The sequence below is a fragment of the Leclercia sp. 1548 genome (assembly GCF_050435045.1).
In the GTDB taxonomy this organism is placed as follows: Bacteria; Pseudomonadota; Gammaproteobacteria; order Enterobacterales; family Enterobacteriaceae; genus Enterobacter; species Enterobacter adecarboxylatus.
This window is the reverse complement of the sequence record NZ_JBNDJP010000003.1, coordinates 230,687-286,512: the sequence shown is the minus strand read 5'-3', so window position 1 is coordinate 286,512 and position 55,826 is coordinate 230,687. Positions and strand designations below refer to the sequence as shown.

Annotated in this window: 57 protein-coding genes and 3 tRNA genes (2 of these 60 running past the window's edge); 25 read left to right on the top strand and 35 right to left on the bottom strand. The window is 56.0% G+C overall.

The features are described from left to right. The 5 genes from ABIE02_RS10900 to hpaB form a co-directional block, all read right to left on the bottom strand. Positions 1 to 100: the start of an ABC transporter permease gene (locus ABIE02_RS10900; RefSeq protein ID WP_144884307.1), read on the bottom strand. 701 nt of this gene lie to the left of the window's left edge; only the first 100 of its 801 coding nucleotides appear in the window; its start codon is at positions 98 to 100; its stop codon lies beyond the left edge, outside the window. Between the two features lie 54 nt (positions 101 to 154). Next, positions 155 to 1,813, bottom strand: coding sequence for a polysaccharide biosynthesis/export family protein (locus ABIE02_RS10895; protein WP_267965672.1), 1,659 nt, complete (start codon positions 1,811 to 1,813; stop codon positions 155 to 157). 122 nt (positions 1,814 to 1,935) lie between these two features. Further along, positions 1,936 to 2,310 carry a hypothetical protein gene (locus ABIE02_RS10890; RefSeq protein WP_032616361.1) on the bottom strand — a complete coding sequence of 125 codons (375 nt, stop codon included), beginning with the start codon at positions 2,308 to 2,310 and terminating at the stop codon, positions 1,936 to 1,938. Between the two features lie 488 nt (positions 2,311 to 2,798). After that, on the bottom strand, positions 2,799 to 3,311 hold the full coding sequence (locus ABIE02_RS10885; protein WP_163603641.1) for a 4-hydroxyphenylacetate 3-monooxygenase reductase subunit: 513 nt from the start codon (positions 3,309 to 3,311) through the stop codon (positions 2,799 to 2,801). Positions 3,312 to 3,328: 17 nt separating this feature from the next. Then, positions 3,329 to 4,891 carry a 4-hydroxyphenylacetate 3-monooxygenase, oxygenase component gene (hpaB, locus tag ABIE02_RS10880; protein WP_059308786.1) on the bottom strand — a complete coding sequence of 521 codons (1,563 nt, stop codon included), beginning with the start codon at positions 4,889 to 4,891 and terminating at the stop codon, positions 3,329 to 3,331. A 209-nt stretch (positions 4,892 to 5,100) separates the two neighbouring features. Between hpaB and ABIE02_RS10875 the strand changes: the two genes are divergently transcribed. Next, positions 5,101 to 5,499: a hypothetical protein gene (locus tag ABIE02_RS10875; protein WP_032616365.1), complete on the top strand. Its 399-nt coding sequence runs from the start codon at positions 5,101 to 5,103 to the stop codon at positions 5,497 to 5,499. Here the strand turns inward: ABIE02_RS10875 and ABIE02_RS10870 are convergent, their stop codons facing one another. Genes ABIE02_RS10870 through ABIE02_RS10860 form a run of 3 tightly spaced genes read right to left on the bottom strand, consistent with a single transcriptional unit; the run spans position 5,500 to position 7,348 of the window. Further along, positions 5,500 to 6,438 (bottom strand): DUF6402 family protein, encoded by a 939-nt coding sequence (locus ABIE02_RS10870; protein ID WP_059308785.1) that lies wholly within the window; start codon positions 6,436 to 6,438, stop codon positions 5,500 to 5,502. A gap of 11 nt (positions 6,439 to 6,449) precedes the next feature. Beyond that, entirely contained in the window at positions 6,450 to 7,013 is a 564-nt protein-coding gene (locus tag ABIE02_RS10865; protein WP_144838547.1) for a PAAR domain-containing protein, read from the bottom strand. Next, complete coding sequence (locus ABIE02_RS10860) at positions 7,010 to 7,348, bottom strand: hypothetical protein (protein ID WP_336994892.1); 339 nt, start codon at positions 7,346 to 7,348, stop codon at positions 7,010 to 7,012. The genes ABIE02_RS10865 and ABIE02_RS10860 overlap by 4 nt, the downstream gene beginning before the upstream one ends. Positions 7,349 to 7,748: 400 nt before the next feature. Between ABIE02_RS10860 and ABIE02_RS10855 the strand changes: the two genes are divergently transcribed. After that, positions 7,749 to 7,925 carry a hypothetical protein gene (locus ABIE02_RS10855; RefSeq protein WP_156424713.1) on the top strand — a complete coding sequence of 59 codons (177 nt, stop codon included), beginning with the start codon at positions 7,749 to 7,751 and terminating at the stop codon, positions 7,923 to 7,925. A 95-nt stretch (positions 7,926 to 8,020) separates the two neighbouring features. Here the strand turns inward: ABIE02_RS10855 and hpaA are convergent, their stop codons facing one another. From hpaA to hpaG, 8 genes are all read right to left on the bottom strand, one after another. Further along, entirely contained in the window at positions 8,021 to 8,911 is an 891-nt protein-coding gene (gene hpaA, locus ABIE02_RS10850; RefSeq protein WP_077227106.1) for a 4-hydroxyphenylacetate catabolism regulatory protein HpaA, read from the bottom strand. Positions 8,912 to 8,920: 9 nt separating this feature from the next. Beyond that, positions 8,921 to 10,267 carry a 4-hydroxyphenylacetate permease gene (gene hpaX / locus ABIE02_RS10845; protein WP_032616370.1) on the bottom strand — a complete coding sequence of 449 codons (1,347 nt, stop codon included), beginning with the start codon at positions 10,265 to 10,267 and terminating at the stop codon, positions 8,921 to 8,923. A 166-nt stretch (positions 10,268 to 10,433) separates the two neighbouring features. Next, a complete protein-coding gene (gene hpaI, locus ABIE02_RS10840) occupies positions 10,434 to 11,228 on the bottom strand; it encodes a 4-hydroxy-2-oxoheptanedioate aldolase (RefSeq protein ID WP_103792690.1) in 795 nt (264 codons plus the stop codon). Between the two features lie 9 nt (positions 11,229 to 11,237). Beyond that, complete coding sequence (gene hpaH, locus ABIE02_RS10835; protein WP_032616372.1) at positions 11,238 to 12,041, bottom strand: 2-oxo-hept-4-ene-1,7-dioate hydratase; 804 nt, start codon at positions 12,039 to 12,041, stop codon at positions 11,238 to 11,240. Between the two features lie 360 nt (positions 12,042 to 12,401). Next, positions 12,402 to 12,782, bottom strand: a complete 381-nt coding sequence (locus tag ABIE02_RS10830) for a 5-carboxymethyl-2-hydroxymuconate Delta-isomerase (protein WP_103792691.1) — start codon at positions 12,780 to 12,782, stop codon at positions 12,402 to 12,404. A gap of 9 nt (positions 12,783 to 12,791) precedes the next feature. After that, the gene (hpaD, locus tag ABIE02_RS10825; RefSeq protein WP_032616380.1) at positions 12,792 to 13,643 is read right to left on the bottom strand and encodes a 3,4-dihydroxyphenylacetate 2,3-dioxygenase; all 852 of its coding nucleotides are present in this window, start codon (positions 13,641 to 13,643) and stop codon (positions 12,792 to 12,794) included. Between the two features lies 1 nt (position 13,644). After that, entirely contained in the window at positions 13,645 to 15,111 is a 1,467-nt protein-coding gene (hpaE, locus tag ABIE02_RS10820) for a 5-carboxymethyl-2-hydroxymuconate semialdehyde dehydrogenase (protein ID WP_336994891.1), read from the bottom strand. Next, positions 15,108 to 16,397 (bottom strand): 4-hydroxyphenylacetate degradation bifunctional isomerase/decarboxylase, encoded by a 1,290-nt coding sequence (gene hpaG, locus ABIE02_RS10815; protein WP_144884291.1) that lies wholly within the window; start codon positions 16,395 to 16,397, stop codon positions 15,108 to 15,110. The genes hpaE and hpaG overlap by 4 nt, the downstream gene beginning before the upstream one ends. A 272-nt stretch (positions 16,398 to 16,669) precedes the next feature. Here hpaG and hpaR point away from each other — a divergent pair, with 272 nt between their 5' ends. After that, positions 16,670 to 17,113 carry a homoprotocatechuate degradation operon regulator HpaR gene (hpaR, locus tag ABIE02_RS10810; RefSeq protein ID WP_103792693.1) on the top strand — a complete coding sequence of 148 codons (444 nt, stop codon included), beginning with the start codon at positions 16,670 to 16,672 and terminating at the stop codon, positions 17,111 to 17,113. Positions 17,114 to 17,194: 81 nt separating this feature from the next. Beyond that, a complete protein-coding gene (gene tsr, locus ABIE02_RS10805; protein WP_032616384.1) occupies positions 17,195 to 18,859 on the top strand; it encodes a methyl-accepting chemotaxis protein in 1,665 nt (554 codons plus the stop codon). A 394-nt stretch (positions 18,860 to 19,253) separates the two neighbouring features. On the opposite strand, the gene opgB is transcribed toward tsr, so the two are convergent. The 8 genes from opgB to ABIE02_RS10765 form a co-directional block, all read right to left on the bottom strand. Continuing rightward, a complete protein-coding gene (opgB, locus tag ABIE02_RS10800; protein ID WP_336994890.1) occupies positions 19,254 to 21,545 on the bottom strand; it encodes a phosphatidylglycerol--membrane-oligosaccharide glycerophosphotransferase in 2,292 nt (763 codons plus the stop codon). Positions 21,546 to 21,755: 210 nt separating this feature from the next. Continuing rightward, entirely contained in the window at positions 21,756 to 22,256 is a 501-nt protein-coding gene (locus tag ABIE02_RS10795) for a DUF2501 domain-containing protein (RefSeq protein WP_032616387.1), read from the bottom strand. Between the two features lie 85 nt (positions 22,257 to 22,341). Next, entirely contained in the window at positions 22,342 to 23,079 is a 738-nt protein-coding gene (dnaC, locus tag ABIE02_RS10790; protein ID WP_032616388.1) for a DNA replication protein DnaC, read from the bottom strand. Then, complete coding sequence (gene dnaT, locus ABIE02_RS10785; protein WP_280713725.1) at positions 23,076 to 23,621, bottom strand: primosomal protein DnaT; 546 nt, start codon at positions 23,619 to 23,621, stop codon at positions 23,076 to 23,078. Before dnaT ends, dnaC begins: the two co-directional genes overlap by 4 nt. Before the next feature lie 106 nt (positions 23,622 to 23,727). After that, on the bottom strand, positions 23,728 to 24,156 hold the full coding sequence (locus ABIE02_RS10780) for an organic hydroperoxide resistance protein (RefSeq protein ID WP_032616390.1): 429 nt from the start codon (positions 24,154 to 24,156) through the stop codon (positions 23,728 to 23,730). Between the two features lie 32 nt (positions 24,157 to 24,188). Further along, entirely contained in the window at positions 24,189 to 24,830 is a 642-nt protein-coding gene (locus ABIE02_RS10775; protein ID WP_032616391.1) for a TetR family transcriptional regulator, read from the bottom strand. 66 nt (positions 24,831 to 24,896) lie between these two features. After that, the gene (locus ABIE02_RS10770; protein WP_336994889.1) at positions 24,897 to 25,370 is read right to left on the bottom strand and encodes a threonine/serine exporter; all 474 of its coding nucleotides are present in this window, start codon (positions 25,368 to 25,370) and stop codon (positions 24,897 to 24,899) included. Beyond that, entirely contained in the window at positions 25,361 to 26,137 is a 777-nt protein-coding gene (locus tag ABIE02_RS10765) for a threonine/serine ThrE exporter family protein (RefSeq protein WP_032616393.1), read from the bottom strand. Before ABIE02_RS10765 ends, ABIE02_RS10770 begins: the two co-directional genes overlap by 10 nt. Positions 26,138 to 26,574: 437 nt before the next feature. Here ABIE02_RS10765 and ABIE02_RS10760 point away from each other — a divergent pair, with 437 nt between their 5' ends. Both ABIE02_RS10760 and bglJ read left to right on the top strand, forming a co-directional pair. Next, the gene (locus ABIE02_RS10760; protein ID WP_032616394.1) at positions 26,575 to 27,306 is read left to right on the top strand and encodes a helix-turn-helix transcriptional regulator; all 732 of its coding nucleotides are present in this window, start codon (positions 26,575 to 26,577) and stop codon (positions 27,304 to 27,306) included. Further along, positions 27,306 to 27,941, top strand: coding sequence for a DNA-binding transcriptional activator BglJ (bglJ, locus tag ABIE02_RS10755; protein ID WP_032616399.1), 636 nt, complete (start codon positions 27,306 to 27,308; stop codon positions 27,939 to 27,941). Before ABIE02_RS10760 ends, bglJ begins: the two co-directional genes overlap by 1 nt. A gap of 44 nt (positions 27,942 to 27,985) precedes the next feature. Here the strand turns inward: bglJ and ABIE02_RS10750 are convergent, their stop codons facing one another. After that, on the bottom strand, positions 27,986 to 28,444 hold the full coding sequence (locus ABIE02_RS10750) for a YbaK/EbsC family protein (RefSeq protein WP_032616395.1): 459 nt from the start codon (positions 28,442 to 28,444) through the stop codon (positions 27,986 to 27,988). A 332-nt stretch (positions 28,445 to 28,776) separates the two neighbouring features. Between ABIE02_RS10750 and ABIE02_RS10745 the strand changes: the two genes are divergently transcribed. Then, on the top strand, positions 28,777 to 30,120 hold the full coding sequence (locus ABIE02_RS10745) for a PTS sugar transporter subunit IIC (protein WP_336994888.1): 1,344 nt from the start codon (positions 28,777 to 28,779) through the stop codon (positions 30,118 to 30,120). Positions 30,121 to 30,198: 78 nt separating this feature from the next. On the opposite strand, the gene fhuF is transcribed toward ABIE02_RS10745, so the two are convergent. Beyond that, positions 30,199 to 30,987, bottom strand: a complete 789-nt coding sequence (fhuF, locus tag ABIE02_RS10740) for a siderophore-iron reductase FhuF (RefSeq protein ID WP_032616398.1) — start codon at positions 30,985 to 30,987, stop codon at positions 30,199 to 30,201. 166 nt (positions 30,988 to 31,153) lie between these two features. Here fhuF and ABIE02_RS10735 point away from each other — a divergent pair, with 166 nt between their 5' ends. Further along, on the top strand, positions 31,154 to 31,384 hold the full coding sequence (locus ABIE02_RS10735) for a DUF1435 domain-containing protein (RefSeq protein ID WP_032616400.1): 231 nt from the start codon (positions 31,154 to 31,156) through the stop codon (positions 31,382 to 31,384). Positions 31,385 to 31,423: 39 nt separating this feature from the next. Here the strand turns inward: ABIE02_RS10735 and ABIE02_RS10730 are convergent. The 4 genes from ABIE02_RS10730 to rsmC form a co-directional block, all read right to left on the bottom strand. Continuing rightward, positions 31,424 to 31,509: transfer RNA gene (locus tag ABIE02_RS10730), tRNA-Leu, on the bottom strand. 32 nt (positions 31,510 to 31,541) lie between these two features. Continuing rightward, positions 31,542 to 31,627, bottom strand: a tRNA-Leu gene (locus ABIE02_RS10725). Between the two features lie 29 nt (positions 31,628 to 31,656). Further along, positions 31,657 to 31,742, bottom strand: a tRNA-Leu gene (locus ABIE02_RS10720). Positions 31,743 to 31,883: 141 nt separating this feature from the next. Further along, complete coding sequence (gene rsmC, locus ABIE02_RS10715; RefSeq protein WP_077227117.1) at positions 31,884 to 32,912, bottom strand: 16S rRNA (guanine(1207)-N(2))-methyltransferase RsmC; 1,029 nt, start codon at positions 32,910 to 32,912, stop codon at positions 31,884 to 31,886. Between the two features lie 102 nt (positions 32,913 to 33,014). Here rsmC and ABIE02_RS10710 point away from each other — a divergent pair, with 102 nt between their 5' ends. The 8 genes from ABIE02_RS10710 (at position 33,015) to ABIE02_RS10675 (ending at position 39,419) form a co-directional block, all read left to right on the top strand. Then, positions 33,015 to 33,428 (top strand): DNA polymerase III subunit psi, encoded by a 414-nt coding sequence (locus ABIE02_RS10710; protein ID WP_032616402.1) that lies wholly within the window; start codon positions 33,015 to 33,017, stop codon positions 33,426 to 33,428. Further along, positions 33,397 to 33,840, top strand: coding sequence for a ribosomal protein S18-alanine N-acetyltransferase (gene rimI / locus ABIE02_RS10705; RefSeq protein ID WP_032616403.1), 444 nt, complete (start codon positions 33,397 to 33,399; stop codon positions 33,838 to 33,840). The genes ABIE02_RS10710 and rimI overlap by 32 nt, the downstream gene beginning before the upstream one ends. Before the next feature lie 17 nt (positions 33,841 to 33,857). Beyond that, positions 33,858 to 34,535: a pyrimidine 5'-nucleotidase gene (gene yjjG, locus ABIE02_RS10700; protein WP_032616404.1), complete on the top strand. Its 678-nt coding sequence runs from the start codon at positions 33,858 to 33,860 to the stop codon at positions 34,533 to 34,535. Positions 34,536 to 34,625: 90 nt separating this feature from the next. Then, positions 34,626 to 36,215 (top strand): peptide chain release factor 3, encoded by a 1,590-nt coding sequence (gene prfC, locus ABIE02_RS10695; protein ID WP_032616405.1) that lies wholly within the window; start codon positions 34,626 to 34,628, stop codon positions 36,213 to 36,215. A gap of 304 nt (positions 36,216 to 36,519) precedes the next feature. Next, positions 36,520 to 37,137 carry a molecular chaperone OsmY gene (osmY, locus tag ABIE02_RS10690; RefSeq protein ID WP_106994148.1) on the top strand — a complete coding sequence of 206 codons (618 nt, stop codon included), beginning with the start codon at positions 36,520 to 36,522 and terminating at the stop codon, positions 37,135 to 37,137. Between the two features lie 123 nt (positions 37,138 to 37,260). Continuing rightward, the gene (locus ABIE02_RS10685; protein ID WP_002887716.1) at positions 37,261 to 37,422 is read left to right on the top strand and encodes a DUF1328 domain-containing protein; all 162 of its coding nucleotides are present in this window, start codon (positions 37,261 to 37,263) and stop codon (positions 37,420 to 37,422) included. Positions 37,423 to 37,569: 147 nt separating this feature from the next. Continuing rightward, positions 37,570 to 38,640, top strand: coding sequence for a patatin-like phospholipase family protein (locus ABIE02_RS10680; RefSeq protein WP_032616407.1), 1,071 nt, complete (start codon positions 37,570 to 37,572; stop codon positions 38,638 to 38,640). Beyond that, the gene (locus ABIE02_RS10675; protein WP_032616408.1) at positions 38,637 to 39,419 is read left to right on the top strand and encodes a metal-dependent hydrolase; all 783 of its coding nucleotides are present in this window, start codon (positions 38,637 to 38,639) and stop codon (positions 39,417 to 39,419) included. Before ABIE02_RS10680 ends, ABIE02_RS10675 begins: the two co-directional genes overlap by 4 nt. On the opposite strand, the gene ABIE02_RS10670 is transcribed toward ABIE02_RS10675, so the two are convergent. Together ABIE02_RS10670 and ABIE02_RS10665 are read right to left on the bottom strand one after the other, a co-directional pair. Then, a complete protein-coding gene (locus ABIE02_RS10670; RefSeq protein WP_032616409.1) occupies positions 39,414 to 40,274 on the bottom strand; it encodes a YjjW family glycine radical enzyme activase in 861 nt (286 codons plus the stop codon). The two genes, ABIE02_RS10675 and ABIE02_RS10670, sit on opposite strands and share 6 nt — an antisense overlap. Further along, complete coding sequence (locus tag ABIE02_RS10665; protein WP_270735070.1) at positions 40,246 to 41,787, bottom strand: YjjI family glycine radical enzyme; 1,542 nt, start codon at positions 41,785 to 41,787, stop codon at positions 40,246 to 40,248. The genes ABIE02_RS10670 and ABIE02_RS10665 overlap by 29 nt, the downstream gene beginning before the upstream one ends. Positions 41,788 to 42,047: 260 nt before the next feature. Between ABIE02_RS10665 and deoC the strand changes: the two genes are divergently transcribed. From deoC to deoD, 4 genes are all read left to right on the top strand, one after another. Next, the gene (gene deoC, locus ABIE02_RS10660) at positions 42,048 to 42,827 is read left to right on the top strand and encodes a deoxyribose-phosphate aldolase (protein WP_059308769.1); all 780 of its coding nucleotides are present in this window, start codon (positions 42,048 to 42,050) and stop codon (positions 42,825 to 42,827) included. Between the two features lie 55 nt (positions 42,828 to 42,882). Continuing rightward, positions 42,883 to 44,205, top strand: a complete 1,323-nt coding sequence (gene deoA, locus ABIE02_RS10655; protein WP_172747772.1) for a thymidine phosphorylase — start codon at positions 42,883 to 42,885, stop codon at positions 44,203 to 44,205. Between the two features lie 50 nt (positions 44,206 to 44,255). Next, positions 44,256 to 45,479, top strand: a complete 1,224-nt coding sequence (gene deoB / locus ABIE02_RS10650; RefSeq protein WP_059308768.1) for a phosphopentomutase — start codon at positions 44,256 to 44,258, stop codon at positions 45,477 to 45,479. 127 nt (positions 45,480 to 45,606) lie between these two features. After that, positions 45,607 to 46,326: a purine-nucleoside phosphorylase gene (gene deoD, locus ABIE02_RS10645; protein ID WP_006174049.1), complete on the top strand. Its 720-nt coding sequence runs from the start codon at positions 45,607 to 45,609 to the stop codon at positions 46,324 to 46,326. Positions 46,327 to 46,377: 51 nt separating this feature from the next. Here deoD and lplA read toward each other — a convergent pair whose 3' ends face one another. Together lplA and ABIE02_RS10635 are read right to left on the bottom strand one after the other, a co-directional pair. Then, positions 46,378 to 47,394 carry a lipoate--protein ligase LplA gene (lplA, locus tag ABIE02_RS10640; RefSeq protein WP_032616415.1) on the bottom strand — a complete coding sequence of 339 codons (1,017 nt, stop codon included), beginning with the start codon at positions 47,392 to 47,394 and terminating at the stop codon, positions 46,378 to 46,380. A gap of 39 nt (positions 47,395 to 47,433) precedes the next feature. Continuing rightward, entirely contained in the window at positions 47,434 to 48,078 is a 645-nt protein-coding gene (locus ABIE02_RS10635) for a YtjB family periplasmic protein (protein WP_032616416.1), read from the bottom strand. Between the two features lie 121 nt (positions 48,079 to 48,199). Between ABIE02_RS10635 and serB the strand changes: the two genes are divergently transcribed. Genes serB through nadR form a run of 3 tightly spaced genes read left to right on the top strand, consistent with a single transcriptional unit; the run spans position 48,200 to position 51,833 of the window. Beyond that, positions 48,200 to 49,168, top strand: a complete 969-nt coding sequence (gene serB, locus ABIE02_RS10630) for a phosphoserine phosphatase (protein ID WP_059308767.1) — start codon at positions 48,200 to 48,202, stop codon at positions 49,166 to 49,168. An 11-nt stretch (positions 49,169 to 49,179) separates the two neighbouring features. After that, entirely contained in the window at positions 49,180 to 50,565 is a 1,386-nt protein-coding gene (gene radA, locus ABIE02_RS10625) for a DNA repair protein RadA (protein ID WP_032616418.1), read from the top strand. A 35-nt stretch (positions 50,566 to 50,600) separates the two neighbouring features. Then, positions 50,601 to 51,833 (top strand): multifunctional transcriptional regulator/nicotinamide-nucleotide adenylyltransferase/ribosylnicotinamide kinase NadR, encoded by a 1,233-nt coding sequence (gene nadR / locus ABIE02_RS10620; protein WP_059308766.1) that lies wholly within the window; start codon positions 50,601 to 50,603, stop codon positions 51,831 to 51,833. 79 nt (positions 51,834 to 51,912) lie between these two features. On the opposite strand, the gene ettA is transcribed toward nadR, so the two are convergent. Next, entirely contained in the window at positions 51,913 to 53,580 is a 1,668-nt protein-coding gene (gene ettA / locus ABIE02_RS10615; protein ID WP_032616421.1) for an energy-dependent translational throttle protein EttA, read from the bottom strand. A gap of 220 nt (positions 53,581 to 53,800) precedes the next feature. Between ettA and sltY the strand changes: the two genes are divergently transcribed. Both sltY and trpR read left to right on the top strand, forming a co-directional pair. After that, a complete protein-coding gene (gene sltY / locus ABIE02_RS10610) occupies positions 53,801 to 55,738 on the top strand; it encodes a murein transglycosylase (RefSeq protein WP_336994887.1) in 1,938 nt (645 codons plus the stop codon). A gap of 56 nt (positions 55,739 to 55,794) precedes the next feature. Further along, positions 55,795 to 55,826, top strand: the start of a protein-coding gene (gene trpR / locus ABIE02_RS10605; protein WP_032616423.1) for a trp operon repressor. 295 nt of this gene lie beyond the right edge of the window; only the first 32 of its 327 coding nucleotides appear in the window; its start codon is at positions 55,795 to 55,797; its stop codon lies off the right edge, out of view.

The window sequence follows — 55,826 nt, the reverse complement described above, 5'->3', positions numbered from 1 at the left end:
CAAATCGTGTTTTCAGTTCACGGATAAGCAGGCCAAACGTTACATCGCGCAGCACCTGGAACGAGCTGCGGGGCGTTTGATTGAGAACAGGTTTAAGCATGAGAAGGCCGATATAACAGAACGGGCCAGCTTTTCAGCAAGCCCGTTTTGAGGGTTAATTCAGGACCACGTTGGCCGCCACGGCAACCTGATAGATGACCTGGGTAATGTCTTTGATGGACTGCATCATTTTGCTGTCCACTTTCGGCATGACCAGAATCTGATCGCCCGGCATCACATCACCACCGTCTTTAAACTCCATCAGCCCGTTGGCATGTACCACCGCAATACGCTTGTCGTTCGCACGGTCGGTAAAGCCACCTGCCCAGGCCACATAGTCTTCCAGACTGGCGCTTTTGTTGAAGACCACCGCCTGCGGCATCATCACTTCGCCACCCACCTGAATCAGGTCGGTCTTGTTCGGGATCACAATCTGGTCGCCCTGTTCCAGCAGGATGTTGGCAATCACGCCTTTATCCGACACCACTACTTTACCCAGCGGCTGGATCTTGCGGGCTTTTTCCACGAAGCGCATCACCAGTTCGGCCTCTTTGGTGCGAATAGAGGCCTCACCATCGGAACTGGCTGGCGCGGTGAACACGCTGCGCTCCAGGCGGTTGAGGGAGTCTTCCAGCATCTCTTTCTGCCGCGCCGCCACGCTCTTACGCATGATGTAGATCGAGCCGTAATCTGCCATGTTCGGGTCAATCGGAATATGGTTCAGCAGATCGTGCAGACGGGTCTCTTTACGCACGGTGAAGTAAGACGGGCCACGGTAGCTGCCCATCACCTGCACGTCGTAAACCTGAGCATGCATATCGTCATTAAACAGCACTTTGTCGCCGTCGCTCAGCTGAATGCGGTCGAAATCCTTATACGGCATATAGACCGAGAATGGGCCGCTGGAACGATCGCCAATCACGCCCACGTGGCTCACCTTGGCAAGCGGCAGGGCGTAATCGATCAGCTCAGAGCCGAGCGCGGTGCTGTTTTTCAACTCGAAGCGGAACGGGTTACGCACTTTACCGGCCACGTTGATCATCGGCCCCTGCGGTTCCACCAGGATCACATCCTGATCTTTCAGCGACAGCTTCGGCATTTTGCCCTGCTGCATAAACTCGTACAGGTCGATCTGCTGAATAACCCGGTTCTGACGTAAAACTTTAATATGACGGTAGCTGCCGCGATCGGAGTCGATGCCCCCGGCGCGTTTCAGAAAATATAAAACGCTATCGGAAGATTGTCCGGCATATTGCCCAGGACGGATCACAGGGCCGGTGACAAATACGCTGACCGGGGTCGCGGTAAGTAAATTTACGTAAACATTAACGTTGTTGGTAAATACTTCGCTGATGTGGCTGGTCACTAAGTTATTGACTTTACTTGCCGCCACATTTTTTACATTAATCGGTCCGACATCAGGGATAAAAATATTACCCTGATTGTCAACCGTGACCACGTTGGAAAAATTGACAGCACCCCAGATCCAAATATTCAGCTTGTCGCCGGGAGCGATCAGATAATTATCGTTTAAGCCGTCGCTGCGCTCGGTTTCATAGCCACCGGCAAACAGGTTAGCGCCATAAGGTGGGGGCAGGCCGGACTCGGACTGAGGCAGTAATTTACGCACATCGGACTCGCCCGGCAGGAGCATGCCCTGGCGGTTTTGCTGCGCAAAGGTCCCTGTGGTGGAGGAGGTGTTCGCCTGGCCGCTCATCGCTTGTTCACCGCCGAGCTGCAGTCGGCCATCACCGGTATCTGCGGGGGCGTTCATCCCAAATGCCTGGGCATCTTCTTTAGAAGGTGCAGCAAAGGCAGCGCAAGAAGCGCAGGCCAGCAACAGAATGGCACTCAATTGCCGAAGTTTCGTTATCTTCACAACTTTTCTCTTCTAAATTATTGCACGGCAAGCAGATTGCTGGCGGATGCCTGTTCAAGTTGCGGCACCAGGTACCAGGTGTCACCGCTCTTGCAGGTCACGCCATGCTGCGATTGGTTGTAGTTACGGTTACGCAGCAGTTCAATGCATTCCAGACCCAGGGCAGAGACATAACGTTGGCCCAGGATATAGGTATTGCCATTGGCGCTAAGTGCAGCGCCCTGCGGCAGGGTGTTCAGGGGTTGTTGCAGGTTGGCTGACATGGTCTGGAGTGTGGTAGAAGCGGCCGGATTGACAAGCGGTCGGGAGGCTTCAACCTGCTTCGGAGAATATGCACAGCCACTCAGCATGAGGGCGAGCGAAATCACCAGAAAGCGAGTTGCGTTCTTCATAGATCAATATTTTCCAACAATTTAGTAACTGGAATGCGATATAAGATGTCGACGGTGATCAGCTGTTTTTAATAAGAAAAACAGTTGAGATGTCATGCAAGTGCAGGAAAAGCAAAAAACGCAGAAGTAGAGCAAGGGATACCAAAAAAAGGGTAGGCTACCGCACGGAAAATGACCATTCCGGTTAAAAAGCGCTCAATTTGCTTTAAGGGCTGCCATAAAAAAACAATTCAGTAAACAAATAAGTTTGTTTTTATTATTCATAGAAGTGTTTTTTTGTGTGCCGCAGATTACCTAACTTTGCAGTTTGTGTCATTTCAAATTTAAGAAAAGTGCCCGAAAAAAGGGGAAAATTCTGAAAGGCTATTAACTCTGGTGGGTTGACCAAATACATATATAGAAGAGTAGTTTCAGCTAGTGATTGTTTCGTATTTAAATGAGGGGGAGGAAGAATAAATGCCAGCCGATATTCCGGCTGGCGAAGGGCATTAAGCGGTTATTTCTTGTTCAATTAAAACCGGATGAAATCTGCGTTTAAAGTAAATCAGCCCGTGCCCCTCCTGGCTCAGGTGAATATGTTTGATCGCCACCAGGTAGACCAGATGGGTGCCGATGGTCTGCACCTGGCTTATCTCACCTTCCAGGCTGGCCAGCGCTTCTTTTAACACTGGCTGGGCCAACAGGCCTTTTTGCCAGCAGGAGAGGGTAAACCGCTCTTCCATGGCCATACCGGTCATGCCAGCAAAATGGCGCGCCATCAACTCTTGCTCGTGATTGAGCACGTTGATACACAGCTTGCCGTTGCCCTGGAAAACCGGGTTCATGGCGCTGTTGGCGTTCAGGCACACCATCACCGACGGTGGAGTATCAGTTACCGAGCAGACCGCAGTGGCGGTAATACCGCAGCGTCCGGCGTCGCCGTCGGTAGTGATCACATTGACCGCCGCAGAGAGGCTGGCCATCGCGTCGCGAAAACGCAGGCGTTGTTCATCAGGTTGCATTTTGACCTCCCGCTGCGTTATTTCAGCAGCTTGTCCAGCAGGTTGATATCGGTGTTGTTATGCAGGTGTGGAACCGTCCAGCCGTTCTGGTCGTACTCAGACAGGCAGCGGTCAACCATCGCCATCATCTTGTCCATGTTGCCGGAGGTCTGCGCCTGGCGCAGGCACTGCAGGCGGATTTCGTCCTGGCTACCGGAGTAGTTAATCTCATACAGCTCGTGGCGGCCGCCGAACTCGCTGCCGATGGCATCCCACATCAGCTTCAGGATCTTGATGCGTTCTACGTGATCCATGCCGTTGGAGCCGCGCACGTATTTTGCCAGGTATTTGTCGATCTGCGGGTTATTCAGATCCCGGGCGCTGGACGGCAGGTAGATCAGGCCGCTGGTGACGTTGCGCTCGATGATGTTTTTGATCTTCGCGTAGGCCATCGGGGCCATCACACGGTAGGTCTGTAGCGCCGCGTGGTCCGGCAGATACGCGCCATTTACCCATGGCGTCGCTTCCGAACACATCGAGTCGCTCAACGCCCAGAACATATTGCGCCAGGCCACCACTTCTCCGAGGTCGGCCTGCACCCCGCGGAACTCAGCGGTGCCGGTACATTCCAGCGATTTCTTCAGCAAGGCAGTAATGAAGTCGAGCTTCACCGCCAGACGCACACACGCCTGCAGCGGATACATGCGGGCGAAACCGCCTTCCATGGTCCAGCGACGGCAGCGGTCGAAATCGCGGTAAATAAGGACGTTCTCCCACGGGATGAGCACGTTATCCATCACCAGGATGGCATCGTTCTCGTCGAAGCGGCTGGTGAGCGGGTAGTCGTAAGGCGAGCCGGTCGCGCCTGCCACCAGTTCATAGGAGGCGCGGGAGATCAGCTTCACCCCTTCGGCATCCATCGGGGCGACAAACATCAGGGCGAAGTCCGGGTTATCGCCCATCACCTGCGCCGAACCAAAGCCGATCATGTTGTAGTGGGTCAGCGCCGAGTTGGTGGCGACCACTTTTGCGCCGCTGACGATGATCCCGGCGTCGGTCTCTTTTTCCAGCTTGATGTAGACGTCTTTCACCTCATCGGCCGGTTTATGGCGGTCGATCGGCGGGTTGACGATGGCGTGGTTAAAGTACAGGCCGCTCTCCTGAATGCGGGTGTACCAGTTGCGGGCGTTCTGCTCGAACTGACCATAAAACGCCGGGTTGGCACCCAGCGCACAGCCAAAGGCTGCTTTGTAATCCGGGGTGCGCCCCATCCAGCCATAGCTCAGACGTGACCACTCGGCGATGGCATCGCGCTGCTGACGCAGGTCATTGGCACTTTTCGCCACGCGGAAGAACTTATGGGTGTAGCCGCCGTTGCCGGTATCGGTGTTCCAGCACAGGGCATCCTGCATGTCCGGCTTGTGCAGCGCGTCGTACAGTTGCGCGACCGAGGCCGCCGCATTACGAAACGCCGGATGGGTGGTCACATCTTTCACGCGCTCGCCGTAGATGTAGATCTCCCGGCCATCCTGCAGGCTCTTCAGGTACTCTTCGCCGGTTAACGGGCGGGTAGTGCTAGCGCGGAAATCTTCAGGTTTCATAGGGACCTCGTATCGGAATGGGTTTGTTAAATTTATGTTTTGTTTTTGTTGTTTAATTGAAGCCTGAGAGCGGCGGGAGGTGAAGGGACGAATGGGTCAACGACGGGTACTTTTCAGGCGGGTGTGAGATTTGTGATCGGAGTGGGGTTTGTATAAAATGGCTGCACTATAACTGCTTATATTTTATGGATTATGGCAGGAGCATAACGATGGAACGTGTAATAAAAATACTGCCAGATATGATTGCGTTGGTGATCGGTGGTTTGCTCGCTATCGTTATCTGCGAGCTAATACAGAGGTTATTTAGATTTAAACGGTTTGCCACCGTCTGGATACTGACATTCGTTCCCTTTGGGCTGCTGATGCCGCCAGTTTTACGTGTATTGTTATTTCCATACACAGGGGTGATGAGTGGAATAAGCTATATCGCGACGGCCGTAGCGACCTTTCTGGCGATGATTTTTTATGTCGGCACGTTTTGCTGGGCTGCGCTGGTGGATACGCCAGACAAAAGGCGATTCATTTATTGCCTGATCGCCTTTTACATAGTAGGTGTAACGTTTCTGTTTTACATTACCAGTGATGTTAATGGCCCCATTATTGGGTAATTACGCTTCCCATGGTAGTTCGTAAGTGCCGCTTATTTTTTCCCAATTTACGTCTGAAAACACCACAAAGTCGCCACCTTTTCCAGTAGCTTCACGATATTTCAGGAAATCAGAATTGTGGACTGCTGATACCTTGCGTATCCGTTTTTTGAAGTAAATTTTTTGCCCCGCAATTGTTGAGATAGCCGAATCAGCCCGGCGTAATATCCCTTCATCAGTCCAGTATCCTAACGGCTGATCCCATGCTCCATTGTTATTGAAATCATAAAAATCTTTGACGTAAATACCTGCCCACTGGGCTTCGAGATAACGCTTACCATCGGTATGTTGGAATGCAGTACCAATGACCGCAACCTTTAATGAATATGTACCGAGAGCACCATATATGTCGTCCAGTGTATCGAACATATGTGTGACGAAATTTCCGCCTACTAATTCAAAGTTATTCTGATATTTCTGTTCCAGTTCTCGTGCAGACATTGATGGCCTGCCTATTAGATTCCGGCGGCCAAATGTATAAGCACCAGAGCCACTCCACCCAAGCGCTTTCAAACGATGTGCAGTTATTTTCATTGCGGCCGGTGAGCATGCTTTTGCCATCAGCGTACGCATGGAACTAACCGCAGACGGGTATTGCATTAACCATGTCATCGTAATTATGGAGTCGTCACAATGCTGATCGGGGATATAAAGGCCCTGTGGTAATTCGCTTCCCTCCTTCCAGGTGTCAGGGCATTTCCACCCTGGAGAATTAAGCCAACGGTCCATCATCTGAGCAGATTTTTTCCAGCCAATTTTCCGCATCACCTTAGGGATGTAGCTTATACGAATTGGCTGTAATTCGACCTCGCTTTGAGAGTTCATTCTGTTCGGTTTGGTTCTAGCATCCTCCATCAGAAAATAAAGATCTTTCTCCACACCCGATATGCGCATTGCCATAAATCATCCCTTTATTTTAGCAGTGGTTTTGGTGCTCGCATCGCCACATAAATCTTTTCACTATTTCCAGTAGTTACTTTTGTATTAGTACCGGAGCCGCAGTATTCTTTTTTTAAGGCCGTACCCATTTCCAGCACAGCGTCCTGTTTGAAAATGACATATCCGAGTGGCTCTTTTCCTGAATTGCAGATAGAGAATTGATGCGAATAGTCGCCATTGCTTTGCTGGTTTGCCAGTGCAGCTTTTTTTGCATCTTGGGACAGTAAATGATCATTATCCCCCTTATTGCGGAGATCGTAGCAGATAATAGGGATGTCGAGACGGTGAATGGCGAAAGCACCACACGAAGCCCTGTGACCTTCCAGAACTCGATACCTGCCGTCAACAGAGTAGCGGGGGGTACCTTCAATGAATTTTGACCAGCACATACATTGTGGGCACCAGAATTTATGGCCTACCAGCACAGCCCGGTGAGTATTGTTATAGGTATCGTTCTTGCAACCATCATGAAGTGTGCCTCCGTGACTGGTGGTATCACCTGTCCATATGGTGCGTTTAGTTATCATACCGCTCATATGATAATCCCTTTCGCTTTTAGAGCTTCATCTTCCTCTTCATCCATAACGCAGCACATACCTGTGTTATTTTCGAAGATGACTAAGGCCATCGAAGTTTGCCCAGCATTAGTAATGACATCACCATTACTTATTAACGTACCACTCGCGGCAGCGGACAGCATTTTTACGTTAACTTCCGTGGTCATTCGCGTGGTGGGGGCTGACATAACGAAGGCTGTAGTGTCATCAGGATAGGTAACAATGTCCTTTTGGAGCACGGTATTTTTGTCGTAACTGATAAGGCTTGATATGCCAGTGATGATGCCATTATTTGGGGTTTTAGCATCGGTCACGGCATATAAAAGGGCCTTTTAGTACCTAATTTATTAATGTTTTCATTCATTAAACCTTTCCTTACTTTAAACCGGGAAAATCATATTCCTTGGTGAATTGTATATCCATGCAATTTAAATGGGAATGAGTGCTCATTTTTTTCAGAATATAACTACAAATTTTTAGTAGGTATTCAAAATGAGGTTTGAGTGTGCATAAAAAACCAATTTTCTCGAAAGAGGTTTAGGGGAACAGATAGTACGTCCTGTAACGTTGCGCTTCTGGAAGCATGCTCGCAAAGTTTAAGTTAACATCATGAAAAACAAAGTTTTGTCTTCTTTTTACCATCACCGAGTCGTAAGGTGCTTGTGTTACGGAGATAACCGCAGCCGGGCGTGAGAACCTGAAAAATACGAAAGAATGCGGTTTGAATACCGTATCAGTCTGCATGCCGTTAGAATTACGGCGACGCTGACTCAGGCACTACTGAACAATACGCTGCCACCACTGGTGGCGAAATCCATAACGGGGTTACTGCATGACGTGGTGTATCTGTTGCCGAACTTTGTGAAGGAACCGTACCTGATCGTGCATTGATTCTATGTGGTCTGTTTGCCGGGTGGCGCAGCGCTTACCCGGCTTACAATATTTCCCCTCTCCTTTAAGGGGAGAGGGTTAGGGTGAAGGAAAACTTACGACACCGGCACCTTCTGCGCCCGATACCTGCTCGGCGAGCATCCCACCAGTCGGTTAAAAAATCGGGCGAAATAGGCCGGATCTTTAAACCCCAGCTGCCAGGCAATTTCACTGACCGTGTTGTCGGAGAAGAGCAGCAGCCGCCTGGCCTCGCGGAGCTGGCGGTCGAAGATCAGCCGTTTTGGCGGGCGGTTGGCAAAGCGGCGGCAAATATCGGTCAGACGCGATTCGGTGAGGTGCAGCTCGCTGGCGTAATCCGGCACCGTCCAGTGCTGATGGAAGTGGCCATCGACCATCTGGTTGAAGCGCTGGAACAGTTTTAGCTCGCCGCGCATGCCGTTCGCGGCGTGATCGTCCAGACTGGCGTTACGCAGCAGCAGGGTAAACACGGCCTGCGCCAGCAGCACCAAGGTATGTTCCCGCCCGGCAAGCTGGGCGGTGGATTCACGTTCAATCAGCCGCCAGTAATAAGAGAGCGCCGCCAGCTCGTCCGGTTTGTCGGCGAGCGACAGGCAGATCCCCGGCAGCCCGAAGGTCTCCCGGGTGCCGGGGTAGAGTACCTCAAGCAGCGGCCAGATCAGATCCTCATGCACCGTCAGCACATGACCGTCGCTGTCCGATTCGGTAAAGAATGCGTGCGGCACCGACGGCGGGGTGAGAACGAACAGCGGCGCCTGCACTGAGTAGCGGTGATCGTCCAGCTGCAGTTCGATCTGCCCGGTATCGAGAAAGTGCATCTGAAAATAGTGGTCGTGGCGATGGGCCTGCATATCGCGGCCAAAAAAGGCCGCCATACGGCCAAAGGACTGATAATGCACATCGTCCGTCCCCAGACTCTCGTCGTACTCTTTGCTGATATCGATATTGGCAATCGGGCTCTGGCACATAACCGCTCCTCAGTGGATCTTCTGCGCCGCCATCCCCGGCGCACTTTCACGGCTCTCCTGCCGCGTCATCGGGATCCGCGTCAGCACCAGCGCACCCAATACCAGCAGCCCGGCCACAAACCACAGCCCGGAGCTGAAGCTGCCGGTTGCGTCGCGCAGAATGCCGATCAACAGTGGGCTGACGGCGGATCCAACGTTACCGATAGCGTTGATTACCGCGAGCGCCACCGCCCGGGATTGCAGGCTAATAACCTGATCCGGCGTGGTCCAGAAGATCGCCATGGCGGTAAACGATCCGGTTGAGGCCATGATGATGCCAAGCAGCTGGATCAGGCTGTGATCGGTCGCGGACGCCAGCAGCCATCCCGCCGCCGCAAACAGATACGGCAGGATGGTGTGCTTTTTTCGCTCTTTCAGCCTGTCCGAGCGGCGGCTCCACCACAGCATCCCGAGAATGGTGCAAAACTGCGGGATCGCCGCCAGCAGGCCAATCACGATATTGCTGCTGCCGGTGTTGAAGCTTTGCAGGATCTGCGGCGTCCAGATGTTAATGGCGCTCAGGGTGTTGGTCAGGCAGAAATAGGCCAGGGTGTAGAGCAGCACCGCCGGGGTCAGCACTTCGCGTAGCGTCGAGCGCGGCGTAGCGGCGTGCGCCACGGCGTTCTCCTGCTCACGGGCGATCATTGTTTTCAGGGTCTGCTTCTCTTCGTCGTCCAGCCAGGTGGCCTGATCCGGCGTGTCGTTCAGGAAGAACCAGGTCACCACCCCCAGCACCACCGACGGCAGCCCCTCCAGCAGGAACAGCCACTGCCAGCCCTTCAGGTTCCACAGCCCGTCCAGCGCCAGGATATAACCCGAGAGGATCGAGCCGAGCATCATGGTCACCGGCATGGCGATCATAAAGAGCGCGTTGGCGCGGGCGCGATGATAAGCGGGGAACCACCAGGTGAGATAGACCAGGATCCCCGGCAGGAAACCGGCCTCGGCAATACCCACCAACATGCGCAGGATGTAGAGCGTCTGCGGGCTGGTGGCAAACATGGTGCAGGTTGAGGCGATGCCCCATACCACCATGATCCCGGCGATCCAGCGCCGCGCGCCGATCTTCGCCAGCATGATGTTGCTGGGGATCCCGCACAGCACATAGGTGACGTAAAACAGCGTGGCGGCCAGGCCAAACATCGTCGAGGTGAGGCCCAGATCTTTGCCCATCGTCAGCCCGGCAAAGCCGATGTTGATGCGGTCAAGGAACGAGAAGACAAACAGAATAAAGAGAAACACGATCAAACGACGAAACAGCTTATTAATAACGCGATGTTCAACGGCTTTATTATCTTGCAGGGTAGAGATCGTCATAGTGCGCTCCACATCATACGTTAGAGCCTGGCTCATCAGGCGAGTTAACTTGCCGGTTTAAACCTGGGCAGTGCTCGCTATCCTTTCGTACTGTGTGTACGTTCCGGTTGCTGCGCGCTGTCCGGGTCGAACTGGCTGCGACAATTTCGCCTGATAAGACAGTCTTTTAGTAGACGGATTTATTGTTGTCAGAGCTAACGGGTTTATCGATAAAACGTGCTGCCAGCGCCTCGGCGCCGCGGGCGAGCAGGGTGGTATCCACGCCGACGGCGACAAACAGCGCGCCGCGTTCCAGATAGCGTCGGGCCAGCTGTTCGTTCGCCATCAGGATGCCGGGGGCTTTCCCCGCGCTCAGGATCTGCGCGATGGCTTGTTCGATGGCGGCCTGCACCTCCGGGTGCTGGGGATTACCGGCAAAGCCCATGTCGGCGCTGAGATCCGCCGGGCCGATAAACACGCCGTCCACCCCGTCCACATCCAGGATCTGCGGCAGGTTTTTCAGTGCCTCGCGGGTCTCAATTTGCACCAGCACGCACATGGCGTCGTTGGCCTGATGCAGGTAATCAGGAATACGGTTCCAGCGTGATGCCCGCGCCAGCGCGCTGCCGACGCCGCGAATACCCGCAGGCGGATAACGGGTCGAGCGTACTGCCAGCCGCGCTTCGTCGGCGTTTTGCACCATCGGGATCAGCAGGGTCTGCGCCCCCACGTCCAGCAGCTGTTTGATCTGCACCGGATCGTTCCACGACGGGCGTACCACCGGCTGGCTGGGGTAGGGGGCGATAGCCTGAAGCTGGGTTAATACCGTCTGTACGCTGTTCGGCGCGTGCTCGCCGTCGATCAGCAGCCAGTCGAAGCCTGCCCCGGCCAGCAGTTCGGCGCTGTAGCTACTGGTCAGCCCCAGCCATAGGCCGATTTGCGGTGTGCCGGCTTTCAGCGCCGCTTTGAATGCGTTTTGCATGGTGGTCTCCTACACAAAGCGGCAGCTGATGCAGCCCATATTGCCGTAATCGACGTGGAAGGTGTCGCCCTTGCTGGCGGTTACCGGGCGGGTGAAGGAACCGCCGAGGATGATCTGTCCCGGCTCCAGCTGCACGTCATACGGTGCCAGCTTGTTCGCCAGCCACGCCACGCCGTTGGCCGGGTGGTTAAGCACGCCCGCGGCGACGCCGGTCTCTTCGATCACGCCGTTGCGGTAGAGCAGGGCGGAGATCCAGCGCAGATCCAGCTCGTCCGGGCGGATCGGGCGGCCACCGAGGATCACCCCGGCGTTGGCGGCGTTATCGGAGATGGTGTCGAACACTTTGCGCGGACGCTGGGTTTCGGGATCGATGTTGTGGCAGCGGGCGTCGATCAGCTCCAGGGCCGGGATCACGTAGTCCGTGGCGTTATAGACGTCGAACATCGTGCAGTTCGGGCCACGCAGCGGCTTCGCCAGCACAAAGGCCAGCTCCACTTCGATGCGCGGAACGATAAAGCGGTCGGTCGGGATGTCGCTGCCGTCGTGGAAAAACATGTCGTCCAGCAGCGCGCCGTAGTCCGGTTCGCTGATCTGCGAGCTGGCCTGCATTGCTTTGGAGGTCAGGCCGATTTTGTGGCCTTTCAATGTGCGGCCTTCGGCGATTTTCAGGCTCACCCATTCTCGCTGCACGGCGTAGGCATCGTCGAGGGTGATTGCCGGGTAATCGAGGGAGATCTGACGGATCTGCTCCCGGGTCTGTTCCGCCTGATGCAGGCGATGGGCAATCAGGGTATGGGTATGTTTATCGAGCATGGCGGTTTCCTGTTTTTGCCGGGTGAGGCGTCGTGTTTGTTTTCTCTCTCCTGGTGGGAGAGGGCTGGGGTGAGGGCATCCGGCAGCAGTGATTTCCCCTCACCCTAACCCTCTCCCCAAAGGGGAGAGGGGACAGACTGTGCGCGGTGTGGCTTTCTCCTTCTCCCCAAAGGAGGAGGGAGCAGACCGTGCGCGGTGTAGTTTTCTCCCTCTCCCTGAGGGAGAGGGCCGGGGTGAGGGCATCCGGCCGCAGTGATTTCCCCTCACCCTAACCCTCTCCCCAAAGGGGAGAGGGGACAGACCGTGCGCGGTATGGTTTCTCCTTCTCCCCAAAAGGGAGAGGAGCTGACCGTACCGGTATTACTTAAACAAGGCGTGCACGTTGTTCTGTTTGTAATTGAGCGTCGGATGCAGCTCTTCAATTTCAAATGACAACGCCAGATAGCGCGCCGCCATCAGCCCGGCGAAATGGCTTTTGATCAACGTAAACAACATCTCACCCACCTGCTGGCGGCTCTCCAGGCTGCGCCCGGTGCCGATCTTCAGCGTCATATGCACAAAGGCGTAATCGTGCTTACCGTCGGCCATCTGCCAGGTGTCCACCCAGTGCGCGCGGCTGCGAATGCCGCCGAGGGGGAAAATGCCGGTGGCGGCCAGCGCCTCGTTGACGGTGGCGAACAAACCCGGGAGATCGGCCTGCTCACGGATGTTTTCGGTACATTCGACAATAAAGTGCGGCATGGGGCGTCCTTATGCGGGCAGAGGGAAGACGGCGTTAACCTGGCCGGTGCCGGAGCTGGGGAACAACTCGGTGAGAAACTCCACCTTGCCGTCGTATTTGTCCCAGCCGAGCACGCCCAGCAGCATCACCGTGTCGTGCATATTGCCTTCGCCGTAGCAGTAGTCGGCGTACTCCGGCAGCATGTTGCAAAACTCTTTGAACTGGCCTTCGCGCCACAGCTTCACTACCCGCTCGTCCATCTGGCGGTCGAACTCGCGGGTGTAGCTGTTCATCCCTTCTTCTGCCCGCTGGTCGTCAATGAAACGGTGCGACAGCGAGCCGCTGGCGAGCACCGCCACGGTGCCGTCATATTTTTCGATGGCGCTGACAATGGCCTCCCCCAGCCTGCGGCTGTCGGCAAAGTCATGCACGGTGCAGAACGCCGAGATAGAGACCACTTTGAAATGCTTATCCGCATTCATGTAGCGCATCGGCACCAGAGTGCCGTACTCCAGCTTCAGGCTCGGGATGTTGTGCGCTTTGGCGCGCACGCCCTTCGCCACGGCTTCGTCGGCGATCAGCTGGCCCAGCTCGGGGTTGCCGTTGTAGTCGTAGGTCATGTCGCGGATAAAGTGCGGCAGCTCGTTGCTGGTGTAGACCCCGGCAAAATGATCCGCACAGTTGATGTGGTAGGCGCTGTTCACCAGCCAGTGGGTGTCGAAGACAATAATGGTATCGACCCCCAGCTCACGGCAGCGTCTGCTGATCTCTTTATGCCCGTCGATGGCTCCCTGACGGCAGCCAAAGTTTTTGCCCGGTATCTCAGAGAGATACATCGACGGCACATGAGTAATTTTTGCGGCTAACGCTAGCTTGCCCATCTCATACCCCCCACTTCGGAATCGGGTGGTCGCCCATGGAGATACAGACGTTCTTCATCTCCGCGAACACCTCAAAACTGTACTCGCCACCCTCACGCCCGGTGCCAGAGGCCTTCACGCCGCCGAACGGCTGGCGCAGGTCGCGCACGTTCTGGGTGTTGACGAACACCATGCCCGCCTCGATGTTGCGCGCCAGGCGCAGCACCTTGCTGACGTCCTGGGTCCAGATATAGGACGCCAGGCCGTACTCCACGTCGTTGGCCAGGCGCAGCCCTTCCGCTTCGTCCTTGAACGGCAGCAGGCAGGCCACCGGCCCGAAGATCTCCTCCTGCGCCACGCGCATGCGGTTATCGACGTCCGCCAGCACGGTCGGGCGCAGGAAGTTGCCGCCGCGAAGGTGTGCAGGCAGATCGGTCGGTTTGTCCGGCCCGCCCGCCAGCAGGGTGGCACCCTCTTCAATGCCGAGGCGGATATAGCCGGAGACTTTCTCCCAGTGCTGCTGGCTGATCAGCGCCCCGATCTGGGTGTTTGGATCGGTTGGGTCGCCTACCCGCAGGCGGTTGGCGCGTTCGGCAAAACGTTTTACGAATTCCGGGTAGATGCTCTGCTGGATAAAGATGCGTGAGCCGGCGGTGCAGCGTTCGCCGTTGATCGAGAAAATGGTGAACAGGGCGGCATCCAGGGCGCGTTCGATGTCGGCATCCTCAAACACCAGTACCGGCGATTTGCCGCCCAGCTCCATGGAGTATTTTTTCAGGCCGGCGGTCTGCATAATCCGGCGTCCGGTGGCGGTGCCGCCGGTAAAGGATACGGCGCGCACGTCCTGATGGCGCACCAGCGCGTCACCTGCCGTGGCACCATAGCCCTGCACCACGTTCAGCACGCCTGCCGGAATACCCGCTTCCAGCGCCAGTTCGCCAAGACGATCGGCGGTCAGCGGCGACAGCTCAGACATCTTTAAGACCGCGGTGTTGCCCAGCGCCAGGCAGGGCGCGACCTTCCAGGTGGCGGTCATAAAAGGCACGTTCCACGGCGAGACCAGGGCACATACCCCCACCGGCTGCACCAGCGTGTAGTTGAGCATCTTGTCGTCGACCGGGTAGGTCTTGCCGTTCATCTGCTGGCACACTTCGGCGAAGAACTCGAAGTTGTGCGACGCACGCGGGATCAGCACGTTTTTGGTCTGGTGGATCGGCAGGCCGGTGTCGGCGGTCTCCATCGCGGCGATCTCCGGCACGTTCTGGTCGATCAGATCGCCCAGACGACGCATCAGGCGCGCGCGCTCTTTCATCGGCAGGTTGGCCCATTTCGGGAACGTCGCTTTTGCGGCCTCAACTGCCTGGCCGATCTCGGCTTCACCGCCCGAGGCCACTTCAGCCAGCACCTCACCAGTGGCCGGGTTAGTGGTGTGGAAGTACTCATTACCCACCACGTTTTTGCCGTTGATCCAATGGTTAATCTTTTTCATTTTGCCGTCTCCTCACTCACAATCCGGTTGACCAGACGGCCAACGCCTTCCACTTCCACGACTACTTCATCGCCCGGACGCACGTCAGCCAGCCCTTTTGGCGTGCCGGTGGCGATCATGTCGCCCGGCTGCAGGGTCATAAATTCACTCAAATACGCGATCAGGAACGGGATGCTGAAGATCAGATCGGCGGTGCTGCCCTGCTGGCGTAGCTCGCCGTTTATCCAGGTGCGCAGAGTCAGGTTGTGCGGATCGGCAATCGCCGATTTATCCACGATCCACGGGCCAATCGGGGTCAGGCCATCACGGCTCTTCACCCGCAGGTTAGGGCGGTAGTAGTTTTCCAGGTAGTCGCGGATCGCGTAGTCGTTACACACCGTGTAGCCCGCCACATATTCCATGGCGTCGGCTTCGGCGACGTTGCGCGCGGTTTTGCCGATCACCACCACCAGCTCGGCTTCGTAGTGCATGTATTCAACGTTGTCCGGGCGCACCGAGGACTGGTTATGTGCGTTAAAGGTGTTGGGCGCTTTGATAAACACCAGCGGCTCGGTGGGCGGTTTAAAGTCCAGCTCGCTGGCGTGATCGGCGTAGTTCAGCCCCAGGGCAAACAGCGTGCCGCTGGTGGAGAGCGGCCAGGCGAAGGTGCGGTTCGCAGGCAGCTCGCGGGCGTTGATCACACTGTTTTCCAGCGTCGGTAGCCCTTCTGCCAGTACACGCACGCTGTCGCCCGGATGCAGGGCCACACGGGACTGTGGGGTGCCCAGCAGAATGGCGTCGCCCGGGTTGAGGGTGGCGAAGGCGCTCAGTTCGCTCAGCAGGGTGGCGGCGTTGCGTTGCAGGTCGGCGGTGTTCCAGCGATCCACTTCCTGGCCGTTGATCTCGGTGATGATGGTGAGGTTATCAATATTCGCGATCGACGCGCGCTCACCCACAGGGCAAAAACCGTCCCGGCATTTGGCTTTGATCGCCGGGCGGTAGAAGCTCTCTTCCGGCAGGCTTACCTCGTTCGCCAGCGCGTAACCGGCAATGTAGTCGGCGGCCTCTTCCGGGCTGACGTGAGTGGCGGTCTTGCCAACAATCAGCGCCACCGTCGCGCCGCTCATCACCTGTTCGCCTTCGGGATGCGGGATGGCATCGCCGGAGCGGATCAGGGTATTGCGCGGTTTGATAAACCAGACGGCGGTTTTTGGCGGCGTGTTGTAAGGGGGCTGATGAAATGCGTCGCGCCAGGCGTCGAGCTGGCTGCGGTGATTGAGTGCCACCGCGAAAACAGTACCTTTCATTCCTTTCTCCTCGGACCCGGCTGGCGGGTTTTGAGTTCATTAATATGTTAATGAATAGGTTTTAGACCCTCGCTGTGCGTTTGGCAAACGGAAGTAAATAATTTGTGATATCAATAACAATAAATTTACATGTATTTGTTTGTTTTTATATAAATCAATAAGTTGAAATTTTAATGTGATATCTGTTAGACTTTTTACCCGCGCCGCTGGCACCGTAAAGCCGCGTGAGGCATTGATTGTTTCGTTATTAATGATGTTGAGGTGGGAGCGCCATGCACGATTCGTTAACTATCGCACTACTCCAGGCGCGGGAAACCGCGATGACCTTTTTTCGCCCGATTATCAAGCAGCACAATCTGACGGAGCAGCAGTGGCGGATCGTACGTGTGCTGGCAGAACATCCGTCGATGGATTTTCACGATCTGGCTTTTCGCACCTGCATTTTGCGCCCGAGCCTGACCGGGATCCTCACGCGCATGGAGCGCGACGGGCTGGTGCTGCGCTTAAAGCCGCTTAACGACCAGCGCAAGCTGTATGTGTCCCTCACCAAAGAGGGCAACGCGCTGTATGAGCTGGCTCAGGCGCAGGTGGAAGAGGCCTATCAGCGCATTGAAATGGAATATTCGCCCGAGAAGATGAAGCAGCTGACCGCGCTGCTGCAGGAGTTTATTGAACTTGGAAACCGGCACGTCATAACGCCGGAAGAAGAGGAGTAGCCACAAATTCCAGGATGATTTCCGTAAAGTTTTTGCTTCCCAGGCCGAAAATTCTGTACCTGTCTGGTGGAATGAGAAATCATGTTAAATCGTATCAAGATTGTTACCAGCTTATTGCTGGTTTTGGTTATTTTTGGCCTTTTACAACTCACATCCGGTGGTCTTTTCTTTAATGCCCTGAAGCATGACAAAGAAAACTTCACCGTCCTGCAAACCATTCGTCAGCAACAATCCACGCTTAACAGCAGCTGGGTAGCGTTGCTGCAAACCCGTAACACCCTGAACCGCGCGGGCATCCGCTACATGATGGATCAGAACAACATCGGTAGCGGCGCGACCGTGAACGATCTGATGCAGATTGCTTCTGCTTCCCTGAAGCAGGCGGAAAAAAGCTGGGCGGAATACGAAGCCCTGCCGCGTGACCCGCGTCAGAGCGAAGGTGCCGCGCTGGAAATCAAACGTAACTACGATATCTATCACGGCGCGCTGGCCGAGCTGATCCAACTGCTGGGTGCAGGCAAGATCAATGAATTCTTCGATCAGCCGACCCAGGGCTATCAGGACGGCTTTGAGAAGCAGTACGTTAACTATCTGCAGCAGAACGATCATCTGTATCAGACCGCCGTCGATGACAGCAACAGCTCCTACAGCCAGGCGATCTGGATCCTGTTAAGCGTGCTGATCCTGGTGCTGGTGGTGATTGTCGGCGTTTGGGTCGGTATCCGTCACGCCCTGATCTCTCCGCTGAACCGCCTGACTGACAGCATTCGCCATATCGCCAGCGGCGACCTGGTGAAGCGCATCGAGGTGGACGGTTCTAACGAGATGGGCCAGCTGGCCGATACGCTGCGCCATATGCAGGCTGAACTGATGCGTACCGTGGGTGACGTGCGTAATGGCGCCAACGCCATTTACAGCGGCGCGAGCGAAATCTCCATGGGCAACAACGATCTCTCCTCCCGTACCGAGCAGCAAGCGGCCTCGCTGGAAGAGACCGCAGCCAGCATGGAAGAGCTGACTGCGACCGTGAAGCAAAACGCCGAGAACGCCCGTCAGGCAAGCCATCTGGCGCTGAGCGCGTCCGAGACGGCGCAGAAGGGCGGCAAAGTGGTGGATAACGTGGTGCAGACCATGCGTGACATCGCCGGTAGCTCGCAGAAAATTGCTGACATCATCAGCGTGATCGACGGCATTGCCTTCCAGACCAACATCCTGGCACTGAACGCCGCGGTTGAAGCAGCGCGTGCCGGTGAGCAGGGTCGTGGCTTTGCGGTTGTTGCCGGTGAAGTGCGTAACCTGGCACAGCGCAGCGCCCAGGCTGCACGCGAAATTAAGAGCCTGATTGAAGACTCCGTAGGTCGCGTTGAGCTGGGTTCTACTCTGGTAGAGAGCGCCGGTGAAACCATGGGCGAGATCGTCAGCGCGGTTACCCGCGTGACTGACATCATGGGCGAAATCGCTTCTGCTTCCGATGAGCAGAGCCGCGGTATCGACCAGGTGGGTCTGGCGGTCGCCGAGATGGATCGCGTAACGCAGCAGAACGCCTCCCTGGTGCAGGAATCTGCAGCCGCGGCGGCGGCACTGGAAGAGCAGGCGAGCCGCCTGACTCAGGCCGTGGCGGTGTTCCGTATTCAGCAGGATCAGCAGAAAGCCCGCGCAAACGCGGCGGTGAAAACCGCTGCAACGCCTGTGACGACGCGTAAAGCAGTCGTTGCTGACAGCGGTGATAACTGGGAAACCTTCTGATGTAGCACAGCGCCCTGTTCAGGCAGGGCGCTGGAGATGGCCGGGTAGCGCTACGCTTACCCGGCCTTCAAAACCTTTCTCCACATGCCCGCATAAGCGCATCGCCGCTGGACAATTCTTGAGAACCTTACGAGTAGACCCGCACGAACGTCGCGCCGCCTGGCAATTCCTCAGAGCCTTACCAACAGTTTTCCGCAAGTGCAGCGTCGCCGGACAATTTTTGAGAACCTTACGAGTAGACCCGCGCGAACGTCGCGCCGCCTGACAATTTCTCAAAGCCTTACCAACAGTTCTCCACAAGTGCCGCGTCGCCGGACAATTCCCGCGAACCTTACCAACATGCTTCGTACGAACAAAGCGCCCGGGGTGAGTCCGGGCGCTGTTTTTGAGTCAATCAGCCTTCAGCGTTAACCACTTTAATCTCCACCATGCCGATCCCCAACTGGCGCGGGGAGTGGCCGAGGATATTCCCCTCGTTAGTGGATTCCGGCGCAGGAGGGACAATCACCAGGGTACTGCTGCGCGACGGATTGTCGAAGTGCAGCGTGGTGGTGGTGACGTCCTTACCGAGCGTTAACGTCTGCTCTTTATCCCCAATCCGCACCGGAATCGGTTTATTGGCATTTTCCCCCCAGGCTTTAGCGGTGATCACCAGGTCAAACTTCGCTGGCAGGGGCTGGTTGTATTCGATCTTCACCTCATCCCCCAGCTGCGCGTTCGACCAGCGTCCCCAGGTTTCCGGGCGCGAAATACCGCTGAACTGCTTGACCTCTTCCGGGGCACCGGCCACGTTGAAGATGAAGCTATCCGCCTTGTAGCGAATATCGTTATCGGACACTCTCAACGTATCAACGTTGTGCTGATACCGGTCGGTGTTGATAACGGTCTCTTTAAAGACCGTTTTGCCCTTCCACTGCGCTTTATCGACACGCTGCACGGTCTGTTCGCCGCCCAGCTGACCCTGGGAAACACACCAGTCGGTGGAGAGAGCCAGCGGCTGCGACCACAGTTGGCCCATTTTGTAGCAGCGGTCGACCCAGACGAAGTTATCCCGCGGGGCGAAGTCGGCCAGCTGGTAGCGCAGCGGGGTCGAGTATTCGCTTTCCGGCATCGGTTCGACCCGCTTATCGGAAACGCGCAACAGCAGCGGCAGACGGAAGTGGCTCCCGGAGAAGGCCATCATATTTTTCTGGCTGTCGATGGTGAAATCTTTCAGCTCTTTCGGGAAATTCCACAGGCGGATAACGTCCGGTTTCCACGCCAGCATTTTGTCCTTCATGTTGAGGAACACCTCTGACAGCGACTGCCCGGAGAGGCTGCTGCGGCCAAGGCCGATAAAGTTATCCCCGTCGAGAATATCCAGCACCGTTGCGCCGTTATCCATGGTGTTGCGCTTCACGGCCATCACTTCCTGCTGGGGTTTGTCGCCTCGCAGGATAAAGAACAGGTTGCTGCGATCCTGCTTGTTCAGCTCATCCCAGGCGCTATTTTTCATCGCCAGATGGTCGGAAGAGACCACGATCACCGTGTTTTTGAAGTACGGCGAGGTTTTGATTTTTTCGATCAGCGCCGCGATATGCTCCTGGCTACAGCCCACCGCGCTGAACGACTGATTCGGTTTGCCGTTAATCGCGTAGCTCTTGCGCTGGCAGGTGCGGGAGATAAAGCCGTCCGGGTGGTGGGTATCTACCGTCAGGGCAAACAGCGAGAAGCGCTTGCCAGACTGCGACAGCTCCTCGAATTTTTTCCAGGTTTCATCCAGCACCGTGTCGTCGTAAAAACCCCAGTCGTTGCGATAAGAAGGATCGGCAACGGTGGTTTTTAATTCTTCTGCGCCGTACAGATGGTCAAAGCCGTGGGATTGCAGGAAGACGTCTTTCCCGGCAAAACGCAGGTTGGCACCCTGCACGAAATAGTTCTGATAACCGGAGTTTTTCAGGATATCGCCAAGGCAGATATTTTTCGGGAAGAAGCTGGAGACCGAGGCCGAAGCGTTGCCTTCAAAGGGGGCAAACAGCGGGATGCCGCACTGGGAGGCGACCATCCCGGCGATGGTGTAGTCCGTGCCCGGCAGCTGCGCGGTGTGGCTGAAATCGATCCCTTCGTTCTTGATGGCCCCCAGTTCCGGGGCGAGATCAGGGAAGGCGTTGTTATCGAAATAGGTGCGCTCAAGACTTTCGCCGTAGATGTAGACGAGGTTCAGCTTCGGATTCGGAATCGTTTTACCCGGCTCTTTGTAATAGGCCGCAAAGTCGGGATCGCCGTCGCGCGACTGGGATTTCACCAGCTCGGTGATCTGATGAAACGCCGGGCTGGCATCCACCGAGGCGAGCGCGAGTACCAGCGCCAGCAGGCTGTAGCCGAGATGGTGCGGATGGTGACGGCGGCGGCGCAGGATCCAACCCAGCAGAGCAAACACGCCTACCAACGCAACCACCACGCCAACGCCAGGAAGTATGTACTTACTAACCCCGGCGCCGGTCAGGCTGTTGGTCAGAGTATAGAGAACGGCATCGTTAATCCCGTCCCCGGTAAAATAGTCGCTGGCATAGAGGGTAATGTTTAAAACGACAAAAAGCCCCAGCACCAGAAGCGTGATGGCAAACCACCAGGTATTACGTCCCGCTTTACGGGCGTAAATCACTACAGAGGCAATAAACAGGGCAATAGAAATAAACTCTGACAACAGCTTATCCTCAACAAAGACAGCCGCTGATTAGCGGACTAACTGTATAATTTTTGGGTTATACAATGTAATGGCGATGCCATTTAGCTGCAATTGTAGTGTCACGGAAATGTGCTGTTGTTAGGATTTGGTTTAGAAAATGCAATGTTTGACGGGCGTCGCTTTATGCAGGGGAATACACGCCGCAACGCTTGTCGCGGCGCGAGAGGATCAGGAGATAAAGCTGAGTCCCTGTTTCAGGACAAAATCACAGGCCTGGGCTTTAACCTTTTTCGCCAGCGGCGTGTTGCCGATGGTTTCCAGATTCAGTTGCTGGCCGTTATTGGCGTTCAGCAGACCCTGAATTCCTTCCAGATAGTTAGTGTCCTGCTGCTGCTCTTCCGGGGTTTCCAGCCCTAATTTCCCCAGCACCTGATTTTTAATATTGGTGGCATCGGTCATCGAGGCCAGCTTCTCTTTGGCGCAGTATTCGAGGATCCCGGCCGCGTTATTCATGTTGCTGGCGCTGAGCGACTGGCTGCCGTTGCTGAGCAGGCCAGTCAGGGAGGAGAGGGAGAGACCGCCGTTCTGGGTGGTGGTAGTGCTGTTGCCCGCACCGAGCTGGCTGGCGGCGCTGTTAAGCGAATCCTGCCAGGAAGGTGCCGCCGCCTGTGCCGCACCGGTGACCAGCAGTGCGCTTACTGCGGCGCTGAGAAGAAAATGTGTTTTCATAAAAGGCTACTCTGTCGGTTGCCCGCCGGGGCGGATTGGCAGGCAGTATAAACCCCCGCAGCACCGGAGTTCCCGGGAAAATATCCTAATACTCTTTACCGGTAACGCGGCTGCGATAGCTTTCCCAGTCAAAAATGACATACAGGCTGTTGCCGAGCTTCATGCGGTCCATCACTCGCTCGCCGAGCAGGCGGGTCATCTCATCCACGTTGTGGTTGGTGAGCATGCCGGTGGGGCGCTTCGAGGAGGAGCGACGATCGACGATCTGGTTGATGATCACCTTTTCATAGCGTGATTCGGTCTGCACGCCGATCTCATCGATAACCAGCAGATCGACATTGCTCAGATCGTTCAGCAATTGCTCTTCGCTGGTTTCCCGGTTGCTGAAGGTGTCTTTCATCGCCGACATGATGTCGGCTACGGTGATAATCAGCACTGATTTGCCCCGCAGCAGCAGCTCGTTGCAGATGGCCGCCGCAAGGTGGTTTTTGCCGGTGCCCGGCTTGCCGCTGAAAATAAAGCTGGCGATGTTGCCGTCAAACTCTTCGACGTACTGGCGCGCCTGTTGCAGGGCTTTTAGCTGCCCCTGGCTCTCCACGTTGTAGTTGTCGAAGGAGCAGTTCTGATGCAGGGGACGAATACCGGAGCGGTTAAAGGTGCGCTGCATCTTCATGGCGCGGTTCTCCCGGGCCAGCGCCGCGGCGCGGATTTCACCTTGCTCTTTCTGCCACGCCAGCAGCTCTTCACCGGTGGTAAAAGCCGGTTTGACGTTGGCCGGCATGATCTTTTGCAGACGCTTCATCAGTTCGCCGAACTCTTTCATTTGGCACCTCGGAATCCGTGGGGGATCTGTTTATCCGGTTCTGAAAAGGCATTCACGTCGCGTTTTGACTGTGCGCCGTTGCTGGCCCGGTTGATCTGTACGCTGCGGGCCAGCTTTTGCTGCCACTGAATATGATGGAAGACTTTCCCTTCCGCCTGCCAGTAAGCAGTGAAGGCGGCCAGCTCTTCCGGGGCGACGGGCTGGGTGAGGGCAATGCCCCACAGCGCCGCCTGGCGTTGAAAGTCGGGGTCGGGCTGCCAGCCGTTATACATGGCGAATTTGCCTATCGGCACCGCAATCGGGGCGCTGGTGGGTTCGTCGAAAAATTGATTATCCAGAGTGACATCGCTGGTCGGGCGCGACAGGCGCGCTTCCAGCTCCAGCAGTTGAGCCAGACGCTGTGGCGTTATCGCATAAAAAGCCGGTGCGTTATCGGCAAAAATGGCGACGGTACCGCCTTCAGCATTGGCCAGCACGCCGCGGGGATCGTGCATAAAGGCATCAATGCCAGTGACGCTGGTGGTCAGGATTCTGGAAGACATAATACTTCTCTACTGGATTACTGCGGACGTGATATGGGCTTATGGTAGCACAGAGAGGAGGGGGGCAGGCAGGGGTCTGATAGCCACTTCCTGCCCCCCTGAAAAATCAGGAGATAATGTTCAGCGTCACATCAATGTTGTTGCGGGTGGCGTTGGAGTACGGGCAGACAATGTGCGCCGCATCGACCAGTTTTTTCGCCTCGGCGGCGTCCATCCCCGGCAGGTGAATATTCAGTTTCGCTTCGATACCAAACCCGGTTGGCAGTGGGCCGATACCCACTTCCCCTTCGATAAAAGCGTCCTTCGGCATGGTGATTTTGTCGCGGTTAGCCACAAACTTCATCGCACCGAGGAAACAGGCCGAATAGCCCGCAGCAAACAGCTGTTCCGGGTTGGTCACTTCACCGCCCGCGCCGCCCATCTCTTTGGGAACGCCCAGTTTGACATCCAGCACTCCGTCAGACGAAGTGGCGCGGCCATCACGGCCTCCGGTGGCTTTGGCTCTGGCGGTATAGACAACTTTCTCTAAAGACATGTTGGGATCCTTATCTCTGGGTTGTGTGCAAGCTATGGACAGGTATAACGCAAGGCAACCTGAACCGCCATCTTTCGGTAGTGCTGACGTTGGGCCTGTTCGTCAGCCCCGTCTTCAAACAGCAGGGTAAAGGTGTAGCTGTTAGCCACATAATGAAAGCTGAAGCTGCTGATCAGGCGGTGCAGATCGCGGGCGTTTACCGTCAGGTTAAACAGCTGCTTCGCTTTGCCACGCTCAAGAATGGTTTCCAGCAGATCCAGCGCACTGCGGTTCACCTGGCGCAGCAGCGCCGACTGCTGCATGTACCGCCCGCGCTGCATGTTCTCCATGCAGATAATGCGGATGTAGTCCGGGTGGTCAGCATGATAATCAAAGGTGGTTTCGACCAGCTGCACCAGCGCCTCGACCGGCGGCAGGGCATCCAGACTGAGCTGCTTTTCACTGGCGCGGATCTGGGTATAGACATACTCCAGCACCAGCAGATACAGGTTTTCTTTGGTTTTGAAGTGATACACCACCATGCGTTTAGTGGTGCCTGCTTTCTCGGCAATTTGCTCCATGCGCGCGCCGTTCAGTCCGTACTCGGCAAACAGCGAGAGGGCGCTGAGAAAAATTTTGTCTTTCAGGCGGGATCCGTCGCTGTTTTCTGCGTGTTCGCTGTCAGGGTGAGACACATCCGTTCCTTACTTAGCCACATGAGAACACAGGATTATCGCCACGGCAGCGGGAGAACACAACTCTCAGACCCGGGGGCGCTTGCGATAGAGCCACAGCCCGGGGATCGACAGCCCGATCGAAAGCGCGCCGACAATCGACGAGGCTTTCAGGAAGTTGGTCAGCAGCAGGATCATCTGCGCTTCGCTGTAGCCAAAATGGCTAATTTTCACCGCTGAAATCATGGCGGTATAGGCCGAAATGCCCGGAAACATCGGGATGACCGCCGCGACGGTAAAGACTTTCGGGTGGGCCAGATACCAGCGCGACCACTGGATCCCAATGCTGCCAACCAGCATCGAGGCCATAAAGGTTGACCATTCGATATTCAGCCCGGCGGTCATCATTGCCATCCGCGAGCCATGCCCAATCGCCCCCAGCAGCGCACACCACGGCAGGGCGCGGCGGGGAACGTTAAACACCATGGCAAAACCCACCGCCGGAATAGCCGACAGCAGCATGTCCTGGGCCAGAGTCCCTATAAATTCGATTACGCCCATCCGCGAAGATCCCACAACGTCATGGCCATCACCACCCCGATACAGGTGGCCAGGGTCAGCAAACTGGCGATCGCCCAGCGCGCCAGGCCGGTATTAATATGCCCTTTAAACATGTCGGCCACGGCATTAATCAGTGGAAATCCCGGCACCAACAACAACACGCTGGCGGCCATGGCGATAGTGGGCGTGGTGGCGAATGCCGGGATCCGCAGCAGTAAACCAGACACCGTGGTGGCGACAAAGGCGGTAATGCAGAAGTTAATTTGCGGGTGCAGATGCCGGTGGGTCAGCACCTGACGCACGTACATGGCGAGGGTGCTGGCAATTAACGTGATAAAGGCACCGTCCCAGCCGCCATTATTGAGCTTGCAGAAGCAGGCGCAGGAGAGGCCGACCATCATCACCACCAGCCAGCGCGGATAGCGCAGCGGCTTGATTTGGCTGAAGCGTTTTTCGATCCCCTGCGCATCCAGCAGTTTATGTTCCGCCATGATGACGATGTGCTGCACCTCGGTGACAACGTGCATGTTGATCCCGCGATCCTGGTTTTTGCGCGTGGAGGTCAGGCATTGGCCTGCTTTCAGGGTGGTCAGCACAATGGCATTCGACGAGATGGAACTCTCCACGCTGTCCATCCCCAGCGCCAGCCCCAGGCGTGTGGACAATTCCTCGACCAGCGCGCTCTCTGCGCCATGTTGCAATAAAAAAAGGCCGCACTGAATACACAGTCGCGTGGCGGTGCGTTGTGATGACTGATCTGCCTGCATCTGTTGCCCTGAGGAGAGAGTGACGGTTGGATGGTCAGAAGGGTTACTTGTAGCACACAACCCGGTGAGGCTTACTCTGGGTTAGATCAAGGTTTAAGCCGATTAGCGACCTAAGGTTTTCGGAAATGCAGGGTGACTAATTATTATTTTCTATGGGTTTAATATATCTATATTTATAATTTTTATATTTAGAATAACTAATATCCTGTTTAGGATAATATTATGACCAGAGGCTTAACATTTCGTGCGGATTCTGCGACATTAATGCCGATTTTGGCGGTGTATAAATTTGTGATGCGGATTCTTTTCGCATTCTCATTTCGCTCAGCTAATGAAAAAGGAAAAACATTACATTTTTACGTCGCCCTGTAAAAGAAATGGGTATTTCAACTGGATGAAAGACGTGAAATGACTTTATGAATGGATTCGGAGCGCCAATGTCATCTATAAATTGTAAAAGCGCAATAATCATCAGTAAATCACCCATAATGCAAACCGGTCTCGGCAGCATTATGTCTCGTTATTTTCCAGACTGCGAACACGCGTTTAGCCGGTCTCAGGAGGAGCTGACGCTTCTTCAGTTACGCCGTGCCTTTGTTGTCATTGCGGATCTGTCTGGCGACCCGCGCAATGCGCGCAGCCTCTGTGAACAGTTTTACAAGCTACAAAACCAGTATCGGGATATTCACTGGATTTATCTGGTTCCGCGCGCCATTTATCCCTTCGCTGTCGAGCTCTTAATGCGGCCAGAAAGTACCTTACTTTCCGATATGGAGTCCATTGACGTTGTGGTTAATGCGATTCGTTCCGGGAGTGAACGCGCTGAACGAATTAGTCAGACGTTGTTAAAACCCGCGGCGGAAGAGTTTCATGATGCTCAGGATGACGTCATGTTGACCTTTTCAGAGCGCAAAGTACTGCGCCTGCTCGGCAAAGGATGGGGAATTAATCAGATCGCTACATTACTGAAGAAAAGTAATAAAACGGTAAGCGCGCAAAAGAATAGCGCCATGAGGCGACTCTCTTTAACCAGTAATGCCGAAATGTACGCGTGGATTAACAGCACCAAGGGAATGAAAGAGCTGAATTTATTCTCAGCCTATGGAGAGCAAGACGAATGGAAAAGAGTGCCGCGAAAAGACATATCGCTATCGTCGAAAAGTGCATGATGAGTGCTATGGGGCTGAAACACCTTTTTGCCAGCCCATCACTGAATGCTTACGAAGTACACCTTTTTAATAACATCGCCAGTTTTCAATCCACCCTTAATTCTGTTCCGTATTCAACGTTGATTTATTCTCTCTCCGATGAGCGTGAAGAGCGACGAAATTGTCTGCTGTGCATCAAGGAGTTGACTGCTACCCACGGCATGATTCAGCGCATTGTCCTGGCGTCAGACGAAAAAGAAGCAAGCCTGATAAACCAGCTTTCGCCGTCACGTTTGCATGGTATTCTTCTGAAATCTCATTCGCTGGCCACGTTGCAGGAGCAGCTCAGCAAAATGCTGAGCGAGACCCGGCGGGCGAATGACAGCAAGCTGCATCACTGGAATATTCATCGGGGACGGTTGCTAAGCCCATCCGAGCGCGCCATTTTGCAGTATATGTCGTGTGGCTATTCCCTCGCGCAAATTGCCACCCAGCTGGAGCGCAATATCAAAACCATTCGGGCGCATAAATTTAATGCCATGATGAAGCTCGGTGTGCACTCCGATGTGGGGTTACTGGATGCGGCAGATATTTTGACGCTGTTTCCCATACCCGACCACCGTGCGCTGCACTTCCTCTCTCCGCTCCATTCCTGACGCGTAATAACCTGTCTGCGCCAGAGTCACATCTGGCGCAGGGGTTACAGGCAAACGTCCACCCAGGTGGCTTTGGTTAGCTCGGCCATGCGTTCCGGTGAAATGCGCACCGCGCTATGAATGGCACCAGCAGCAGGCAGGACTTCGGCATACTGCCTGAGCGAAATATCGCAGTAGACCGCCAGCGGGTTTTCCAGCCCGAAAGGGCATACGCCACCGACGGGGTGCCCGGTTACCGTCACCACCTCATCGCTGCTCAGCATCCGGGCTTTTGCGCCAAAGGTCTGCTTCAGCTTTTTATTATCCAGGCGCGCATCACCTTTGGCGACGACCAGGATCACCTCATCTTTAATTTTCAGGGACAGCGTTTTCGCTATTTGCCCTGGCGCGACATTGTGCGCCTCGGCAGCCAGCGCAACGGTAGCGGTACTTTGACCCAGCTCGATAACTTCTACGTCGGGAGCATGGTCAGCAAAAAACTGACGCACAGACTGCAAACTCATTGTTTCCTCCAGAAAAATACGCTGTGTAATCTGTCATAAGAAATTATGCTCTGTAAATATTCCCTAAGTAACAAAACTCCAACATCAGCGATTTCTGGATCCTCTTCACAATCACGGAAACCGGTTACAGTAACCGGTTGCAGACCGGGAAGCGGAGATTAATACTGATTACGTCATTTCCCCTGTATCCAATAAATAATAAGAGTCGATTATGAAACCTATCCGTTTGAGCAGTACCGCTGGTAAGCGAACCAGCAAGGTGGTGAAAGTGGTATATGGAACACCGAGCGGCGTAACTGCGCCCGAAACGATCGTCTGACAGGAGAGCCGTTATGTCTGCCAACCATGCTGCGTTTAACCTGATATTCCGCTTTGTTGAAAACTATGTCAGCCCCATTGCCGGACGCATCTCTTCCCAGCGTCACGTAATGGCGATCCGCGACGGCTTTATCTCCGCCATGCCGTTTATGATTGTCGGCTCGTTCTTATTAGTGTTTGCCTATCCGCCGTTTTCACCGGATACCACCTGGGGCTTTGCCCGCGCCTGGCTGGATATGGCGAAACAGTTTGAAGGCCAGATCCTGACCCCGTTCGACATGACGATGGGGGTGATGTCTCTTTATATTTGCGCGGCTATCGCCTACAACCTCGGCAAGCACTACGTGAAGTTGCACCAGCTCGATCCTTTCATGTGCGCCATGCTGTCGCTGATGGCCTTCCTGCTGATTGCGGCGCCAAAAACCAAAGGTGCGCTGCCGGTGGATAGCCTCGGTGGGACGGGGATTTTTACCGCCATTCTGGTGGCGATCTACTGCGTGGAGATGATGCGTTTCCTGAAAGCGCACAACATCGGTATCCGCCTGCCCGATCAGGTGCCGCCGATGATCAAAAACTCCTTCGATCTGCTGATCCCGGTGCTGGTGGTGGTGTTAACCCTCTATCCGCTGAGCCTGTTTATCCAGTCGGAATTTGGCATGCTGATCCCGCAGGCAATTATGGCCATCTTTAAACCGCTGGTGTCTGCTGCGGATTCGCTGCCGGCGATCCTGCTGGCGGTGCTGATCGGCCATCTGCTGTGGTTTGCGGGGATCCACGGGGCGGCGATTGTCTCCGGGATGCTGCAGATGTTCTGGCTGACCAACCTGGGGATGAACCAGACCGCGCTGGCGGAGAGCGCGCCGCTGCCGCACATCTTTATGGAGGCGTTCTGGACCTTCTTCATTGTGATTGGGGGTTCCGGGGCGACGATGGGGCTGGTGTTCTGCTACTTGCGCAGCCGCTCGGCGCACCTGCGGTCGATTGGCCGGTTAAGTGTGGTGCCAAGTATTTTCAACATCAACGAGCCGGTGATCTTTGGTACGCCGATCGTCATGAACCCGGTGTTCTTCATTCCATTCCTGCTGGCACCGATGGTGAATGCGGTACTGGCGTGGGCGGCGATGAAGCTGGATCTGATTGGCCGGGTGATTTCCGTGGTGCCGTGGACAGCGCCTGCGCCTGTGGGTGCCGCATGGGCGCTGGGCTGGGACTTCCGTGCGGCGGTACTCGTGCTGCTGTTAGCTCTCGTCTCTGCCATCATCTACTACCCGTTCTTTAAAGTGTACGAGAAGCAGTTGCTGGCGCAGGAAGCCGAAGAGGCCCAACGTGCCGACGAAGAAAGTCAGCAGGTGGCATAGGTAAAAGCAAAACGGCGACCAGAGGTCGCCGTTTTTAGTATTTGTTGGGAGAGGGTGAGGGCATCAGGCCGCACTCGTTTATTTAAGCGTGCAGTCCCCACATTGCTGAACATCCGGCAGGCGATAACGCTGGCAGCAGGTACGACGCACCAGCAGCCCGTCGCGCGGCACCACGGTGCGGTAAAGCGGGTTATCACGCCCATCCGACAGCTGGCGAGCAAAGAAAATGGCCTGACGCAATGCGTCTACCTTCTCATCACCCAGCAGGGTTTTCATTTCAGTCAGATACCAGTGAATTAAATATCCGGTATTGCTCCAGATAAGTTTGCCGTTGATCTCACCTGTCTCTTCCAGCGCCTCAACCACCGGGATCAGCGCCCGGGTAATCAGCACTTCCATTCGTTGCTGTGCAGAAAGCGAGGTGGTCTGGCTGTCTTCCTGGACGTCGATCCAGAAGCAGGCGGCACGCCCGGTTTCATGAAACTCAACGTGGAAGTGTTCAGGGGAGAGATCCAGCGCCACGTCCTGGGTAAGCAGAGCCAGCATCATCGGCGGTACCATTAGCCCGATATACCATTGCGCCCAAAGCGACAGCAGCGGCTTGTTTTCGCGCGCCAGAGTAGGTTGGTTGCGGTAGATATGATCGGAGTAGGTGGCCAGCAATGACTGTAGCTCGGCAGGGCGTTGCCACTGTGCCAGCGTCAGGGCATGGTGCGGAGGCGTTTCATCCAGCTTGATGACATCCAGCATATGCGCACGCGTCTCGGCAATGGCGTCACGCACCGCATCCGCAAGCCCTGAAGGCCCGGCCGGAAGGCGGGTTTGCCAGATGACATTCTCAATGACGTGTGCAGAGCGTATGGCCATAATTGGGCTGGATAAAAATCTAAATGATAATGATTGCCAATCCTAACTATAGATAAAACCGGGCGCAAGATGTTTTACACAATTAAGCCTCACATAAGCCCACGCTGACAAATGAGAAATTATGTCATATGATATTGGTTATCATTATCGGGTTGGGAGACAGATCATGTTGAGCAGAGCGTTAGGGAGTGGATGGGGAGTGATACTGCCGGGAGCGATGATTGCCGGGCTGGCATTTACCGATCTGTCGCTGGCGGTCTGGAAACTGATTATCGTGTCGGGATTACTCATGTCATCCGCCATGATCTGGCATAAACAACTGCGGCACTTTGTGCTGCTGCCATCATGTGTTGCGCTTATTGCGGGAATGTGGGTTCTGGTGATGAATCTGAACTGAAAGGGTAACAAGAGAGAAAATCAGGAGAGATAAGATAATTGGTGCGAGGGGGGGGACTCGAACCCCCACATCCTAAGGACACTAACACCTGAAGCTAGCGCGTCTACCAATTCCGCCACCTTCGCACAGTCATCTTATTGTATTGATATCGCCTCGTTGGTGCGAGGGGGGGGACTCGAACCCCCACATCCTAAGGACACTAACACCTGAAGCTAGCGCGTCTACCAATTCCGCCACCTTCGCCCAGTGCGAGCAATATCAATCATGGTTATTGGTGCGAGGGGGGGGACTCGAACCCCCACATCCTAAGGACACTAACACCTGAAGCTAGCGCGTCTACCAATTCCGCCACCTTCGCATACCATCGATACAAAAAAAGTATCGTAACCACGGAGGCGCATTCTAGATGTTTTCAGCTATTCGTCAATAGATAATTGTGCCGGATGTTTTGATCGTTGCAAAAATGGCCTGATCGCGCAGATCAGGCCGGAGGGAGACGTTACTTCTTCGCCTGACGGGTCATGATCGCACGGTAGATCTTAAAGCGGCCCGTTTGCGCCAGCACTTCGTGGAAGCCGAAGACTTCGTCCAGCACTTTTGGATACGGCAGGAAGGCGTTAGCCACGATACGCAGCTCACCACCGCTATTCAGATGGCGTACCGCAGTGCGGATCAGCGTCTGCGCGGCCTCGAGGGTGGTTTCTACCCCATCATGGAACGGCGGGTTGGAGATAATCATATCGAAACGACCGGTCACGTCGGAGAGCACGTTGGAGGCAAATACCTCGCCCTCAATGCCGTTGGCGGCCAGGGTCGCACGGCTGGCTTCAATGGCGGATGCGCCGACATCGGTGAGGGTCAAACGCACCTTCGGTGAGTGGCTGGCTAGTACGGCGGAGAGCACGCCTGCGCCACAGCCGACATCCAGCACTTTGCCTTTGGTGTGCGGCGTAAAGGTGGAGAGCAGCAACTGGCTGCCAACGTCCAGACCATCACGGCTGAATACGCCCGGCAGCGTTTTGATGGTCAGGCCATCCAGCTGATATTCGCCCCAGTATTTTTCCGCGTCGAAGGTTGGTTTTTTGTCCAAACGGCCATGGTACAGGCCGCAGCGGCGAGCGCTGTCAACTTTGTTCAGGGTGGTGTAATCGGCCAGCATCTGCTCGGCGCTACGCACGCCGCTGCGGTTTTCACCGACCACGAAAATATCGCAGCCCACCGGCAGCAGGGAGAGCAGGTTCATCAGCTGGAACTGGGCTTCAGGTTTGTTCTTCGGCCAGTAGTAGATCAGCGTATCGCAATCTGCGATGTCGCTCTGCTCAGCCACCAGGCTAAAGCGAACGCGCTCGCCCATCTGGCGGCTCAGTACCTGCCAGTGGTGATACTGCTGGGTGTGCGCGCGGCTCGCAGCGCACTCGAAACGGGCAGGCAGGTCATCCTGCATATCTCCGGCAAACAGAATACGGCTTTGTTCGAAATCATCACTGTGGCGCAGCAAGACTTCACTTGCCGGGGTAAATGCAGACATGAATTGTTCCTCAATAAACTCAGGCGGGGATTATAGTAGGTAGATGGCGCAGATTCGACACATTTGGTATATTTGCGCGCCTGACAGACAGGAGTTTTCGCAATGGCATCCCGACGAGACAGGCAATTACAGCAACTGGGTATCACCCAGTGGGCGCTGCGCCGCCCGGCGGCCTTGCAGGGCGAAATCGCCATCTCGCTTCCGGCGCACATTCGTCTGGTAATGGTGGCACAGAGCCTGCCTGCGCTGAACGAGCCGCTGATTGCCGACGTGCTGCGCGCCCTGAAGCTGGGTGCCGACCAGGTGCTCCAGCTCACGCCCGATCGCGTGGCCATGCTACCGCCAGACGGTCGCTGTAACAGCTGGCAGCTTGGCGTGATGGAAGAAATAGCGCTGGAGGGCGGCAACCTGGCCACCCCGGCATTGGACGAACTTAACGCGAACCCGGCGGCACGTCGCGCGCTGTGGCAACAAATCTGCGAACATGAACACAATTTCTTCCCTCACGACGACTGATTTAGCGCAGGCTTTTGAGATCGAAAAACGCGCCCACGCCTTTCCGTGGAGTGAAAAAACGTTTGCCAGCAACCAGGGCGAGCGTTACCTCAACTATCGACTGGATGTCGATAATACCCTGGCGGCTTTCGCCATTACGCAGGTCGTTCTGGATGAGGCGACGCTGTTTAACATCGCCGTAGATCCTGCTTTCCAGCGCCGTGGGCTGGGCAGAGAACTGCTGGAACATTTAATTCGCGAGCTGGAAGCACGAGACGTGTTCACGCTGTGGCTGGAAGTACGGGCCTCGAACGCCGCCGCCATCGCACTCTATGAAAGCCTGGGCTTCAACGAGGCGACGATCCGCCGTAACTATTACCCCACCGCAGAAGGACGTGAAGACGCCATCATCATGGCTCTGCCGCTTGGATAACTAAAAAGGTTGTAACGATGAACTGGGACTGGATTTTCTTTGATGCTGACGAAACGCTGTTTACCTTCGATGCGTTTGGTGGCTTACAGCGGATGTTTCTCGACTACAGCGTGACCTTTACCGCTGAAGATTTCCAGGATTACCAGACGGTGAATAAACCGCTGTGGGTCGATTACCAGAACGGGGCGATCACCGCGTTACAGCTGCAGCATCAACGTTTTCAGGGATGGTCTGAGCGCCTGAACGTCCCGGCGGGCGATCTGAATTATGCATTCCTGAATGCGATGGCAGAGATCTGCGCCCCCCTGCCGGGCGCCGCGTCGCTGCTCGCCTCCCTGAAAGGAAAGGCGAAGCTCGGGATCATCACCAACGGCTTTACCGCGTTACAGCAGGTCCGCCTTGAGCGCACCGGTTTTCGTGACTACTTTGATTTATTAGTGATCTCCGAACAGGTGGGTGTAGCCAAACCGGCAGCCAAAATTTTCGATTATGCGCTGGACCAGGCCGGAAACCCTGATCGGTCAAAGGTGCTGATGGTGGGGGATACGGCCGAGTCCGATATCCTCGGCGGGATGAACGCCGGGCTGTCCACCTGCTGGCTGAATGTGCACAATCGCCCCCTGCCGGAAGGAATCAACCCGACCTGGACCGTGGCCTCCCTGAGCGAACTGGAGCAACTCCTGTGTAAACATTGATTGCCTGCCCCCCATTGATGGGTAAAATAGCCGCATTTTCGTATTCATGATGCGTGGCCTGCTGCCGCGCTTTTTATAGAAGATTCTATTATGACGTTGTCTCCTTATCTGCAAGAGGTGGCGAAGCGCCGTACTTTTGCCATTATCTCTCACCCGGATGCCGGTAAAACCACCATCACCGAAAAGGTGTTGCTGTTCGGACAGGCGATCCAGACCGCCGGTACGGTAAAAGGCCGTGGCTCCAGCCAGCATGCAAAATCTGACTGGATGGAGATGGAAAAGCAGCGTGGTATCTCGATCACCACCTCCGTAATGCAGTTCCCGTATCACGACTGCCTGGTGAACCTGCTTGATACCCCGGGGCACGAAGACTTCTCCGAAGATACCTACCGTACCCTGACGGCGGTGGACTGCTGTCTGATGGTAATTGATGCCGCAAAAGGTGTAGAAGACCGTACCCGTAAGCTGATGGAAGTCACCCGTCTGCGCGATACGCCGATCCTCACCTTTATGAACAAACTCGACCGTGACATCCGCGATCCGATGGAAGTGATGGACGAAGTGGAACGCGAGCTGAAGATCGCCTGTGCGCCAATCACCTGGCCTATTGGCTGCGGCAAGCTGTTTAAAGGGGTTTACCACCTCTATAAAGACGAAACTTACCTGTATCAGACCGGTAAAGGTCACACCATCCAGGAAGTGCGCGTCGTTAAAGGGCTGGATAACCCTGAGCTGAACGCGGCAGTGGGCGATGAGCTGGCAGAGCAGCTGCGTGATGAGCTGGAGCTGGTCAAAGGTGCTTCCCACGAGTTCGACCAGGAGCTGTTCCTGAGCGGTGAAATCACCCCGGTCTTCTTCGGTACCGCGTTGGGTAACTTCGGCGTTGACCATATGCTGGACGGCCTGGTGGAGTGGGCGCCGCAGCCAATGCCGCGTAACACCGACACCCGTGAAGTGGTTGCCAGCGAAGAGAAGTTCACCGGTTTCGTGTTTAAAATTCAGGCCAACATGGACCCGAAACACCGCGACCGCGTGGCCTTTATGCGTGTGGTGTCCGGTAAATATGAAAAGGGCATGAAGCTGCGTCAGGTGCGTACCGGTAAAGACGTGGTGATCTCCGATGCACTGACCTTTATGGCCGGCGACCGTTCCCACGTGGAAGAGGCGTATCCGGGCGACATCATTGGTCTGCATAACCACGGCACCATCCAGATCGGTGACACCTTCACCCAGGGCGAGATGATGAAGTTCACCGGTATTCCGAACTTCGCGCCGGAACTGTTCCGTCGTATCCGCCTGCGGGATCCGCTGAAACAGAAACAGCTGCTGAAAGGGCTGGTTCAGCTGTCGGAAGAGGGTGCGGTGCAGGTGTTCCGTCCTATTTCTAATAACGATCTGATTGTCGGCGCCGTCGGTGTGCTGCAATTCGACGTGGTTGTTGCCCGCCTGAAGAGCGAATACAACGTTGAAGCGATTTACGAATCGGTCAACGTGGCGACGGCGCGCTGGGTTGAGTGTTCTGACGTGAAGAAATTCGAAGAATTCAAGCGTAAGAACGAAGTCCAGCTGGCGCTGGATGGCGGTGATAACCTCACGTATATCGCCCCAACCATGGTTAACCTGAACCTGGCGCACGATCGTTACCCGGATATTCAGTTCCGTAAAACCCGCGAGCACTAATCCCTTCTCAGAGCACGGCAGCCGCCGTGCTCTGCTTAAATCCCTGCCTTATTAATCCCTTGCGGAATGTTCTTAATTCATCATCTTTTGTTACTTATTGCTCATTTATTAGTCAATTCTGAAAGCAGCGCTGCGAGAGTGATCTATATTTAACTCAGTGTTTAACACCGGGCGCAGATGAAAGCTCCACTCAATGCGTGTTGATAAGGTTCTCATCTCGCCCGAGTGTTGATTAGTAGGATGAAAGACTACTTACACATGATGATTTACGCTCGAATTCGGAGCAAACCACAGGAATACATCGATGAATACTAAAAAACTGAAGATTTCGAAAACTCTGCTGGCGGTAATGATGGGTAGCGCTCTGGTATGCGGTTCTGCAATGGCAGAAACCACCGCCACTGAAAAAGCGCAATCCACAGCAAACACCGCTGGGGAAAAAATCGATAACTCTATGAATAAAGTCGGTAACTTCATGGATGACAGCTCTATCACAGCGAAAGTAAAAGCGGCGCTGGTGGATGCTGATGATATTAAGAGCACCGACATCTCCGTAGAAACCGAGAAAAATGTGGTCACGCTGAGTGGCTTTGTCGAGAGTCAGGCGCAGGCTGAAAAAGCGGTTGCCGTGGCGAAGAAGGTAGAGGGTGTGACCTCTGTCAGCGACAAACTGCATGTGCGTGACGGTAAAGAGCAGTCTGCCAAAGGCTATGCCGGCGATACTGCAACTACCAGCGAAATCAAAGCTAAACTGTTAGCTGATGACATCGTGCCATCACGTAAAGTGAAAGTTGAAACCACCGACGGTGTTGTTCAGCTGAGCGGTACTGTGGATTCAAAAGCACAGAGCGATCGTGCCGAGAGCATCGCAAAAGCCATTGATGGCGTGAAAAGCGTTAAAAACGACCTGAAAGTTAAATAAAACACCACAATCGTCCTTCTGGCTGAGGCCAGAAGGCGAGATAAGAATTAAACCTTAGTATCGCCGTGAGCAACCTGAGCGCTCACCATGCGGTCGACATTAACTATGGTAAAGGAGAGTCTTATGTTTCGTTGGGGCATCATTTTTCTGGTTATCGCGTTAATTGCCGCCGCTCTGGGTTTTGGTGGTCTGGCGGGTACCGCGGCGGGTGCGGCGAAAATTGTCTTCGTCGTCGGTATTATCCTGTTCCTGGTTAGCCTGTTCACCGGACGCCGTCGTCCATAGCTCAGGTTATGGGTTAGTTGACGAAAAAGGCTCATGCTCTGCATGAGCCTTTTTTATGGCTGGCGTTTGTCGGCATCCGATTTGAGTAATACGCCGGGTGTACGCTACTGTGTAATAACAAAACAAATAAAAAACAGGACAGCAGAGGTGGGACAGCGAATTCCGGTTACGCTCGGCAACATTGCGCCGCTGGCGCTGAAACCCTTTCGACCAGGCCAGATGGCCCTGGTGTGTGAGGGCGGCGGACAGCGAGGGATCTTCACGGCTGGCGTGCTGGACGAATTTATGCGCGCGCAGTTTAATCCGTTTGATCTCTACCTTGGCACCTCCGCCGGGGCGCAAAATCTCTCGGCCTACGTCTGTCATCAGCCGGGCTATGCCCGGAAAGTGATCATGCGTTACACCACCTCCCGCGAATTTTTCGATCCACTGCGCTTTGTACGCGGCGGGAATCTTATCGACCTCGACTGGCTTCTGGAGGCCACGGCCAGCCAAATGCCGCTGGCAATGGATACCGCTTCGCGCCTGTTCGATACCGGAAAAGCCTTCTGGATGTGCGCCTGCCGTGGCGATGACTACTCAGCCAGCTACTTCTCCCCGCAAAAAGAGAACTGGCTGGATATTCTTCGCGCCTCCAGTGCCATCCCTGGTTTCTACCGCACCGGCGCAGCGCTGGACGGCATTGCCTATCTGGACGGCGGGGTTAGCGACGCGATCCCGGTGCAGGAGGCGGCCCGACGCGGCGCCCAGACCATCGTGGTGATCCGCACCGTGCCGTCGCAGATGTACTACACGCCGCAGTGGTTTAAGCGGATGGAACGTTGGCTGGGCACCAGCAGCCTGCAACCGATGCTGAATCTGGTTTCACATCATGAGGCCAGCTACCACACCATCCAACGTTTTATCGAGAAGCCGCCGGGTAAGCTGCGCATCTTTGAAATCTATCCCCCGCGTCCGCTTAACAGCATGGCGCTGGGCAGCCGCGTGCCCGCCCTACGGGACGACTACAAAACCGGGCGCCTGTGCGGGCGTTATTTCCTGGCCACAGTGGGCAAGCTGTTAGCCGAACGTCCGCCGCTGCGCCGCCATCAGCATATTATTGCCCCTGCTCCGGTGGTGGTTCCCCCGGCAAGCGTGGCCAACGATGCTGTCACCACGCCGCTGGTGATGGCCCCTGAGGCCAATGACACCCTGTTTGATAACGAGGATCTGGCGTGACTTACCGCTTTATCGATACCCATTGCCACTTTGATTTCCCGCCTTTTACTGACGACGAGCCAGCCAGCATCCAGCGTGCCGCCGATGCGGGAGTGATGGCGATTGTGGTGCCATCGATTGATGTGGCGAGCATCGATCGCGTCCTGCGCCTCGGGGCGCGCTATCCGACGCTGTATATGGCGCTGGGCCTGCATCCGATTGTGATCGAATCCCACCAGGATGCACATCTGGATCAACTGGAGGCGGCGCTGGCTGCGCGCCCGGAAAGACTGGTGGCGGTAGGGGAGATCGGCCTCGATCTCTATCGGGAGGATCCGCATTTTGATCGTCAGGAGGCGATCCTCGACGCACAGCTGAAGCTGGCGAAACGCTACGATCTGCCGGTGATCCTCCACTCCCGGCGTACCCACGACAAACTGGCGATGCACCTTAAACGGCAGGATCTGCCGCGTACCGGCGTGGTCCATGGTTTTGCTGGCAGCCTGCAGCAGGCGCAGCGCTTTGTCGAGATGGGCTATAAAATTGGCGTCGGCGGCACGATCACCTATCCACGGGCCAGTAAAACGCGCGATGTAATGGCGCAATTACCGCTCTCCGCTCTGCTGCTGGAAACCGATGCCCCCGACATGCCGCTCAACGGTTTTCAGGGCCAGCCGAACCGCCCGGAGCAGGCGGCGCGGGTGTTTTCGACTCTGTGTGAACTGCGTGACGAGCCTGCGGATGAGATCGCCGCGGCATTGCTGAACAACACCCGCACGCTGTTCGATCTGCCGCTATAAATAGAGCGCCGGGCGGATCACCCTGATCCGCTCATGCTCCAGCATCCCGGCCAGTGGTTCGACATCCTCTGCCGTGGCGCTACGCCAGTGTCGGGCTTCGCCATAGACGCCGTGCGCATGGAAGGCGTTGATCCTGACGGGCACATCCCCTAACTGGCGAATAAACGCGACCAGCTCCCGGCGGTGCGTCAGGTAATCGCAGCGATCCGGGATCACCAGCAGACGTAGCTCGCTCAGCCGGTGGTGCGCGGCCAGCCAGTGGATGCTGCGCTTGATAAGCGCGTTGTCGCGCCCGGTCAGATAGCGATGGTGCGCCGCATTCCAGGCTTTAAGATCCAGCATCGCACCGTCAAACACCGGGAGCAGTTTTTGCCAGCCGGTTTCGCTTAACAGACCGTTACTGTCCACCAGACAGGTCAAATGTTGCAGCTGTGGATCGGCCTTCAGGGCTGAAAACAGCGCCACCAGAAACGGCAGCTGTGTAGTGGCTTCTCCGCCGCTGACGGTGATGCCGGAGATAAAGGGTGACACGTTGCGGATCTGCGCCACCACCTCCTCCACGCTTAAACGCAGCGCCATGGGCGTCGCCTGCTGCGGGCACATCTGCAGACAGGTGTCGCACTGCTGACAGCGGGCATCATCCCACCAGACCCGTCCAGCCTGAATGTTCAGCGCGTCATGCGGGCAGTGCGGCACGCACGACGCGCAGTCGTTGCAGCGGCCTATCGTCCACGGGTTGTGGCAGGTTTTGCAGCGCAGGTTGCACCCTTGCAGAAACAGGGCCAGGCGGCTGCCAGGCCCGTCAACGCAGGAGAACGGGATAACCTTACTGACTAAAGCGCATCTGTTGTTCATGGCTTATCACGCGCGGCTGGCGCTCCAGAATACGGGTGTTACGGGCGGCCTCTTCACCCAGCCAGGTGGTGTTGGTACGCGAGCCTTCGGCGCGGTATTTCTCCAGATCGGAAAGCCGCACCATATAGCCAGTGACGCGCACCAGATCGTTACCCGAAATATTGGCGCTGAACTCGCGCATCCCGGCGCGGAAGGCACCCAGACAAAGTTCCACCACCGCCTGCGGATTGCGTTTGATGGTTTCGTCCAGAGTCAGGATATCGCTGATCCCGGCGTGATAGTGCTGATGATGCGGCGCAACCGCCAGCAGATGGCTGATCGGATCGGGCTCTTCACCATAAGGCAGACGCGCGCCTGGCGTGGTGCCAACGTCAGAGCTGATCCCCGACTGGGCATGCAGCAGGGCGCGTTGCTTCCAGCCGTACCTGACCGGGGTATTTTCCACAAAGGTCGCTAACTGTTCGCTGATGCGATACCCCAGGTCGTTGGCCTGCTGATCTTTACCGTAGCGCCCCGTAATTCCGGCTTTCTCGCACAGCACATTCACCGCTTCGGCCAGGCCATACATGCCGAACATCGGCACAAAACGGTCGGGATCGATCAGCCCTTCTTTTACCAGGAAGCTATTCTCAAAGAAGCCGGATTGTTGATAGAGGAAGTCGCAGCGCGCATTGATGATGGCGATCTGCTGCTGGCAATAGTAAGGCAGCGTGCGGGTAAAGAACGCCTCAGGCGTTTCGCTCTGTTCCGCGATGGCTTTCAGGTTGAGACGCACCAGGGTACTGCCGCCGCCCGCCAGCGGCAGGGAGTTGTAACAGCTGACGACGCCAAAGCCTTTTTTTGTGAAAATTTTATCATTTACCGGCCCGTTGGCGATGTGCGGTTTGCTGCATTCGCAGATGTTGCTGGCCACCTCCAGCAGCAGATCATCCGGGGTGATCTCAGGATCATAAATAAAGGTTAGATTGGGTGAAACCTGCTTAAGCTCTGCATCTGCGCGTAAAATGGCGCGTGTCACAGGGCCGTCTGCCGGGCCGATATTGACGTGGGTGAAGGCATCCGGCAGGGTGCGGTCGAGATAGCGCCAGAAACGTTTTATTCGAATATCGATTTCTTGTTGTGTTAGAATTCTAACATACGGCTGCAGCAGCGTATCGAGATGGCCGAGGTACACCGGCATGCCGGTAACGGACGGAACATGGTGGTAAAGGATGGTTAACAGCGACAGGGCATCGTCCAGATCCTTTGCGCCTTCCAGCTCCAGCCATTCCGAGCCCTGTTTCAGGAACATCGCATAGTCGGGTAACACATAGCGTGGCTTGTACGGCGCATGGCCCTCAAACATATCGCAGATAAACCCCGCCTCCAGCGCCTGGCGCGCTTCGGGGGCTAACGTCGGGTAGGGCAGGTTGTTTTCTGCCTCCAGTGCCAGAAAATGGCGTTTTTGTTCGGGGCTTAACACCGGGCTTGTCACAATTTGCTGGCAACGTTGTTGCAGGGCATCGGGGGTCATGTTCGCTTCCTTTTTCTTCTGCATGATGGGGAAGGATTGTAAAAAGAGTCCCGACCACTGCCTTTGATCCCGGGCGTGTACCTGACGCTTTAATCAGCAGTTGTAGCTAAATTATTTGAAGTTGATCTCATTACTGTTATGCAAATTTGTACGCATATTTCATTAACTGTGATGAATGTCGAAGTGAGAATGCGGGTGGATGTTAGAATACTCACAGACCCGCAAGGTAAAATTTTACGGCGATACGCCGGGAGAATGTTATGACCGATTTAACCGCAAGCAGCCTGCGCGCCCTGAAACTGATGGATCTGACCACCCTGAATGACGACGACACCAACGAGAAAGTGATCGCTCTGTGTCATCAGGCAAAAACGGCCGTGGGCAATACCGCTGCTGTCTGTATCTACCCGCGTTTCATTCCGATCGCACGCAAGACCCTGAAAGAGCAGGGTACGCCGGACGTGCGCATCGCTACCGTCACCAACTTCCCGCACGGTAACGACGATATCGAGATCGCGCTGGCTGAGACCCGCGCCGCTATCGCTTACGGTGCTGACGAAGTTGATGTGGTCTTTCCGTACCGTGCGCTGATCGCCGGTAACGAGCAGGTTGGTTTCGATCTGGTTAAAGCCTGTAAAGAAGCTTGCGCTGCGGCAAACGTGCTGCTGAAAGTGATCATCGAAACCGGCGAACTGAAAGAAGAAGCGCTGATTCGTAAAGCGTCTGAAATCTCCATCAAAGCGGGTGCCGATTTCATTAAAACCTCTACCGGTAAAGTACCTGTGAATGCCACCCCGGAAAGCGCACGCATCATGATGGAAGTGATCCGCGACATGGGCGTGGAAAAAAGCGTGGGCTTTAAACCGGCAGGCGGCGTGCGTACCGCGGAAGACGCGCAGCAGTTCCTGGCGATTGCCGACGAGTTGTTCGGTGCCGACTGGGCCGACGCCCGTCACTACCGCTTCGGTGCCTCCAGCCTGCTGGCCAGCCTGCTGAAAGCGCTGGGTCATGGCGACGGTAAGAGCGCAAGCAGCTATTAAGATTTGATTTGCCGGGTGGCGCTACGCTTACCCGGCCTACTTTCGGGAGGTTACCGTGTTTCTCGCACAAGAAATTATTCGTAAAAAACGTGATGGTCATGCTTTAAGCGACGAAGAGATCCGTTTCTTTATCAACGGCATTCGCGACAATACCATCTCTGAAGGGCAGATTGCCGCCCTGGCGATGACCATTTTCTTCCACGATATGGCGATGCCGGAGCGCGTGTCGCTGACCATGGCGATGCGGGATTCAGGAACCGTTCTGGACTGGAAGAGCCTTAACCTTAATGGCCCGATCGTGGATAAACACTCCACCGGCGGCGTGGGTGATGTGACCTCGCTGATGCTGGGGCCAATGGTCGCTGCCTGCGGCGGCTATATCCCAATGATCTCCGGGCGCGGCCTCGGCCATACTGGCGGCACGCTCGATAAACTGGAAGCCATCCCGGGCTTCGATATCTTCCCGGATGACAGTCGCTTCCGTGACATTATTAAAGACGTTGGTGTGGCGATTATCGGCCAGACCAGCTCCCTTGCCCCGGCGGATAAGCGTTTTTACGCCACGCGTGACATTACCGCGACCGTTGACTCCATCCCGCTGATCACCGCCTCTATCCTCGCCAAAAAACTGGCTGAAGGGCTGGATGCACTGGTGATGGACGTGAAAGTGGGCAGCGGCGCCTTTATGCCGACCTATGAACTCTCCGCTGCGCTGGCCGAAGCGATCGTTGGCGTCTCCAACGGCGCAGGCGTGCGCACCACCGCGCTGCTCACCGACATGAACCAGGTGCTGGCCTCCAGCGCCGGTAATGCGGTCGAAGTGCGCGAAGCAGTCCAGTTCCTGACTGGCGAATACCGCAACCCGCGCCTGTTCGACGTGACCATGGCGCTGTGCGTCGAGATGCTGATCTCCGGTAACCTCGCCAAAGACGACGCCGAGGCCCGTGCCAAACTGCAGGCGGTGCTGGATAACGGCAAAGCGGCCGAAATCTTTGGCCGGATGGTTGCTGCGCAGAAAGGCCCGATCGACTTCGTGGAAAACTATGCCAAATACCTGCCAACGGCGATGCTGAGCAAAGCGGTTTACGCAGATACGGAAGGTTTTGTCTCTGCCATGGACACTCGCGCGCTGGGCATGGCGGTAGTATCGATGGGTGGCGGTCGTCGTCAGGCATCGGACAGCATTGATTACAGCGTCGGCTTTACCGATATGGCCCGTCTGGGCGACAGCGTTGACGGCCAACGTCCGCTGGCGGTGATCCACGCGAAAGATGAAAACAGCTGGCAGGATGCGGCGAAAGCAGTGAAGGCCGCCATCACCCTGGCAGATAAAGCTCCAGAAAGCACACCAACCGTCTATCGTCGCATTACCGAATAGCGGTATACTGATCTGATCGCTTTTTTATAAGCACTGAGTACGGAGAACATATGAAACGTGCATTTATTATGGTGCTGGACTCTTTCGGCATCGGCGCTACAGAAGATGCAGATCGCTTTGGTGACACCGGTGCAGACACCATGGGTCACATCGCTGAAGCCTGTGCTAAAGGCGAAGCAAACAACGGGCGTCAAGGCCCGCTGAATCTGCCAAACCTGACCCGCCTGGGTCTGGTAAAAGCCCACGAAGGCTCTACCGGCCACGTTGCCGCGGGTATGGATGGCAACGCGGAAGTGGTGGGCGCATACGCCTGGGCGCACGAGCTTTCTTCCGGGAAAGACACCCCGTCTGGTCACTGGGAAATCGCTGGTGTACCGGTTCTGTTCGACTGGGGCTATTTCTCCGATCACGAGAACAGCTTCCCGCAGGAGTTGCTGGATAAGCTGGTTGAGCGCGCTAACCTGCCGGGCTACCTCGGCAACTGCCACTCTTCCGGGACCGTGATTCTGGACCAGCTTGGCGAAGAGCACATGAAAACCGGCAAACCGATTTTCTATACCTCCGCTGACTCCGTGTTCCAGATTGCCTGCCATGAAGAGACCTTTGGCCTGGATCGCCTGTACGAGCTGTGCGAAATCGCCCGTGAAGAGCTGACCGAAGGTGGCTACAACATTGGCCGCGTGATCGCGCGTCCGTTTGTTGGCGACAAGCCGGGTAACTTCCAGCGTACCGGCAACCGTCACGACCTGGCTGTGGAGCCGCCAGCACCTACCGTGCTGCAAAAACTGGTTGATGAGAAAGATGGCCAGGTAGTCTCCGTCGGTAAAATCGCGGATATCTATGCCAACTGCGGTATCACCAAAAAAGTGAAAGCCACCGGTCTGGACGCGCTGTTCGACGCGACCGTGAAAGAGATGAAAGAAGCGGGCGACAAGACGATCGTCTTTACCAACTTCGTTGATTTCGACTCTTCCTGGGGCCACCGTCGTGACGTCGCAGGCTATGCTGCGGGTCTGGAACTGTTCGACCGCCGTCTGCCGGAGCTGATGGAGCTGGTGGGGGAAGATGACATTCTGATCCTGACCGCCGACCACGGCTGCGACCCGACCTGGACCGGTACCGACCACACCCGCGAGCACATTCCAGTGCTGGTGTACGGCCCGAAAGTCAAACCAGGCTCGCTGGGACACCGTGAAACCTTCGCGGACATCGGCCAGACCATTGCGAAATACTTTGGTACGTCCGACATGGAATATGGCAAGGCTATGTTCTGATGTCACGGTGGGGGCGGCCTGATGCCCTCACCCCAGCCCTCTGCCACAGGGAGAGGGAGAACAGCATGTAGGCCGGGTAAGGCGCAGTCGCCACCCGGCAAAAACAACATTGTAAAAGGAACTGAAGATGGCAACTCCTCACATTAATGCAGAGATGGGTGATTTCGCTGACGTCGTTTTGATGCCGGGCGACCCGCTGCGCGCGAAGCATATCGCTGAAACTTTCCTCGAAGACGTGCGTGAAGTGAACAACGTTCGCGGCATGCTGGGCTTCACCGGTACGTACAAAGGCCGCAAAATTTCCGTAATGGGTCACGGCATGGGTATCCCATCCTGCTCCATCTACACCAAAGAGCTGATCACCGATTTTGGCGTGAAGAAAATCATCCGTGTCGGCTCCTGCGGTGCGGTGCGCATGGACGTTAAGCTGCGCGATATCGTTATCGGCATGGGTGCTTGCACCGATTCCAAAGTGAACCGTATTCGCTTTAAGGATCACGACTTTGCCGCCATCGCAGACTTCGACATGGTGCGTAACGCGGTAGACGCGGCGAAAAACCTGGGCGTTGACGCACGCGTGGGCAACATCTTCTCTGCTGACCTGTTCTACTCCCCGGACGGCGAAATGTTCGACGTGATGGAGAAGTACGGCATCCTGGGCGTGGAAATGGAAGCGGCAGGTATCTACGGCGTGGCAGCAGAGTTCGGCGCGAAAGCCCTGACCATCTGCACCGTGTCTGACCATATCCGTACTCACGAGCAGACCACTGCCGCTGAACGTCAGACCACCTTCAACGACATGATTAAAATCGCGCTGGAATCCGTTCTGCTGGGCGATAAAGAGTAATTATCTCCTCCTCCCTCTCCCTTTGGGGGAGGGAGGAAGCAAGACCGTTCGTTAACGTACCGCCCGCGCAATCCACGCCGACAGCTCCCGCAACTCTCTCTCCTGCTCCGGGAAATCGCCAATCAGGGCGTCACACGCCTGCTGCAGCATATCTGCCCGATACAAACAGCCCTGCAAACGCGCTGCGAGAGCCTCTAACGGCGCCGGGTTCAGGCTATCGGTAAAGACCTGCGTGCGCGAGATGTGCCCCTTCTCGACGTCGAAGTGCAGCTCCACGCCGCCCCAGGTAAACCGCTCGTCCAGCAGGTGCGAGAAGGCAGGGGCCTGGCCGAAGTTCCACTCCCAACTGCTCTGGCGGGCAAAGGTCTCGGCAAAGTTTGGCAAATCCGGCGTCTTATCCGGGGAGATCACTTCAGCGTCTACGCGCTCGCCATAATGGGCGAAAAAGGCCTCACGGATCGCGTCGCAGATCTGTTCGTGAGTCACGCCGGGCAGCAGATCCACCAGATTCGCAACCCGGCCACGCACGGAGGTGATACCTTTGGCCTGCAGCTTCTTCTGGTCGGGATTGAGGTAGTTTGCCAGGCGGCTGAGATCGGCATTCAGCAGCAGGGTGCCGTGGTGAAAACCGCGGTCCATCGTTTCACGATAGGCCGATCCCGAGACCTTACGATCGCCCTCGGCGGTCTTGACCACCAGATCGTTGCGCCCGGACGCTTCCGCGGTCGCACCCAGCGCCTGTAATGCGCTCAGCACGATGTTGGTGGAGATGGTTTTGTCGTACTCCGGCTTGCCGGCCATAAAGGTAAAGCAGGTATTCCCGAGATCGTGGAACACCGCGCCGCCGCCGCTGCTACGACGCGCCAGGCGCACGTTGTCCTCTTCCATGCGGCGCGTGTTGCACTCTTTCCACGGGTTTTGCGCCCGGCCAATGACCACCGTATCGGCGTTGCGCCACAGGAACAGCACCCGCTGCGTGGCGGGCATCTGGCGGAAGATGCACTCTTCTACGGCGAGATTAAACCAGGGATCGTATGAGTCAGAGATAAGCAGGCGTAATGTCGTCATAGCAAAGTTCCTTTTCTGAATCGTTTGGTTACTTTAACACTATTCCTTCTTCTCGCTCTCTTCCTCTTCGGGTACCGACTTGCTGGCGGTGAGCAGGAATGGCGACTGCTGCCAGCGGGTGCGTTTGCCCTGTAACAATGTGCGGGTCAGCACCACGCCAATCGCCAGCGACAGCAGCAGCATCAGGCGCAGGATATTGGTGGTGTTATCCACCTGCTTGGCCTCTGTGGCTAAGGTATGGGTGTCGAGAGTAAGACGCAGGTAGCCGAGCGGGCCATTTTTGCCCTGAATCGGCTCCACCAGCTGCTGGTTAAAGTAGCCGCCGGCTTTTTTACCATCCAGCGCCAGCCTGTCGCGCACCTCGACATGTTCCCCCGCCCGGGCAATTAGCGCGCCTTCGTTGTCATACACGCTGGCATCCAGAATGCGGCTCTCGTCAGTCAGCAGACGCAGCACCTGCCCAATGCGCTTTTCATCTGGCGTTTCGGTACGCATCAGCGGGGCGACGTTAAGCGACACCTGACGCGCCAGCGTGTGCGCCAGCTCTTCAAGCTGTGGGTTACGCTGTCGTTGATGATTCTGGCTGAACCAGGATGCGCCCTGCATCAGCGCCACTAACAGGGCCAGACAGGAGAGGACAATCACGGCTCGATGAAGCCGGAATTTTAGTTTTGCACGAGCCATATTCCACCTGCTGAAAATTTTCGGGGTTAATGTTGCCAGAAGTGATGGTTACAAGGTAGCCTCATGCGTTATTTTCACCCCCTGGATGATTCCCGGCGCGAACGATTTTACAGGAGCTTTAATGCCAAACATTACCTGGTGCGACCTGCCCAATGATGTCTCTTTATGGCCAGGATTGCCGCTCTCATTAAGTGGCGATGAGGTAATGCCGCTGGACTACCATGCTGGCCGTAGCGGCTGGCTGCTGTATGGCCGCGGCCTGGATAAACAGCAGCTGACCCAGTATCAGAGCAAGCTGGGTGCCGCAATGGTGATCGTCGCCGCCTGGTGCGTGGAAGATTACCAGGTCATTCGTCTGGCCGGTTCCCTGACCCAGCGCGCTACTCGTCTGGCGCACGACGCCGGGCTGGATGTGGCTCCGCTCGGTAAAATCCCGCATCTGAAAACCCCGGGGCTGCTGGTAATGGACATGGACTCTACCGCCATTCAGATCGAGTGCATCGACGAGATCGCCAAACTGGCCGGTACCGGCGAGATGGTGGCCGAAGTGACCGAGCGTGCGATGCGCGGCGAGCTGGACTTCACGGCCAGCCTGAAACAGCGCGTAGCGACCCTGAAGGATGCCGACGCCAATATTCTGCTCCAGGTCCGCGAAAAGCTGCCGCTGATGCCTGGGCTGGTGCAGCTGGTACTGAAGCTGGAGACGCTGGGCTGGAAAGTGGCGATCGCCTCCGGCGGGTTTACCTTCTTTGCCGAGTATTTGCGTGACAAGCTGCGTCTGGATGCCGTGGTCGCCAACGAACTGGAGATCCTCGACGGTAAGCTGACCGGAAACGTGGTGGGCCAGATCGTCGATGCCCAGTTTAAAGCCAGCACCCTGACCCGTCTGGCGGAAAAGTATGATATCCCGGTCGCCCAGACGGTGGCGATTGGCGACGGCGCGAACGACCTGCCGATGATTAAAGTGGCCGGGCTTGGCATTGCTTACCATGCTAAACCGACCGTGAACGAAAAGACGGAAGTGATTATCCGTCATGCTGACCTGATGGGGGTGTTCTGCATTCTCTCCGGCAGCGTGAACCAGAAATAAAGAGGTAAAACGTGGCGAAAGCTCCAAAACGCGCATTTGTCTGTAATGAATGTGGTGCGGATTATCCGCGCTGGCAGGGGCAGTGCAGTGCCTGCCATGCCTGGAATACCATCACCGAAGTGCGCGGGGTTGCCGCTTCGCCAACCGTTGCCCGTAACGAGCGTCTCAGCGGTTATGCGGGCAACGCGGGTGTATCGAAGGTTCAGAAGCTCTCCGACATCAGCCTGGAAGCCCTGCCGCGCTTCTCCACCGGGTTTAAAGAGTTTGACCGGGTGCTGGGCGGCGGCGTCGTACCGGGGAGCGCCATTCTGATTGGGGGTAGCCCGGGCGCGGGGAAATCGACCCTGCTGCTGCAAACCCTGTGTAAGCTCGCGTCGCAGATGAAAACCCTGTACGTCACCGGTGAAGAGTCATTACAGCAGGTGGCGATGCGCGCGCACCGGCTCTCTTTGCCCACCAACGATCTGAATATGCTCTCCGAGACCAGCATCGAGCAGATCTGCATGATTGCTGAGGAAGAGCAGCCGAAGCTGATGGTGATCGACTCCATCCAGGTGATGCACATGGCCGATGTGCAGTCCTCGCCGGGCAGCGTCGCCCAGGTGCGTGAGACCGCGGCCTACCTGACGCGCTTCGCCAAAACCCGCGGCGTGGCGATCATTATGGTCGGCCATGTCACCAAAGATGGCGCTCTGGCCGGTCCGAAGGTGCTTGAACACTGTATCGACTGCTCGGTGATGCTGGATGGCGATGCCGATACCCGTTTCCGTACTCTGCGCAGCCATAAAAACCGCTTCGGTGCGGTGAATGAGCTGGGCGTGTTTGCCATGACCGAGCAGGGGCTGCGTGAAGTCAGTAACCCGTCGGCCATCTTCTTAAGCCGTGGTGATGAAGTCACCTCCGGTAGCTCGGTGATGGTGGTCTGGGAAGGGACGCGCCCGCTGCTGGTGGAGATTCAGGCGCTGGTCGATCATTCGATGATGGGCAACCCGCGTCGCGTTGCGGTGGGCCTGGAACAAAACCGTCTGGCGATTTTGCTGGCGGTGCTGCACCGCCATGGCGGCCTGCAGATGGCCGATCAGGATGTGTTTGTGAACGTGGTCGGTGGGGTAAAAGTCACCGAAACCAGTGCCGACCTGGCCCTGCTGCTGGCGATGGTCTCCAGCCTACGCGACCGTCCACTACCGCAGGATCTGGTGGTCTTTGGCGAAGTCGGGCTGGCAGGGGAGATCCGTCCGGTGCCGAGCGGCCAGGAGCGTATCTCCGAGGCGGCAAAACACGGCTTCCGCCGGGCGATTGTGCCTGCCGCGAACGTGCCCAAAAAATTACCGGAAGGGATGCAGGTCTTCGGGGTGAAAAAACTCGCAGATGCGTTAAACGTCTTTGACGACTTATAATTACCTCTTCGATGTTGCAGGAGGCACCGTAATTTATGTCGTCATTTGACTATATCAAGACCGCTATCCGCCAGAAGGGCTGCACCTTGCAGCAGGTGGCGGAAGCCAGCGGTATGACCAAGGGCTATTTAAGCCAACTGCTGAATGCCAAAATCAAAAGCCCCAGCGCGCAGAAGCTGGAAGCGCTGCATCGCTTTTTGGGGCTTGAATTTCCGCGCATGCAAAAGAACATCGGCGTGGTGTTCGGCAAGTTTTATCCGCTGCATACCGGGCATGTCTACCTCATCCAGCGCGCCTGTAGCCAGGTGGACGAACTGCATATCATCATGGGCTACGATGATAAGCGCGACCGGGAGCTGTTCGAAGCCAGCGCCATGTCCCAGCAACCTACCGTATCCGATCGCCTGCGCTGGTTGCTGCAAACCTTTAAATACCAGAAAAACATTCGTATTCATGCCTTTAACGAAGAGGGCATGGAGCCGTATCCCCACGGCTGGGACGTGTGGAGCAATGGCATAAAAGCCTTTATGGAAGAGAAAGGGATCCAGCCTAACTGGATCTACACCTCTGAAGAGTCCGATGCCTCGCAATACCCGGAACACCTGGGAACGGAGACGGTGCTGATTGACCCCAAACGTACCTTTATGAACATCAGCGGAGCGCAGATCCGCGAAAACCCGTTCCGCTATTGGGAGTACATTCCCACCGAAGTGAAGCCGTTCTTTGTGCGCACCGTGGCGATCCTCGGCGGGGAGTCCAGCGGTAAATCCACGCTGGTCAACAAGCTGGCGAACATCTTTAACACCACCAGCGCCTGGGAGTATGGCCGGGATTATGTCTTCTCACACCTTGGCGGGGATGAGATGGCGTTGCAGTATTCCGACTACGATAAAATCGCGCTGGGCCATGCGCAATACATTGATTTTGCGGTTAAATACGCCAATAAAGTGGCGTTCATTGACACCGATTTCGTCACTACTCAGGCGTTCTGTAAGAAGTACGAAGGGCGCGAGCACCCGTTTGTGCAGGCCCTGATCGACGAATACCGCTTTGACCTGGTGATCCTGCTGGAGAACAACACGCCGTGGGTAGCGGATGGGATGCGCAGCCTGGGCAGCTCGGTGGACCGGAAAGAGTTCCAGACCATGCTGGTGGAGATGCTGGAAGCGAACAATATCGACTTTGTGCATGTGGAAGAGGCAGATTATGACGGCCGTTTCCTGCGTTGCGTGGAGCTGGTGAAAGAGATGATGGGGGAGAAGGGGTAACCCCCTTACGCCAACCCTTTTCCACAAGGGGAGGGCGCAGGCATAAAAAAACGGCAACCTGTAGGTTGCCGTTTTGCTTTTATTTCGAGATACGCTTGTACTTGATACGCTTCGGCTCCAGCGCGTCGGCGCCCAGCGTGCGTTTCTTGTACTCTTCGTATTCGGTGAAGTTACCTTCGAAGAACTCCACTTTACCTTCATCCTGGTAGTCCAGAATGTGGGTCGCGATACGGTCAAGGAACCAACGGTCGTGCGAGATAACCATCGCGCAGCCCGGGAACTCCAGCATGGCGTTTTCCAGCGCACGCAGGGTTTCGATGTCCAGGTCGTTGGTTGGTTCATCGAGCAGCAAGACGTTACCGCCAACCTGCAGCAGTTTGGCCAGGTGTAGACGGCCACGCTCACCACCGGACAGCTCGCCCACACGTTTACCCTGATCAACACCTTTGAAGTTAAAGCGGCCTACATAAGCGCGGCTTGGCATCTCGGTGTTGCCGATACGCATGATATCCTGCCCGCCGGACACTTCTTCCCAGACGGTTTTGCTGTTATCCATGGCGTCACGGAACTGGTCAACGGAGGCCAGCTTCACGGTCTCACCCAGGGTGATGGTGCCACTGTCAGGGGCTTCCTGACCGGACATCATACGGAACAGGGTTGATTTACCCGCGCCGTTCGGGCCGATGATGCCCACGATTGCGCCTTTCGGTACCGAGAAGCTCAGATCGTCGATCAGCACGCGGTCGCCATAAGACTTACGCAGGTTGCTGACTTCCACCACTTTGTCACCCAGACGTGCTCCAGGCGGAATGAACAGTTCGTTGGTTTCGTTACGTTTCTGGTATTCGGCGTTGTTCAGCTCTTCGAAGCGTGCCAGACGGGCTTTACCCTTAGACTGACGGCCTTTCGCGCCCTGACGAACCCACTCCAGCTCTTTCTCAATCGACTTACGACGCGCCGCTTCCTGAGAAGCTTCCTGCGCCAGACGTTGATCTTTCTGCTCCAGCCAGGAGGAGTAGTTACCTTCCCACGGAATACCTTCACCGCGGTCCAGCTCCAGGATCCAACCGGCAACGTTATCGAGGAAGTAACGGTCGTGGGTGATCGCCACAACGGTACCTTCGAAGTCGTGCAGGAAGCGTTCCAGCCAGGCTACGGATTCCGCATCCAGGTGGTTCGTTGGTTCGTCGAGCAGCAGCATGTCTGGTTTTTCCAGCAGCAGACGGCACAGCGCGACGCGGCGGCGTTCACCACCGGACAGTTTTTCAATTTTTGCATCCCAGTCTGGCAGACGCAGGGCATCGGCCGCGCGCTCCAGCTGCACGTTCAGGTTGTGACCGTCATGTGCCTGGATGATCTCTTCAAATTTGCCTTGCTGGGCGGCGAGCTTGTCGAAGTCGGCATCCGGCTCGGCGTACTTCGCGTAGACCTCGTCCAGGCCTTTCAGCGCGTTAACCACTTCAGAAACGGCTTCTTCGACGGATTCGCGAACAGTATGTTCCGGGTTCAGCTTCGGTTCCTGCGGCAGGTAACCGATTTTCAGGCCAGGCTGCGGACGGGCTTCACCTTCGATGTCTGTATCGATGCCCGCCATGATGCGCAGCAAGGTGGACTTACCGGCACCGTTGAGACCCAGCACACCAATTTTTGCGCCCGGGAAAAAGCTCAGCGAGATATTTTTAAGAATATGACGTTTCGGCGGGACCACTTTGCCGACACGATGCATGGTATAAACGAATTGAGCCACGTTGGACTTCGCCTCTTTTATCGTGATGAGAATAGTGGCGAAGTGTAGCCTTTTTCCCTCTCTAATCCCAGCCATCGACGCCGGGAGTGTTAAAGCGCGCAAGAAAGGTAAAAATGTGTCCATGACGTGGCGCGTTAAGCGATGCCTGGTTAGCATAAGTTAAAGACGCTTTTGCGCGGCAAGACGCTGCATTTAACGACGATTAACAGAGGACGAGCGTGTGGTAAAAGCCAAACAGGTGGCCTGGCGAGTACTGGCTGCCAGCGTATGTGTGCTGACCATCAGCAGCGCAGCGCGAGCCGATTCACTGGATGAACAACGTAACCGTTATGCCCAGATCAAACAGGCGTGGGATCAGCGACAGATGGAGACGGTGCAGGCCCTGATGCCGACGCTTAAAAACTATCCGCTGTATCCCTATCTGGAATACCGTCAGCTGACTGACGATCTGATGAACCAACCGACGATCACCGTCAAAAACTTTATTCAGGCCAACCCGACGTTGCCGCCTGCGCGCACGTTGCAGTCGCGTTTTGTGAACGAACTGGCGCGTCGCGAAGACTGGCGCGGCCTGCTGGCCTTTAGCCCGGAGAAGCCTGGCACCACCGAAGCGCAGTGTAACTACTACTACGCGAAGTGGGCGACCGGCCAGCAAGAGGAAGCCTGGGACGGTGCCAAAGCATTGTGGCTCACCGGGAAAAGCCAGCCGAACGCCTGCGACTCGCTGTTTGGCGCCTGGCGCGCGTCCGGCAAGCAGGATCCTCTGGCCTATCTTGAGCGCATCCGTCTGGCGATGAAAGCGGGTAACACCCGTCTGGTGACCACCCTCGCCGGGCAGATGCCGCCGGAGTACCAGACCATCTCCAGCGCCCTGATCCAGCTGGCGAACGATCCGAAGACGGTGATGGACTTTGCCCGCAATACCGGCGCTACCGATTTTACGCGTCAGATGGCGGCGGTGGCCTTTACCAGCGTGGCACGGGATGACGTGGAAAACGCGCGGTTGATGATCCCCTCCCTTGCCCAGGCACAGCAGTTGAATGACGATCAGACTCAGGAGTTGCGCGATATCGTGGCGTGGCGACTGATGGGCAATGACCTCACCGACGAACAGGCCCGCTGGCGCGACGACGCGATCATGCGCTCGCAGTCTACCTCGCTGGTAGAGCGCCGCGTGCGTATGGCGCTGGGCAACGGCGATCGCCGCGGCCTGAACACCTGGCTGGCGCGCCTGCCGATGGAGGCCAAAGAGAAGGATGAATGGCGCTACTGGCAGGCCGATCTCCTGCTGGAGCGAGGCCGCGATGACGAAGCGAAAACCATTCTGCATACCCTGATGCAGCAGCGCGGATTCTATCCGATGGCCGCGGCCCAGCGGCTGGGCGAAGAGTACAATCTCAAGATTGATAAAGCGCCGGCTGGCGTCAACGCGGCGCTGGTGAATGGGCCGGAGATGGCCCGGGTGCGTGAGTTGATGTACTGGAATCTGGATAACACCGCCCGCAGTGAATGGGCGAATCTGGTGACCAGCCGTACCGTGGAAGAGAAAGCGCAGCTGGCGCGCTACGCCTTCGATATCCGCTGGTGGGATCTGAGCGTGCAGGCGACGATCGCCGGCAAGCTGTGGGATCATCTTGAAGAGCGTTTCCCGCTGGCCTATAAGGATCTGTTTGAACGCTACACCAGCGGGAAAGACATTCCGCAGAGCTACGCGATGGCGATTGCCCGTCAGGAGAGCGCCTGGAACCCGAAAGTGCGCTCGCCGGTGGGGGCCAGCGGTCTGATGCAGGTGATGCCTGCCACGGCCGCTCATACGGTGAAGAAGTTTAATATTCCAGGCTACAGCAGTCCGTCGCAGCTTCTGGATCCCGAGACCAACATCAACATCGGCACCACCTATCTGCAGAGTGTCTACAACCAGTTCGGGGACAACCGTATCTTCGCTTCGGCGGCCTACAACGCTGGCCCGGGTCGCGTGCGTACCTGGCTTGGCAACAGCGCCGGACGCATTGATGCCGTGGCCTTTGTTGAGAGCATTCCGTTCTCGGAAACACGCGGCTATGTGAAGAACGTGCTGGCGTATGATGCTTACTATCGCTATTTCATGGGAGAGAAAGATGCCCTGATGAGCGACAGTGAGTGGCAGCGACGTTACTGATCGGTGTGGGTTATGTTATGCTTGTACTCGTTTAAGAGTACGACAGGCGGCATAACATGACCCAGCATTCCCCTTATTCATCGGCTAT

Excerpts from the sequence above, each read along its gene's own strand:
- rimI (WP_032616403.1), top strand. The coding sequence starts at position 33,397 with ATGAACACAATTTCTTCCCTCACGACGACTGATTTAGCGCAGGCTTTT.
- hpaD (WP_032616380.1), bottom strand. The coding sequence starts at position 13,643 with ATGGGCAAGCTAGCGTTAGCCGCAAAAATTACTCATGTGCCGTCGATG.
- ABIE02_RS10710 (WP_032616402.1), top strand. The coding sequence starts at position 33,015 with ATGGCATCCCGACGAGACAGGCAATTACAGCAACTGGGTATCACCCAG.
- dnaT (WP_280713725.1), bottom strand. The coding sequence starts at position 23,621 with ATGTCTTCCAGAATCCTGACCACCAGCGTCACTGGCATTGATGCCTTT.
- hpaH (WP_032616372.1), bottom strand. The coding sequence starts at position 12,041 with ATGCTCGATAAACATACCCATACCCTGATTGCCCATCGCCTGCATCAG.
- ABIE02_RS10685 (WP_002887716.1), top strand. The coding sequence starts at position 37,261 with ATGTTTCGTTGGGGCATCATTTTTCTGGTTATCGCGTTAATTGCCGCC.
- fhuF (WP_032616398.1), bottom strand. The coding sequence starts at position 30,987 with ATGGCCATACGCTCTGCACACGTCATTGAGAATGTCATCTGGCAAACC.
- ABIE02_RS10870 (WP_059308785.1), bottom strand. The coding sequence starts at position 6,438 with ATGGCAATGCGCATATCGGGTGTGGAGAAAGATCTTTATTTTCTGATG.
- hpaG (WP_144884291.1), bottom strand. The coding sequence starts at position 16,397 with ATGAAAGGTACTGTTTTCGCGGTGGCACTCAATCACCGCAGCCAGCTC.
- serB (WP_059308767.1), top strand. The coding sequence starts at position 48,200 with ATGCCAAACATTACCTGGTGCGACCTGCCCAATGATGTCTCTTTATGG.
- ABIE02_RS10665 (WP_270735070.1), bottom strand. The coding sequence starts at position 41,787 with ATGACCCCCGATGCCCTGCAACAACGTTGCCAGCAAATTGTGACAAGC.
- osmY (WP_106994148.1), top strand. The coding sequence starts at position 36,520 with ATGAATACTAAAAAACTGAAGATTTCGAAAACTCTGCTGGCGGTAATG.
- prfC (WP_032616405.1), top strand. The coding sequence starts at position 34,626 with ATGACGTTGTCTCCTTATCTGCAAGAGGTGGCGAAGCGCCGTACTTTT.
- hpaA (WP_077227106.1), bottom strand. The coding sequence starts at position 8,911 with ATGTGCCAGAGCCCGATTGCCAATATCGATATCAGCAAAGAGTACGAC.
- ABIE02_RS10795 (WP_032616387.1), bottom strand. The coding sequence starts at position 22,256 with ATGAAAACACATTTTCTTCTCAGCGCCGCAGTAAGCGCACTGCTGGTC.
- deoC (WP_059308769.1), top strand. The coding sequence starts at position 42,048 with ATGACCGATTTAACCGCAAGCAGCCTGCGCGCCCTGAAACTGATGGAT.
- ABIE02_RS10770 (WP_336994889.1), bottom strand. The coding sequence starts at position 25,370 with ATGGGCGTAATCGAATTTATAGGGACTCTGGCCCAGGACATGCTGCTG.
- ABIE02_RS10890 (WP_032616361.1), bottom strand. The coding sequence starts at position 2,310 with ATGAAGAACGCAACTCGCTTTCTGGTGATTTCGCTCGCCCTCATGCTG.
- ABIE02_RS10765 (WP_032616393.1), bottom strand. The coding sequence starts at position 26,137 with ATGCAGGCAGATCAGTCATCACAACGCACCGCCACGCGACTGTGTATT.
- ABIE02_RS10635 (WP_032616416.1), bottom strand. The coding sequence starts at position 48,078 with ATGGCTCGTGCAAAACTAAAATTCCGGCTTCATCGAGCCGTGATTGTC.
- hpaE (WP_336994891.1), bottom strand. The coding sequence starts at position 15,111 with ATGAAAAAGATTAACCATTGGATCAACGGCAAAAACGTGGTGGGTAAT.
- hpaR (WP_103792693.1), top strand. The coding sequence starts at position 16,670 with ATGCACGATTCGTTAACTATCGCACTACTCCAGGCGCGGGAAACCGCG.
- ABIE02_RS10855 (WP_156424713.1), top strand. The coding sequence starts at position 7,749 with ATGCGGTTTGAATACCGTATCAGTCTGCATGCCGTTAGAATTACGGCG.
- ABIE02_RS10865 (WP_144838547.1), bottom strand. The coding sequence starts at position 7,013 with ATGAGCGGTATGATAACTAAACGCACCATATGGACAGGTGATACCACC.
- ABIE02_RS10885 (WP_163603641.1), bottom strand. The coding sequence starts at position 3,311 with ATGCAACCTGATGAACAACGCCTGCGTTTTCGCGACGCGATGGCCAGC.
- ABIE02_RS10750 (WP_032616395.1), bottom strand. The coding sequence starts at position 28,444 with ATGAGTTTGCAGTCTGTGCGTCAGTTTTTTGCTGACCATGCTCCCGAC.
- bglJ (WP_032616399.1), top strand. The coding sequence starts at position 27,306 with ATGAGTGCTATGGGGCTGAAACACCTTTTTGCCAGCCCATCACTGAAT.
- deoD (WP_006174049.1), top strand. The coding sequence starts at position 45,607 with ATGGCAACTCCTCACATTAATGCAGAGATGGGTGATTTCGCTGACGTC.
- hpaI (WP_103792690.1), bottom strand. The coding sequence starts at position 11,228 with ATGCAAAACGCATTCAAAGCGGCGCTGAAAGCCGGCACACCGCAAATC.
- hpaB (WP_059308786.1), bottom strand. The coding sequence starts at position 4,891 with ATGAAACCTGAAGATTTCCGCGCTAGCACTACCCGCCCGTTAACCGGC.
- tsr (WP_032616384.1), top strand. The coding sequence starts at position 17,195 with ATGTTAAATCGTATCAAGATTGTTACCAGCTTATTGCTGGTTTTGGTT.
- hpaX (WP_032616370.1), bottom strand. The coding sequence starts at position 10,267 with ATGACGATCTCTACCCTGCAAGATAATAAAGCCGTTGAACATCGCGTT.
- ABIE02_RS10895 (WP_267965672.1), bottom strand. The coding sequence starts at position 1,813 with ATGAACGCCCCCGCAGATACCGGTGATGGCCGACTGCAGCTCGGCGGT.
- deoB (WP_059308768.1), top strand. The coding sequence starts at position 44,256 with ATGAAACGTGCATTTATTATGGTGCTGGACTCTTTCGGCATCGGCGCT.
- ABIE02_RS10670 (WP_032616409.1), bottom strand. The coding sequence starts at position 40,274 with ATGAACAACAGATGCGCTTTAGTCAGTAAGGTTATCCCGTTCTCCTGC.
- nadR (WP_059308766.1), top strand. The coding sequence starts at position 50,601 with ATGTCGTCATTTGACTATATCAAGACCGCTATCCGCCAGAAGGGCTGC.
- ABIE02_RS10875 (WP_032616365.1), top strand. The coding sequence starts at position 5,101 with ATGGAACGTGTAATAAAAATACTGCCAGATATGATTGCGTTGGTGATC.
- ABIE02_RS10830 (WP_103792691.1), bottom strand. The coding sequence starts at position 12,782 with ATGCCGCACTTTATTGTCGAATGTACCGAAAACATCCGTGAGCAGGCC.
- rsmC (WP_077227117.1), bottom strand. The coding sequence starts at position 32,912 with ATGTCTGCATTTACCCCGGCAAGTGAAGTCTTGCTGCGCCACAGTGAT.
- lplA (WP_032616415.1), bottom strand. The coding sequence starts at position 47,394 with ATGACGACATTACGCCTGCTTATCTCTGACTCATACGATCCCTGGTTT.
- ABIE02_RS10780 (WP_032616390.1), bottom strand. The coding sequence starts at position 24,156 with ATGTCTTTAGAGAAAGTTGTCTATACCGCCAGAGCCAAAGCCACCGGA.
- ABIE02_RS10745 (WP_336994888.1), top strand. The coding sequence starts at position 28,777 with ATGTCTGCCAACCATGCTGCGTTTAACCTGATATTCCGCTTTGTTGAA.
- dnaC (WP_032616388.1), bottom strand. The coding sequence starts at position 23,079 with ATGAAAGAGTTCGGCGAACTGATGAAGCGTCTGCAAAAGATCATGCCG.
- ABIE02_RS10735 (WP_032616400.1), top strand. The coding sequence starts at position 31,154 with ATGTTGAGCAGAGCGTTAGGGAGTGGATGGGGAGTGATACTGCCGGGA.
- yjjG (WP_032616404.1), top strand. The coding sequence starts at position 33,858 with ATGAACTGGGACTGGATTTTCTTTGATGCTGACGAAACGCTGTTTACC.
- ABIE02_RS10760 (WP_032616394.1), top strand. The coding sequence starts at position 26,575 with ATGTCATCTATAAATTGTAAAAGCGCAATAATCATCAGTAAATCACCC.